Source organism: Candidatus Lariskella endosymbiont of Hedychridium roseum (assembly GCF_964020185.1).
GTDB lineage: Bacteria > Pseudomonadota > Alphaproteobacteria > Rickettsiales > Midichloriaceae > Lariskella.
In genome coordinates this window covers 576,713-634,383 of record NZ_OZ026538.1, presented here as the reverse complement: position 1 = coordinate 634,383, position 57,671 = coordinate 576,713, and the positions used below count along the sequence as shown (strand labels likewise).

Sequence of the window (57,671 nt, the reverse complement as noted above, 5' to 3'; positions counted from 1 at the left end):
GTAATCAAAGTCTAACGATATATTGCCTAAAAAACCATTTAAACTTGGTTTTTTCATCATATTGTAAAGTGTATATTCTATACCTTGAGAGCTAGACAAATTACTGAACAATAGCTCCGTTAATTCAGAATTATTATCAAGCGCCGCTTGATAAACTGCGGATTCATCTGCTTTAGCGCCATTTTCAAGTAGTAATTTGACCAATTCTATATTTTTATCTCGTACCGCTTGATTCACTACATATGCATCTACTTTAGCACCGTTTTCAAGCAGCAATTTTAGCATTTCAAAGTGATTAGATTCGATAGCAGAGTAAACGACAGAGTTAATAACAGCATGCATACTGCTTTCTGTAATTTTCCAGCCATTTTCAATAAGCAGCTTAAGAATCTTGACATTTCTATATAATAATGCATATTTTGCCGCATATTCGCTAATTTTTTCTTCTTTTTTTATAAGAGACTCGAGTTCCTTGTATCCATTATGTCGAACAACAGTTCTGACGATATCTTCGTCAACTTTATCACAGTGTTTTAATAATAGTTTAAGTGCTTTTTTGTGATTTTTAATAAGAGCGATTTCTACAAGACCTGTGTCGACATTTCCACCATTTTTGAGCAGCAATTGTAGTATTATGATGTTATTATTAGATACTGCACTTGCCATCATATCTCTGTTAATATCTCCACCATGCTTCAATAAGAGTGCTACGGTTTCGTTATCATTTTGCGATACTGCAATATTTACAGCATATGTACTAACTTTTACACCATTTGCAAGCAGAGCATTAATGTTCTCCATGTTTTTTTGCTTTACCGCAATTTCTAAGGATGTTGCGTTGCTACTCATGTGGCGCTTAACTAGCAACCTTAGCGCACTGCTATCTATTTCCTTAATCGTTGAATTTCCTGCAGGGAGATCAGTAGTTTCTGTAGTCATTGTAGGTAGTCTTGTCGTAAAAAGATCCATAATTGCAGAAATCATTGCTGACAGTCTTGTCGTAAAATTAAGCTCCATAGTATGATAAGTATTATGATTTATTAGTTACGACTTTGAATTACATATAATTGTATACAGCTTGTTATGCTATGTTGCAATAACATTGATACTGTCTTAAGGGTCAAGCATTAAATTTTTTGAGAGTTTTCACATAAAGATAGATAAGAGCTGTTCTTGATATTGTTTGAATATTTGCGTAATAGTAAGAGCGCACCAAAGCTTGATGGATCCGTATACCATTGACTCTTTTTTAGAAACGATTTTAGTGCGCCGTGTCATTCGGCCTAAATGATGTCGCGTGTTGCTATTATCTCTCTCGATACATACTGTGCCAGACTTTCCAATTGTATGACGCTCTTTGGGTAAAATTTTAGAAAAAGCATCCCAATCATCCGTATAAAAATGACATTCTTTCAGATGACTCACTTTGTTGTAGAGCTTTTGGAATGTTGCAGTATCACGATTGCCTGTAACCCAGGCAACTGTTCTCCTTGTACTACGATCAACTGCCTTAATGATCCAAAGCTTGTTTTTTTTGAACCAATAAAATGCCACATCTCGTCGAATTCCATCTCCATAATATCCGAAGAGACAACTGGCTCCTGAGTCTTGCCCATCGCCTCTACTACCCAGCGATAAATTATGGACGGCGAATGCCATAATATCTTGCATAACATAGAAAAAGAGCCCCTACCAAGACTATATAGCATAACGCATAATGCTTTCTTAACAGCTGTTTGAGGCTTCTTGCCCAGATCGCCCTCAACAAAATTTAGAACATGATCTGCACTTATAACGCTGTACACCCCTCACAATGCCATTCTTTACAAAGATATCAGAGCAACATCCCTTACAACAAACCATAAAACCACTCTTTAGTTTTTAAAAAAGTGATCATATCATACTTCTATCTAATTGTGAAAACTCTCAATTTATTTTTCTAGTATGCTGATATCTTAATGTGAAAACTATATTACCTGCTTTAGCTATAACATGAACCTATCTAGAATCTTTAAATTAATGGAACTAAGAAGATTCACGCAAAAAGCGCTATAAAGCTGTTGCTTAGGTATTTTCTGTTTTTCAAAGGCATATTTTCATAAATTCGCAAGCAATCATTCAACAACAATACATTGTTTTTGGAGCGTATTAATTTTTTAGAAGTGTCTCAAAATGAGTGCTGCGATTTTCCACTTTCCGATAAATGCTTTTTTTATTGAGAGTAGCGTAATTTACTACGTTAAGTCGTTATGTATTGCCATTTATAGTTCTACTTTATTTGCGTCATATAATAGCAAAACTGTGATAATTTATCACTATTAGTTAAAATCCATAAATTATGCAGAGATCTTCTTTAAACAATCATAAAATTTCTTGAGCACTACTATTATTATAGCAAGCTTAATCATTACAATTCTCTCTGTTCGAAACCAATGCATGGTGAATACTCTGTCAAATTAATATATTAATGCCGTTCTTTACAGCATAAATTAAATAAAAATGTGAGAGTTTTCACATAAAGATAGATAAGAGCTGTTCTTGATATTGTTTGAATATTTGTGTAATAGTAAGAGCGCACCAAAGCTTGATGGATCCGTATACCATTGACTCTTTTTTAGAAACGATTTTAGTGCGCCGTGTCATTCGGCATAAATTAATAATGCTATCACACTTTATTGACCTTATAGAAACTAAAGATCAAAAAGTAGAGTTTAACTGGTTGCAATATGATAGATTAAATAGTCTCTTAAAAAATTCAATATTTCAAAATATTGAGCTTTCAGAGGTTGATAGATATTCAATAATTTCATCTGCATGTAAGCTTGCAGTCTTAAGAAAAAATGTTCCAGGATTTTTAGCATCTAAAGAAGAAATTGAGAAGTGGAATGATCCTAATGGAGCAAGAAAGCTCAGTATAGTCACAAAAGACCTAATATCTTCTGATAAGAATAGTTCAAACAAATGGATTCAATTAAACAAAAATCTCAAAGCATATATTTTAGCCTTCTTAACTGGAGATTTAGGTGATTATCATAATTATAGTCAAGTATTGACGATACTTCGGAAATCTCCGTACAGCAAATCCATGTTAAAACTCAGCAATGTCTCTAGTAATATTCTTAGTAATGACAAACCATTCGATGATTTCTCTGGCAATGGCCTTTTAGTGATTATGAGCAATCAATTTTCACAGATATTGAAACGCAATACTATAGTGATGCATTGCATAAACTACTTGCCTTGAGACTGGAAAGCGTAAAGGAAATTTTGTCACAAGATACTGTTACAATAGTAAGATTAAACAACATATGGCAACCTGGCTTTGATTCAGCAATTTCTGAGCTTGTTTTACATGCAATCACCAAATTTTCTGCTCATAAGGATATTGGCACTATGTTGGCACCGATTAACTTATACGGTAAGCACTGGGTTGGTTTAATATTAGAAAAGGTATCAGAAGGTATATTCGAAATTTATTATATCGACTCTGCAAACAGGGTTATAGATGAGAACATAAAAATAGCATTGGCACATGCATTTGCTGATTACGATATCAAAGTTAAGTAGAGTTTTCACAATTAGATAGAAGTATGATATGATCACTTTTTTAAAAACTAAAGAGTGGTTTTATGGTTTGTTGTAAGGGATGTTGCTCTGATAGCTTGGTAAAAAATGGCATTGTGAGGGGTGTACAGCGTTATAAGTGCAGATCATGTTCTAAATTTTGTTGAGGGCGATCTGCGCAAGAAGTCTCAAACAGCTGTTAAGAAAGCATTATGCGTTATGCTATATAGTCTTGGTAATGGCTCTTTTTCTATGTTAGGCAAGATATTAGGGCATTCGCCGTCCATAATTTATCGCTGGGTAGTAGAGGCGATGGGCAAGACTCAGGAGCCAGTTGTCTCTTCGGATATTATGGAGATGGAATTCGACGAGATGTGGCATTTTATTGGTTCAAAAAAAACAAGCTTTGGATCATTAAGGCAGTTGATCGTAGTACAAGGAGAACCGTTGCCTGGGTTACAGGCAATCGTGATACTGCAACATTCCAAAAGCTCTACAACAAAGTGAGTCATCTGAAAGAATGTCATTTTTATACGGATGATTGGGATGCTTTTTCTAAAATTTTACCCAAAGAGCGTCATACAATTGGAAAGTCTGGCACAGTATGTATCGAGAGAGATAATAGCAACACGCGACATCATTTATGCCGAATGACACGGCGCACTAAAATCGTTTCTAAAAAAGAGTCAATGGTATACAGATCCATCAAGCTTTGGTGCGCTCTTACTATTACACAAATATTCAAACAATATCAAGAACAGCTCTTATCTATCTTTATGTGAAAACTCTCAAGTTAAGATATCAGAATTGGCGGTGCCAGAGCAGAAATATGGAAACTGTCGGTCTGAATTGGTAGAAAACTTTATCTTTTATTTAACAGGACAGCGCATAAGTCAAGAAGATGCTATAACCGTACACTATGCACTTCTTGAGGACTCACTTTCTGATTCTCAATACACATATAGAAACTCTTCCCAGATCGAAATTAGCAGAAATGTTAAATCAACATGGTATAATGGTAACAAAACAAACCTCAAAATTCGTCATGATCTACGGGAATATGTCTTAAAGCAAGGCTTTAGCTATAATCCAGAAACTATGGATACAAAAACACTGAAGCAGCTGCACTATTTTCTAGAAACTGGAGTGTTATTCAATAGCGCTGCAAATGCTCTAGGCGCTACTGATGAGGGATATACAACACCACAGCAAGCAGATAATCTCTGTGATGAATATGATATTCCATGCTTGATTATATACAAGATGACAGACTTTCTATCATAAGCAGTCGCATGCATCATAATGCTCAAAACGCGGAATTTATATCGGTTGCAAGCTCTATACAACATAAAAATCCAGCAGAAAAAGTGGTAAAATTGCAAAAAACCTTATGGATTTTTAAATTTTACCTCTGCACAATGTACTACGTAAAATCTTAGGTACAAATTTTCTTTAAGAAAATCTATAATTCCACTTAGATTATATTGAAGCTTTTAGCTTTAACAAAAGATCTTTCTGCAGGCTAACATTCTCCTTAGTGAGCCCATCCGCCAAAAATTAGCTTTTAAATCTGCCATACGCTAATTTTCTGATATATTAATTGGCCCTATGCTGCAAATGCTACTTTCACAAAATCCGTAAGTTTTTGCGCTTTATTATAACATTTTCTTACGGATTTAAAACACTATTTTGACACTTTAAACATCATTTATGCCACTTCTGAGACTTTTGGTGCGCGCACTAGTGAAGTATATATTATCACAACCATCCCTTCTTCTTGAAGATAGTATAAGGCAATAGTGCAGATGCAATTATGAGAATAATTGCAAGTGGGTACGCAAACCAGAGTTGTAATTCTGGCATATACTTGAAATTCATACCATATATACTTGCAATTAATGTAGGCGGCATAAAAACAGCAGCAGCAACGGTGAAAACCTTAATAATCATGTTTTGCTCAACTGATATCATACCAAGAGTTGCGTCGAGCAAGAAGCTATTCCGCTGCGAGAGGAAGGTTGCGTATTCCCCCAAAGAATGTAGCTCTCGTATTATATGCTTGAACCTCACTCTATGCTCTCTCTTACCAACATATCTAGTCTCATCAATCTGACTAAAATATATTAACATTCGATTTATACTAACAAGACTTTCTCTATTTTTTGATATAAGGTTCCCCATATAACCAATCTTGCGAATAATTTTATTATAGTGTTTTGTTGAAATGATCTGGTGATTATGCGTTTTTTCGAAAATAGATTTCAGTAGAGCATCCAATTCATTTCCTGCTTCTTCAAGTACATCTGCAATCTTATTCACAAGAGCATCTATAATATTTGCAAGAACAATCTCAGGTGATGTACAAAGCAATGGAAAGCGCATCATTCTTGACGCAACACTACTAAAAGACTTAGGACGAGTATACCTTATTGTAATCAAACATGATTGTGATAGTATGAATGTTATTGCAGTACTATCAGGATGCTCATTTACAGCTTTATCCAAAACTGTAATAGTCATATAGTGAGCTTCACCCTCTTCGTAAAATGGCGTCAAGACTTCTATCTTATCCATTTCTTCACGAGTTGGTATATTAAGCGACATTTGCTTTTCTATAAAACGCTCTTCTTCAATAGAGGGCTCAAGCAAATCTATCCAAACAGCCTCCGCAGGTATAACTCCACCCACCTTAAATTCGGCTTTTATCAGCTTATCTTTAGCTAATGAGTATACTATGATCATAAGTAAATAATATAAAAATAGTTTGCTGATAAGTGCTACATAGCCCTATACATTGTAAATACACTATCTTAAAAAAATAGACAAACCATGAAAAACAAAAGTGGTTAACAAACAAGGCAACTGATATAGCACTGCCGGAAAAGTCACTTGCACAGACTTCTTTGGACTGATTTTCTATATTATACCAACTCCCACAAGGTAACAGAACACTTTAGCTTCGTCTTTTTAGAAAACTTAAGTACACTCTTTGCCGCTATACTTCTGGTACAGCTACACTCAAATCTCATCTTAAACTTTCTAAAAATACGCAGCAAATAAATATATACTATTACTTTGTGGAGCTGGTATCACTTCGTTAATTTCTTCGCAAATAATATTATATAATATTTGATTCAGAAATGAAGCACTCTAAAAAATCATGCCATTAAAGCGCGTGCGCTTACTTAAGGTAGCGCTATAGTAAGAGATACTTAGTTTAAATAATACTTCAGCTGGCTGGCTCTATCTCTATTAACAAGTCACCACTATTAACAGTTTTACCTTTCTCTACATGTAAATTAACCACTTTACCTTCCGTCGGAATAGAAAGAATATTTTCCATTTTCATCGCCTCAATAACAACAGCATGCTGCCCACGTACAACCTGATCCCCCTTCTTAACTTTTACATCCGAAACTAAACCAGATATATTAGCTACGAGATCATTTTGTACGAAATTCACTGTCTTTTTCTTCATAAACTTATTTAATTCTGCGGCTCTTGGCGTAAATAGACTAACACGCACTGTATGACCCATAAATGTCAGATTTAGTCCACCTTTTACATATTCTATCTGAACACTATAGTTTGCACCATTAATAACACAGTGAAAAAGCTTACTACCTAAAATCCAACGACTAGTTATATAAAATCTACGAGTTTCAAATGCGATCTTATAACCATCTTCTATTGGTCTTACAGTCACTGGATAACTTTTATCTTCTATTCTAACAACCCAACGCGTACCTAGAGATTTCTTTTGTGCTGATCGAAGTTGCCCATTTACACGATTAGCTCTTTGCGCATCTGTCATGAGTATATAAACTCCTGCACATAAGACAACAACACTCTCCTCACTTCCTAGAATAGCGCCAGCAAAACCATCTTTATACTCATCATCTATAAAATTTGTAGATAGATCAGCTTCAAGAAATCGCTGCGTTGCAAGTATTGCTTGAAGAAAGCTTATGTTATGTGAAACACCACGAATAACATATTGCCCGAGCGCATCTTTCATTAGATTTATTGCTTGCTGCCTAGTTGGAGCATGCGTACAAAGCTTTGAGATCATAGCATCATAAAACATGCTAATCTCTCCACCTTCATAAACACCGCTATCTACACGCACAAAAGCAGTAGAAGTAGGCTCTTTATATGTGTTAATTCTACCTGTAGATGGCAAAAATCCACCACTTGGATCTTCAGCGTATATTCGACACTCCAAGACCCAACCATTTAATTTGATATCTTTTTGTTTAATCTGCAGCTTTTCACCACAAGCTATTTTTATCATTAATTCTACAAGATCAACACTTGCAACAAGCTCAGTAACAGGATGCTCAACCTGGAGCCTTGTATTCATTTCAAGAAAGTAGAAATTCTTATCATTGTCTACTATATATTCCAAGGTCCCTGCTGAAAAATACTTTACCTTTTTAGCAAGCGCAACTGATTGAGCATACATTTTTTTGCGCATCTTTTCATCTATAAACGCGCTTGGCGCTTCTTCTATAACTTTCTGATGATGACGCTGTATGGAACATTCACGCTCACCAAAACATAAGTAATTACCATGCTGATCAGCAATTAACTGAATTTCTATATGCCTTGGATTTTCTATAAACTTCTCTATGAAAGTTCTACCATCTGCAAAATTGTTCTTTGCTTCATTTTTAGTAGAGTTAAAAGCTTGTTGCATCTCTTCTGGACTACGCACGACTCGAATACCCTTGCCTCCACCTCCAGCTACAGCCTTAAGCATTATAGGATACCCTATTTTAGATGCTATTTTCAGCGCATCTTTTTCATTTTTGATTGCACCTATATATCCTGGAATTATGTTCACACCCGCAGCTTGTGCTATCTTTTTCGCTTGAATTTTATCACCCATCTTACGTATTGCATCTGAAGAAGGTCCTATGAATGTTATACCATTTTTTTCCAGTAACTCAGCAAACTCAGCATTCTCAGATAAAAAGCCATATCCAGGATGCACAGCATCCGCACCAGACAACTTCACCGCATCCAAAATCCTTTTATGATTTAGATAACTCTGTGTAGCTGTTGCAGGACCAACATATATAGCATCATCTGCAAGCCTCACATGCAGAGAGTTTTTGTCAGCATCTGAGTAGACAGCAATCGCTTTGATCCCCATCTTAGTTGCTGTTCTTATGATGCGGCAAGCTATCTCACCGCGATTTGCAATTAATATTTTTTTTATCATGTGATCGCTTTTTATGATATCACTCTAAAATTTCTAATATCAGGAGGAAAATTTATTACTAATATTTACAAACAAATCAATTACACCGCTTCCACCTAATCAAACTACAAGTTGCTAATATCTATACGCCAGCTTATAGCAAAATATGAAATAATGTAGCATATTTCTACAATTTCCTTAAGTGCGAAATCTCACAAGTATTTTAGTAAAGATAAAACTAAGCCCCTTTAAATGAGCACCAAGTCCATGCAAATGTTACCATGCTACCATTACATAAATAGATAACACCATAACAATCCAAACAAGTATTATTTAAGATTTACTAAAAATACAGAGCAACTATACCTCTCTATCAGCAAGAATTTATGCACAAGACTCTATATAAAGAATCTATATCGATATGGCAACTAGGATATAATATAAATTTGAGACATATATACTAGTCATACTTCTCAAAATTTGTGGTTAAGACTGTTCGTTATATATTGATTATACACATTCTCCCTTAGCTCTTCCTAGCTCGTTTTGAGGTCTAACTTTAATGTACGCAAGTTAAAACTCTTCATTTCACATACAGTCTATCTCTTTGTGTTGCCAAAAAAAATCTGCTATACACTCTTGGTTAGTCTATCCGCCAAAAATTTATTTGCTACGCAAGTGACTTTGCCGATATTGCCTAATCATGTAAATTTTAATCTACTTTCATTTATTACACTAGCGCGGATTGCATAACACTGCTTTGAGCTTGCTTTGTATGATACTTCATTAACAAAGGAGCTGTAGGTATTTGCAAATTATAAAGCTACACCTAAACTATGTTTTATTTAATGAATTTTTGAGAAAGAGTAATAGCTTTCAAAGCTAACAAAGATTTTATAGCTATAGCAGCGTTTGGAAATACTCATATGGCACATTCCGCTTCTTGAGTTTCAGCATATTTTAGAACAAATAAACTAAAGCTAAACAGCTTAGAAAAATTTACAATCGCTTGATGCATGCGCTATTTCAAGTAATACATAGCATGATATTTTTTTATACTAATTCAGCTACAATTTCGAATTCACACGCTACTAATTATCTCTTCGCCTGCTTTTTGGGTTAGCTTAACTTTTTTAATTCTTCTTGGTTCCACCTCTAAGATCTCGATCTCTATACCCATAGGATGAACTATTTTCTCACCTTTCTCAGGAATTCTATCTAGATAAGATAAAATAAAACCTCCTAAAGTTTCATATTCTCCATCTTCTCCAGAAAAGGAGATTGAAAATATCTCTTCAATTTCCTGAATACTAGCTTTTGTATCTATTATATAGCTTTTATCATTAAGACGTTGAATCATTATCTTAGAATGTTGTTCATGTTCGTCCTTAATATCACCAACTATAAGCTCAACAAGATTCTCTATCAGAACTATACCTTCTGTTCCACCATACTCATCTAATACAACAGCAATATTAGTAGCGTTCTGCTTCATTTTCGCAAGTAAATCTATACATTTAGCGGAACGTGGACAATATATTAATTTACGTACTATATCCTGCAGTATAAAATTCCTACTACCATCTATATACGGTATAAAATCTTTTACATGCACAAAACCTATAATATCGTCTAAATTGCCTTTATAAACTGGAACACGTGTATGCGCAGGGTGTATAAATTTTGCCTTTAACTCTTCAAGACTTGCAGAATCATGTATACCTACTATGTCAGTTCTCGGAATCATTACTTCACCAACTTTCAGATTACGAAATTCAAGTAGATTAGATATTATATGCTCTTCCTCAGAGTTTGTGATTTGAGACTTTTCTGAATATAGTGTATTATGTAAGATCTTTTTGCCACTTATAATGAGAAAATTGGCGAATTGATAAAAGATTTTTTTCAACTGATAGCGCATGTATTAATAAAATAGAAGTGTTATACAAGCCTTCTCGCAATATGATTTTTCACTGTCTACTTTTTTACTACCATATAAGCATTACTAATAGCAAAACATTACAAAATTTATAGTCAGTAAAAAAATAAATGAATGTTATTATTCAAACAATTACAGAACTATAAAATATAACATGAAGCTAAAAGTAACAAGATCACTATATAGATGTCAAAACAGGCACAGCATAAACAAATCACGCCAATAAATAAGTAAAGAATGGCAGTACAAAAGTAATATATAGCAAGTAGGCTATTAATATTCAAGGGATCTTATGTAAGATATATATTTTAACTTTCCTCAAAACTTTTATCTATGGCACTACCTTCATCAGCGCACGCTTTGAGGATTTTAATGGCATGATTTTTTAGAGAACCAGTTAATTTCTGAATCAAATATTATATTAGACCTCTTGCATAACCTCATTCTGAGGTAGAAATTCTTATAGAGTAGATTTTTGCAAAACGTCACCAAACAATGATCCACGTGAGTGTTTTTATGTTTTAGTGACAATCAAATCACAGTTTGGAACAGGTTATGCAAGAGGTCTATTATATACTCGTCATACTTTTCAAAACTAGCGCCTAAAAGAGCGCTAGTTATGTATTGATTATAAACAAAATGCCCCACCTTAAGGCCCATTCTAGCTCTTTTTGAAGTCTAACTGCGTATGTATGCAAGTTAAATACCAACTCTCAATTTATTATAGATATATTTTTGCGAAGAAATTAACGAAGTAATACTTGAAAATCAGGCCAAAGGAATCTGCGAAAGTGAATTTGCAGGTAGCACCATAGCGCTAAAAACCGCTTTATATCTAAAGAATAACTACCTAGCTACATATCTTTGTCTAGGGATTACACTTTTCGGCAGCAATATATAAAATCTACCCTGTTTTTTCATACCAGAAGCAAGCTTTTCTGCGCCTTTATCTCCTCCAAAAAATATATCACCGCGTATAGGCCCTTTAATTGCACCACCTGTATCTTGCGCAACAAATAATTTATGATATTTTTCACTTTTATAAGTCAAGCTCTTTACAGGCTTTGCAGGCTTATACGCAGCCTCATAAATTTCAAAAGGTGACAAATCATACTGTTTTGAACAACTTAGTTGTAAATTATTTTCAGATCGTACCAATTCTGTTTCTATCCAAATTGGAACTCCATATGGATATATCTTATAATCTACTGCAATAGAGCGCTGTGGAGTTAGCACTACACCATGACCACCAATCGGACCAGGACCATTTAATTCTTCAAAAAAGACATATGATGGATTTTTGTTCATAATTTTCTCAGCAGCTCTAGGGTTATTCTTAAGCCACCTCATCACATCTTCTGTAGAATATACATTCTTCGCTCCATATTCTCTTAAATATGAAGTAATTGGGACATAAGGCCAACCATTTTGATCAGCGTACTTCACCTTAATTTTGCTGCCATCAGGTAGATTAATAGTACCAGATCCTTGTATATGTAAAAAGAATAGCCTTGCTGGATCATCCACCCAAACTATTTCAAGCTTCTGTTTTGAAAGAGCACCATTTTCTATACTAGCTCTTGTAAAGTTATTCTTACCACGTAACTTTGATATATTGGATGGCACTTTATATATTGGGTATTTATACCGCCTTGTTTTCTTTCTACTTCCATTTAGTTGAATTTCACAATACCCGGTTAACGTACCATTATCACTTCCATTTGCTTTTAGCACCTTATATGGATTGAACCACTTTTCAAAAAATGCTTGCGCTTGCTTAGAGTTTTTTACACTTTTAGCATCATTACTACGACAAATCTCTTGCCAATACCTCACTTTTCCTCCAAGTTCTGTAAACTTGCTAATAGAATTTCCAGGATCTCGCTTATTGAGCACTTCACATGATTTCATAAATGCTCTAAATGCGTGCATATGATCATCATGATTCCACTGTTGCATCTCTTTCCAACTTACTGGTTTTAATGTAATCTCTCTTTGCTCAGATTTCTTATAACTGGTACTACAACCAGCAAAAATAAGCGGAATAACTAAAGAAAGAAATGCAAAAAAGGGCCAAAATGATAGATAATTCTTATAAAACATTATAAATAATTTCACTTTCAAGAATGCTATAAAATAAATATAAAATCGATAATAGCAATTGCTATTATCGAAATTCCAAAAAATAAAGAGAAATATAACGATAACATATAGAGTGGCTTATCTTTTTTCTGTTCTAGCTTAATCATAGCAATGGATGGAATGATTATAGCTATAATGCAAAGAGCTATTGAAGCAAAAGCAAGCGCAGTCATAAAAGCCTGCGGAATGATTATACTGACAAAAAGAGGGGGAATTAGTGTACAAAATATTGCATTTTTTTTACTCATCATCTCTAAAAATACATCGAAAAAGCCTGCTGCAACTCCTAAAAAAGATGTCAATATTGCAAACACAGCAAAGTAACTAATAAACTCTTCGAATATTTGCATATTTATATATGATCCAAGCTGTGCTATAAAAACTCCTACATTGCCACCTGATAAAATGACATTTTCGAAGCTATATGTTCCATAATTTGGCAGTACACCTATTGTTACTACAAGCCATGCTATATAAATAAGCACAGGGATAAAACTACCAAGTGAAATTGAGGTAAAAATTGCATTTTTATCTCTTTTGAGATATTTCACTATCGTTATAATGCTGCCATGAAAGCCAAACGATGTAAAAAAAATAGGAATCGCGATCGCATATAACGAAATGTCAGTAGTATTTATCAAGCTCCTAACTCCACCTTGCAATAGGTAGTGCGCACTAATATATGGCGCCGTCATCATAAGCATGGCCACAAAACAAAAAGCTTTTAAAAACATCATGACTCTATTGCCATAATCCATGAGCTTCGTTGATCTGTACACCAAGAACCCTAAAATCAATACGACAGCAACTGATACAATATTTTTAGCCACATGTGACCCATCAAAAAAACGATTTGTTAATATATCAGAAGCGCCAGCAACATATGCAGCAAGTAACGAATAAAATAGCAGCACCATTGACGCAAAAGTTATAATTTTTGCTGGCTTGCCAAGCACCTTATCTGCAATACCTACTATGCTATGTGTTTCATCGAAATGCAGCGCTAGCTTCATGATAACTAATGCAGAAAAAAACATTAACAACCATACGCAGAGCATTAAAGCAACACTACTACAAAATCCTAGCCTTGATGATGCGATCGGCAGCGCTATCATGCTTGCTCCTATTGTCGTTCCAGCTATTATACCTATACCACCGATAACTCTACTATAATTTTTCATAAATTCTTCGCTTTGTTTCGTCTTAATTTTTAAAAATAGCAGCAAATCCAAAACATATCGCACTATATCAACAAAAAGCATATTTTAGAAGTATATTTATGTAGTTATATGTGATATGGTTAACACCCTCGCCTTTAGGCGAACACTTTAGTATTAGTTATCTAGGAAATGTGCTGAGGGAGGACGAATGGAATATAGGAGATGATCCCACAGCCTATATGACCTAAAGTATCATATAGTATTTTGTACTAAGTATAGGTATAGAGTTTTAACTGGGCAAGTTGCGATTAGAACTAGGGAAGTAATCCGAGAAATATGTGCTGCTAATTACATAAATATAATTAGTGGCAGTATGAGTCCTGATCACGTACATATATTAGCATTGGTTCCGCCTAGTATATCAATATCTAAAGCTGTGCAATATATTAAAGGTATAAGTAGTCGTAAGTTGCTACAGGAATTTGCACTGCTCCGTAAGCGGTATTGGGGACAACATCTTTGGGCCAGAGGGTATTTTGTTGTGACAGTTGGCAATGTGAATTCAGAAGAAGTGCAAAAATATATAGAACAGCATGAGGAACATCACAAAAAAGATGATTTTAGAATATCAGAATTTTAGCGTTTACGCTTTTAATCTGCTTTGCAAGCGTTACACAAACTACCGCGCTTTAGCCGGTAGTAATTGATACTATCAGGCACAACAATATACCTCTAATCAATAAAGAATCCCTTTTTATTGACATATGGCATCTGCAGTAAAAATTATTTAGAGAGTTTTCACATAAAGATAGATAAGAGCTGTTCTTGATATTGTTTGAATATTTGTGTAATAGTAAGAGTGCACCAAAGCTTAATGGATCCGTATACCATTGACTCTTTTTTAGAAACGATTTTAGTGCGCCGTGTCATTCGGCCTAAATGATGTCGCGTGTTGCTATTATCTCTCTCGATACATACTGTGCCAGACTTTCCAATTGTATGACGCTCTTTGGGTAAAATTTTAGAAAAAGCATCCCAATCATCCGTATAAAATGACATTCTTTCAGATGACTCACTTTGTTGTAGAGCTTTTGGAATGTTGCAGTATCACGATTGCCTGTAACCCAGGCAACTGTTCTCCTTGTACTACGATCAACTGCCTTAATGATCCAAAGCTTGTTTTTTTGAACCAATAAAATGCCACATCTCGTCGAATTCCATCTCCATAATATCCGAAGAGACAACTGGCTCCTGAGTCTTGCCCATCGCCTCTACTACCCAGCGATAAATTATGGACGCCGAATGCCCTAATATCTTGCCTAACATAGAAAAAGAGCCATTACCAAGACTATATAGCATAACGCATAATGCTTTCTTAACAGCTGTTTGAGGCTTCTTGCCCAGATCGCCCTCAACAAAATTTAGAACATGATCTGCACTTATAACGCTGTACACCCCTCACAATGCCATTCTTTACAAAGATATCAGAGCAACATCCCTTACAACAAACCATAAAACCACTCTTTAGTTTTTAAAAAAGTGATCATATCATACTTCTATCTAATTGTGAAAACTCTCATTATTTAATATATTAGACCTCTTGCATAACCTGTTCCAAACTGTGATTTGATTGTCACTAAAACATAAAAACACTCACGTGGATCATTGTTTGGTGACGTTTTGCAAAAATCTACTCTATAAGAATTTCTACCTCAGAATGATGTTATGCAAGAGGTCTATTATTTAACATACCACTTAATTTTTCTATGGTACTACTGGCAAAGTGCTGGTCTTGGGATTTTAACAATATTTTTTATAGCATAAGCCAATTTCTGCATCAAATATACCACAGACAAGCGAAGAGTTTGCATTTGATTATGCATATACCTCAAAAAGAGCTAGTAATAATAGCAGCACATCTTTTATCAATAGATTTGCGATTAAAATTATAACTTCCATCAGAAATAATTATTTTTGGAATTCCTAAGTATTATGCCGCATGACATGTGTTTATTTGCGACCAAGCATCCCACTTCTTCCTATATTATCCCACATTATCCCAAAAAATGCTATTCATAAGCTTACAATTATATTATTATTGTCTTAAGGCACTTAGTATTCCCACTGTAAACCTAGCTCAACCATATTCTTACAGTGGGATACTAAGCTATATAAAAGTTGGTTTTTAACTACTGCTCTATTCTTAAAAAGTTAGATACCTTTGAACACTTCTTTAGACTCTGCTAACTAAGCACTTGTGTAAGAATTTTTTAGAGTACAAGTTAATTTCTGCGTCGAATACCTTTACATATTTGCAGGGAAATTAACGCGAAGTCATATGGGAAATTAGGCCAAAAAGGCCTGTGCAAGTGACTTTGCCGGCAGAGCTTAAACGAAATTTATTGTACTTACAGCTAATGTCGCGTTCTCCTTTGATATTTTTGTCGACTTATAGCAGCAAGCTTGATGATAAAGGCAGAGCTTCAGTTCCTGTGGCTTTCCGCAATATACTTGAGGCTTTAGGAGGAGAACCTTTTGTCTATGCTTATCCATCGTTTGTGAACGAATGCATAGAAGTTTGCACTACAGAACGTATTTTATTTTTAGAACGATCAATAGATTCTATGGAAACTTTTTCGCAACAAAGGGATATCATGGCAACAGCGATACTTGCGGCATGTCAACCGCTTTGCATAGACAACAAAGGACGCATTTCTCTCTCTGAGAGACTTTTGGAATTTGCAGGCATTACAAAAGACTTGCTGTTCGTTGGAAAAGGAAAAACATTTGAAATTTGGCAACAAGAAAAATTTGATACCTATTACAATTATTCTAGAAACATCGCAAAAGATAATCAAATAGCTCTCAAAGGAGCGAATGCTTCCTAAGTAATACAGCATCTTCTGTGAGATTTATTTATTGAGCGATGAACTACGAAAAATTTTGTTTTCCACAACATAATTTTGTATAGACCAACTTAAAATAAGGATTTCAAGCTAAATTGCAGAGTTAACAAAAGCAATGATGATGAAACAATATAATTTTGGATAGTTGATGAATTTACATAATCAAGAATTTCAAGAACATAATCCAGTTATGCTGAGTGAGGTATTAAACACCATTAATGTTGTAGATGGTGGCACATATATTGATGCAACTTTTGGTGCAGGTGGTTATACCAGCAGAATATTAAAAAAAGCAAACTGCAAAGTTTATGGTATAGATAGAGATCGCTCATCTTCACAATATCTTAAAAATATTGACCAAAATTTACAAGAAAATTTTAATTTTATTCATGGAAATTTTGCGAATATTACCGACCTGTTATATGATCGCAAAGTTTTCAAAGTAAATGGTGTGATTTTTGATATAGGTGTTTCATCTATGCAATTAAATATCGCAGAACGTGGGTTTTCTTTCATGCAAAGCAGTAAGTTGGATATGAGAATGGATCAAGAGCAAACATTAAGCGCATTTGATATCGTGAACACATATTCGCAATTTCAATTAGAGCAAATAATTTCCACTTATGGAGAAGAACGCGCTGCAAAAAGGATAGCTGCAGCTATCATAAACGCTAGAAAACTTGGAGTTATCGAAACAACTGAACAGCTAGCAAGGATAGTTGCAGGCATCAAAGGAAGAAATTTTGGCAAAATACATCCAGCAACTCAGACTTTTCAAGCTATACGTATAGAAGTAAATAACGAGTTAAATAATCTGAAGTTAGGTCTTGAGGGTGCAGTGAAACTTTTAGATTTGCATGGAACTATTGTTATAGTTACTTTCCACTCACTGGAAGATGAAATAGTAAAGAATTATTTTAATACAATCTGCAGAAAAAAAATAAAAATCAACAAATATAAAACGAATAGTTTAGAAGAATCTGGAGCTGAATGTTTTATTAACATGTATAAAAAGCCTCTTATTCCTTCGTTTGAGGAAATAATAAGAAATCCCAGATCCAGATCCGCAAAACTAAGAGCTATCTCGAGGATTATATGATGATTATTAGATATTATTCAGCAATTTGCGTGTTATTAATCATTTTATGCATAATGACGCTATTTATAGTGAAGTATGAGGTTCAGAAATTAGCAACTCGCCTTCAATTAATAGAATCTGGTATTCAACAAAAACATGAAGCTATTCACATGCTAAAAGCAGAGCTTGCTTACTTGTCTAAACCTAGATCAATCCAAGCTTTAGTTGATAAGCATTTAAAGCTAAAGTTGATTTCTCCAGAACAAATAAGATCATTAAAGTAAACAATAAATTATGATTTTTGTAATATATCAGCGCTGCAAAAATATTATAAAAAGTCGATTAGTCAAAAATTTCGATGAAGGAGATAGTACAAACCTAAATTCTGTAGAACGCGCTGCACACAGCATTCTACAACAAAAAAACTTATTACAGGATTATGAAACAGAAAAGAAACTAGATGTTAGTATTCCAAGGTTATATTGTATCTTTGCAATCTTCACATTTGCCTTCTTAGTTATAGTGCTACGTATGATGGATCTGACTTTCATGAACATAGAGGAAGTAGATAGTATATATAATAAAACATATGCAGACTTCACCACTTCTAGAGCAGATATTTTGGATAGAAATGGCGAGATACTTGCTTCAAATATATCAACTGCTTCATTACACGCTCACCCAAAACAACTAATAGATGCAAATAAAGCAGCAAAGCAAATAGCAAGTCTTGATATAGGCTTAAATTATCGTGATTTATATAATAAATTTAATAGTGGCAAAGAATTTATATGGTTAAAGCGACATCTAACCCCCTCTGAACAACAAAAAGTGCATAACCTTGGAATCCCTGGGATATATTTGAGCAAGGATAGCAGGCGTGTTTATACATATGAAAATTTATTTTCTCATATACTTGGATATGTAGATGTTGATGGAATTGGCATAGCTGGAATAGAAAAATCTTATCAAGAGAGATTAATTACAGAGAAAAAAGAGCCTATGCAGCTTTCACTAGACGCTAGAGTGCAACATGCACTGTATAAAGTATTGAAAGATACAATATCAGCAAATTCTGCAGATGGTGGAGTCGCAGCTGTTATGAATGTTAACAACGGCGAAATAGTTGGCATAGTCAGTCTCCCAGATTTTAATCCTCATAAATTATCCAGTGTAAAACGTGATCACCTATTTAATCAAGCAACTCTCGGTGTTTATGAAATGGGATCTCCGTTTAAGCTTTTTACTGTTGCTATGGGTCTTGATACAGGAAAAATATCAGTAAATGACGCATTTGATGTATCACATCCAATAAAAATTGGCAAATTTCAAATTAATGATTATAGAGGGAAAGGAGGCACGCTTTCAGTTCCAGAAATTATAATGTATTCGTCAAACCTTGGCGTCGCGCAGATAGCTAAACTTATTGGCATTAAGCAACATAAACAATATATACAAAATCTTGGCTTGACGTCTGAAATTAACTTTGATGTTCCAGAAATAGGGAAACCAATATATCCAAGAGATAACAAGTGGGGAGAAGTTAGCGCTACAACTATTAGCTATGGACATGGTATTGCTGTAACACCAATACATTTAATGCAAGCAATATCTGCGATTGTAAATAACGGCATTTTATATCAGCCTACTGTAATTAAGCATGCTGAGAATACTAAAATCATCAGCAAAAGAGTGATAAAAGCTGAAACATCAGAATTAATGAGAAAGATTCTAAAACTATCTGTAGAGCATGGGTCCGCTAAAAATGCATATGTTAAAGGCTACTCAGTTGGTGGAAAAACAGGCACTGCTGAAAAAAATAGTGGCGGCAGATATAACAAAAAGCTGAATATAGCGCTATTTACTGGAGCATTTCCAATACATAAACCTGAATATATGGTACTTGTCATGGTTGATGCTCCAAAACCATGCGCTTATAATTCATGGCGTGCTACTGGCGGAGCAGTTGCAGCACCAGCAGCAAGTGAAATCATAAAGCTGATAGCTCCTATACTCGGCATTCAATCATCTGATAAAGAAGAAGCAGAAATACTGGAAGCAATGCGTTTAAATTACACTCCTCAATATAAAACTCTTGCAAATCGTTAGTTGATATTCTACAAGACTCGTTGTATGCGTTCTATTTTTATAAATGCTATTTTAGAAAAACAGGTAGGATTTGCATATATCTCTGATAAATAAAGTATGACGAGTACACCTCTTCACCAACAAATTTCTTATTTAGTATTTGTTTACCTAGGCAACACCATAGCTGAAAAGATGGAACAGAAAATTTTAAATAATAACCAGCTGTTAGAGCAAAAGCGTAAGATAGGCAGGCTTGGCGGCGGACAGCATAGGATTGATAAGCAACACGAAAGCGGTAAGCTTACCGCAAGAGAACGACTTGAGGTACTATTAGATCCAGACTCATTTGAAGAATTTGGTAGCTTTGCAGAACATAGATGCCATAACTTTGGAATGGAAGAAAATGTAATCCTTGGGGATGGTGTTATAGTAGGTCAAGGGACCATAAATGGGAGGCCTGTATTCGTTTATAGCCAAGATTTCACAGTTATGGGAGGCTCACTGGGCGAAGTACATGCAAGAAAAATAGCTCAAATTCAAGAAATTGCAATGCAAGTTGGCGCTCCTATTATAGGAATCAATGATTCCGGTGGAGCAAGAATACAGGAAGGTGTTGATGCGCTTGCTGGCTATGGAATGATCTTTCAGAACAATGTTGATGCATCTGGAATGGTTCCACAAATATCAGTAATCATGGGCCCCTGTGCTGGCGGTGCTGTATATTCCCCTGCCCTAACAGATTTTACTTTCATGGTCGAAGGAACATCTTATATGTATGTGACGGGACCTGATGTGGTAAAGACTGTAACACATGAAGAAATCTCCCACGACAAGTTGGGTGGATCCAGGGTACACAGCACTAAAAATGGTGTATGTGACGCTGTATTTGAGAATGACATAGAATGTTTGCAGCAAGTTAGAAGACTTGTCGATTTTCTGCCGCTTTCCAGTACATCCTCTTCTGTTGTGCGTCATACTCTTGATCCTATAGACAGAATTGAAATGTCTCTAGATACGCTAGTGCCTGATAACCCAAGCATGCCTTATGACATGAGACATCTGATAGAGAAGATTGTAGATGAAGGAGATTTCTTTGAGATCAAGCCAGATTTTGCAAAAAATATTATCGTAGGCTTTGGAAGATTTGACGGTAGAACAGCAGGCATTGTTGCAAACCAGCCGCTTAATCTTGCGGGCTGTCTTGACATAGATGCTTCTGTAAAAGCAGCAAGGTTTATACGTTTTTGTGATGCATTTGATATACCAATTGTTACTCTAGTGGATGTTCCTGGATTTATGCCAGGCCTCACTCAAGAACACGGAGGAATAATAAAGCACGGTGCTAAATTGCTGTATGCGTATGCTGAAGCCACTGTACCAAAAGTAACCATTGTGATAAGGAAAGCTTATGGTGGCGCTTATATTGTAATGGGTTCCAAACACCTTGGTGGTGATATTAACTACGCTTGGGGAAATACAGAAATAGCGGTAATGGGCGCTAAGGGAGCAACTGCTATATTATATCGAGGAGATAAAATCTCTGAAAAGCAGAAAGAAGCATTAGCTATTGAATATCAGAAAAAATTTGCTTCGCCTTTCCTGGCAGCATCTAGAGGATATATAGATGATATAATAAGACCTTACAATACACGCTGGCGAATCTGTAAGGCTCTAATGTTGCTTGAAAACAAGAAGGTTCAAAAATATCGTAAGAAACATTCGAATTTGCCGCTATGATGCCAGCTAACCTTATACTTAACATAGATTCTTATAAAGCTTCTCATTATCTTCAATATCCTAAAAATGCAGAATATATCTCTGCATATATAGAAGCAAGAGGCGGAGCATTTAAAAAGCTAATGTTTTTTGGCTTGCAGGCTTTCTTAAAAGAATATCTAACCAAGCCCGTTTCTATGAAAGATATAGAAGAAGCTGAAGATTTTTTCAAGCTACATGGCTTGCCGTTTAACAAACAAGGATGGTTACATATATATAATAAACACGGTGGATTTTTGCCACTTAAAATTGAAGCCGTCGCTGAAGGCGAAGTATTGCCAGTTAATAATGTATTATTACAAGTTGTAAACACAGATCCAAAATGTCTATGGCTTACTTGTTATGTAGAAACTGCTCTGTTAAGAGGTGTTTGATATCCTACTACAGTTGCAACTCTCTCCTTTCACTGTAAAAGCATTATAAAAAAGTTTTTAGTGGAAATATCAGAAAATACTGAAGATATTGATTTCAAGCTGCATGATTTTGGAGCAAGAAGCGCAACTTCGCTTGATAGCGCAGCGCTAGGTGGCATGGCACATCTAGTGAATTTTCGTGGTTCTGATACTATTGCAGGCCTTGTCGCTGCTCGCAGGTACTATGACGCAGAAATGGCAGGATATTCTATTCCAGCGGCAGATCATTCTACTATAACAGCGTGGGGAGTGGAAGACGAGTTAGAGGCATATAGAAATATGTTAAATCAATTCTCCAAAGACAATGTAATTGCTATTGTCTCAGATTCATATAACATTTTGGAAGCGCTAGATAAATTATGGGGCGAACAATTAAAGCAAGAAATAGAAGATTTTGGTGGGAAAGTTATAATTCGTCTAGATAGCGGAAACCCAGTACAAGGTGTACCAGAGGCAATAGAAATACTGATGTCAAAGTTTTGCTATACAATAAATAGTAAAGGATATAAAGTATTGCCTAGTTATATTAGAGTAATCCAAGGAGACGGAATTTCTATTGGTTCTATAGAGAATATACTAATTGCCATGAAGTCCATGCAACAAAGCGCAGAGAATGTTGCATTCGGTATGGGCTCAGCTTTACTTCAAAAAGTTGATAGAGATACTATGAGTTTTGCAATGAAAGCTTCTGCTATATATAATTCTGGAATCTGGCATGATATGTATAAAAACCCTAAATTTGATCCTGACAAACGTTCTAAAGCTGGAAGATTTGCGCTAGTTACAAATCAAGATGGAACGGTAGAAACCATAAAACTAGAAGATTTAGGAACAAGAGAGAATATGTTAAAGGTTGTCTTTGAAAATGGTGCATTACTAAATGATGTAAGTTTTGATTCTATTAGAAATAGAGTAGCAAGATTTCAGAGATAAAATAACAAACATTATTTAATATAATTGCTATACAACAAACTTATTTATTATAGATTATAAGTTAATTTCTGCGCCTGGTATTTTCACATATTTGCACCGAAATTAACAAAGTAATATGGAAAAATTAAGTAAAAAAACCTATACAATGACTTTACATGTAGAGTTACAGCTAAAACTTTTTAAAATTGAACTTAAAAAATTTGAATTACAAACATGCTACATACTAAAAAGCGCCGTTGCATAGAATAAATCTAGTTGAAAAATAACGAAGTATAATTTAATACTTCTCTGAAAAAGAATTTTATGATGATCAGCTCATGGAGAGAAAGTATAACAGAATATTAATTAAGATATCAGGCGAAGCGCTAATGAACGAACAACGTTATGTGCATGATATCGATATTATTTCCCAAATTTGTGAAGATGTAAAGAAAGTGCAATCGCTTGGCTATCAAATTTGTGTAGTAATAGGAGGAGGTAATATCTGCAGAGGCGCAACTGCTGCTGCAATTGGGATAGAGCGTGCAAGTGCTGATTATATGGGCATGCTTGCAACTGTCATTAATGCTATAGCACTCCAAAGTAAACTGGAAAATCTTGGTGTTTTTACTAGAGTGCAATCAGCGATTCCTATGATGACAGTCGCAGAACCATATATAAGACGTCGAGCTATCAGACATATGGAGAAAAACAGAGTTGTTATATTTGCAGCTGGAACCGGAAACCCGTTTTTCACAACTGACACAGCAGCAGTACTTCGAGCAACAGAGATGAATTGCGATGCTATATTAAAAGGAACAAATGTTGATGGTGTTTATTCAGCAGACCCAAAATTAGATAAAAATGCTGTGAAACATCAAACTCTAACATATAAAGATGTTATACTGAATGACCTTGGCGTTATGGACACTACTGCTATAACTCTCGCTATGGACAATAAAATGCCAATTCTTGTGTTCGATATTCACTCTCCTGGTGAAATAGTTAAGGTTTTAGATCAGACTGGTAAATATTCAATTATTCACGGGTATTAATGGATGGAGAATGATAATTTTATTGTTGCAGAAATTGAAAAACGTATGGAAGGAGCAGTTTCAAACCTTAAGCATGTACTAAACGGCTTGCGTACTGGTCGTGCTTCTGCTTCACTTTTAGATCCAATTAAAGTTGAAGTATATGGTGATTTTATGCCAATCAATCAGCTTAGCACTATCTCAGTGCCTGAATCTAGGCTTATAACAGTACAAGTTTGGGATAAATCACAAGTGAAAAATATTGAAAAAGCTATAATGTCCTCTGGTCTTGGTTTAAATCCTACATCAGATGGGCAGTTAATCAGAGTCCCTGTGCCAGATTTAACAGAGGAACGCAGACGTGAGTTAACGAAAAAAGCGGCTGAATATGGTGAAAATGCTAAGGTAGCTATACGCAATATAAGACGTGATACACTTGACGTGTTGAAGAAAAGTGAAAAAGATAAGGAGATATCAGAAGATGAGTTAAAAAGTCAAAGTGATTTAGTACAAAAAATTACAGACCGCTATATTAAGCATATTGATGAAGCAATAAAACAAAAATCTGCTGAGATTATGGGCGTTTAACAATGCGTATTTTGTATATTTTTGTTTGAAGTTTTCTTTAGTATCTTTGCATATACCGCAGGTAAATGAAGAACTGGTATTTATTAGACTTCAAAAAGAGCTAGGCACTGCCTTCATAAGTTTCCTAAGAAGAATTTTGGTGACACTAATTTTGAAAAATATGACGAGTAATGCTTAATTAGCATCTTAAAATTTTTTACTTATTAAATTATGTTGCTATGTAGTTGCCTGTGTCATAACTCTAAGAAGCTAGAGGATTTATCTTGGCCTGCAAGTAATTATGATACACCGAAAGTCCAGCAGAAAAAGTGGCAAAATTGCCAAAAACCTTATGGATTTTGTTAAGTAGTATTTGTAAATTATATATCTGAAAATTAGCGCAGAGCCACTTCTTTAGGCTAATTTTTGTACATTGAGCTTTCCGTAAAAATTTATTTGCGCAGCAAATCGATTTTTGACGGGCAGATTATGTAAAATTCAGAAACACATTTTATAAAGTTGCCTTGCTAAAATGACTTTTGTTTTTAAGATATCATAATACAGCTCAAAACTTATTAAGATGTTTTTAGCAATTTTTTGGAAAATAGAGCTTAAGATAATACAAAAGTTGCTAAACTATCCTTATATACTGCTTGTATATTGTAATCTCAATATACAAAACATTTAAAAGCAAGGTTATTGCTCTATTTAAGATCCAAGGTATACAAAAAATTGATTTGTTCTTATAATTTTTTGCATATTCTTATTGTTACTGTTACTCCAGATCTATATGCTATATAACGTATTATATTAAGTTGAAAGTGTTGAGTTTTATGAGATATTGTTCAAAGTTATCATGTTGTTTATTGTTATTTTCTTGTTTCCTTTCTCTGCTAACTGGATGCGAAGTATTAGGTCCAAAAAAATTAAAAATTGATGGAGAAAAGATACCAGTTGATAGTAGCCTCGTAAACTATGCACCAGACCCGCTCCTATCTAAACAAACTTTTAGCTACACAAAGTCTCCTTGCAATTGCACTTTAGATCTTTCTGCCAATGATATAAAACACACGTTTCAATTTAATGGAAGTAAAAACTTACATGTTGTAAACCCACCGCTATTTGTCGAAAACAAACTAATCTTTATGGATGCGCATGGCGTTCTACAGGCTTTTGATTTAAAAAGCCAGAAAATGCTATGGTCTACTAAACTTATCCTAAAAAAACGTAGCAAAGGTATACTGTTTCCTTCTCCAGATTTTTTTAATGGTGGCATTACAGAACATGGTGGGATACTTTACGTCACACTTGGTTCGAACGCTGTGAAAGCTGTCAATATTGAAAACGGGAATGTCATATGGTCTGTTGATTTGATTAGTCCAACCAGAGCAACTCCTGTGCTGGATGGACAGAGAGTGCTTATACAAACTGTTGATAATGGATTATATGCTCTTGATAAAGGTAGTGGCGAGGTAATTTGGCTTTACTCGTCTTTTGATGATAAAATATCAGTCATTGGAGTTGTTCGCCCCTTGATATATAATGGCTATGCGTTGATTCAAAAAACAAACGAAGGAATTTCTGCAATAGACCTGCGTGACGGCAACGAAGTTTTTGTGATTCCTACTACTATTAGTATTTTCACCTCACTTATGCATGCTGGTCAAAACCTTCAAGCAATACAAACCAATATGGTATTGGAAGGAGATTTATTATTCTTTAGTACAGGCGAAGGAATGCTTGGATGCTTTGATCTTGCATCTAAAAAGCTACTCTGGGATAAGAGAATTTCAGTGAAACGCCAGATCTATGTATGTGGAGATTTTTTGTATGTACTAGATCAAAACGATGTATTGATTGCTATCTTTAAACAAGACGGCAAGATAAAGTGGATGCAAAACTTAAAGAAAGTATATAAACCCAGGGATAGTAAGGATTTTGATTGGTTAGCTCCAACCATGATAAATGGAGAAATAATAATTACACACTCTGCTGGCAAAACATTTGCATTTGACTCGGTTAATGGAGAAATGTCACAGAATGTTGCAGCGGCACTATCCACTCAAGATGGAATCAGCATACCTATCATTGTTAATAATGGAATTATTTATCAAGTGTATGGATATGGGAAGATTGTAGCATATGACAAGGCAGTGGATACAAAAAAACTCAAGTAGAGTGACACTCTGATAAATTCTGATAAATGAAGGGTTGATATTTTTATATAACCCGAGTTTTAGATTAATAACTAATGCGCGCGCCAAAAGTCTCAGAATAGGCATGAAATAGGCCCCCTGAGTGTCAAAATAGCGCTTTAAGTCCGTAAGAAAATGTTATAATAAACGCAAAAACTTTACGGATTTTGTGCAAGTAGCATTTGCAGCATAGGGTCAATTAATATATCCCAAAATTAGCGCAGTGCTAAGTCCTGTGCAATTCTTGCACATTTCACTTTTCCACAAAAATTTATTTGCTACGCAAATAAATTTTTGGCGGGATCTAAAAGTATATGTCAGATTTTTCCCCAATGACCACTGAGAACAAAGTGCTTGTGTGAGAATTGGTTCACAATTTCTTTGATTGCAACACAACAAGAGACTGCTAACTATGTTATTGTACACTGAAATGACATATAGATTAGCAAATATAATCACTTAACCACTCAAAAATTTTATCTCAAAGATTTTTAGGTTGCGCTTGGGCATAGTTTATACTACCTTTCATTATTGAATTATTAAAGTGAAACAGCTATATAATGATAAAAGTCTACTAATGTTATATGTATACCTTGCTTATGCTGTATGGGTTTTAGTTTTATTTTTTATGCTAACAGCATCTTTACATTCGTTTATTCGCTCTAAAAAAACATTGCTACAAATATCGCAAAGAACCACAAGTACACATTACAGGAATGATGATACTGAACTCATAATTCAGTAGTTGTATGCGAACCACCAACGCTATAGAATAAATAGGCACTATACTTAAGTAAGTGGATGGTGCGAGGATTTGAAGAGCATGATTTTTTTAGAGTACCAGTTCATTTCTGAATTAAATATTATATATATTTGCGAAGAAATTAACGAAGTAATACTTTAAAACTCAAGTCAAAAAGGTCTGCGCAGGTGACTTTGGTAAGCAGTGCCTAACTAGTCGCCTGCGTCATAATTCTAATAAGCTAGAGGATTTATGTTGGCCTGCAAGTAATTATGATGCATAGAAAGTCCAGCAGGAAAAGTGGTAAAATTGCCAAAAACCTTATGGATTTTGTTAAGTAATATTTGCTAGGTATATGGCAAATTATATATCAGAAAATTAGCATATAGCCGAATCCTGAGTTAATTTTTGCACATTTCACTTCTCCACAAAAATTGATTTGCTACGCAAATAAATTTTTTGCGGATGGACTACAAAATAATTGGCAATTCACGTTAAATAAATACAAAAAGCATCTCTACTTGTCATATACAGATTTACAATTGCCTGAGAGCTTAATTTTTACAAATCAAGCTAAAGTATATATGCGATTTTGACATATCATATTGTCTTTATTATAATTTATAGCTTATAGCGATCAATAATAAGGATTAGCATTCAAATATTAGCATTGGCGCAAGTGATTATGATAAGCGCTCTAAACTTTTTTGAGCGTATCAATTGTAGGTGTATATTAGCAAAAGAAATTGTATATTTTATTGATAATTGTGCAAATATGTGTACAATACCCGTGTATGTGTCTATCTATATATTATGGTATAAACTATTATGATAAACAAAATAAGGAAATTTTCTGTCTATTTTATATCAGTTATCATTTCGTTTCTAATGCTGTCAAACATCTCTAATGCTGCTAAACTTTCGGGGTGCTGCGATAAACATAACTATAAAGATAAAGCATCCTATGTGTTTCAGTACAGTGATAATCAAGCAATAGATGTTAACTCAGAGTTGAAAGATCTTGAAAAGCTGATGTTAAAAGATAAGAATCTACATATAAAAATATTTGCTTTCGCTAATGCTGCTGATGAAGAAGTCAGTGCTGAGAAATTTAAGAAAGCACTAGATAATGCTGTTGCAATTAAAAAGCATTTAGCTTCCGTCGGGGTAGATGTAAGTAGAGTTTTAGTACAAATTAAAGTCTTTATAGGTGGTAATAAAGAAGCAAAAGATAGTATTAGAATTTATGAAAGTAGACATAAATCCTAATTGATATAGAGGCGCCATTTGATGAATATAATCAGTAAGATTTTTTATCCAAAAAATTTTCTATTTTTATCTATAGCGCTTCTTTTTATGAGTGTTTTGTTACTTTCTATATCTCTATACTATATATTTAATCTTGTACCAGATGATGAGCTGCAAGGCAGTTTAGTAAAAATAATGTATATACATGTACCAAGCGCTTGGCTCTCGTTATTCCTCTACTTTATATTTTCTGTTTTTTCTTTACTATATTTGATAAAAGACTCACCTTTATTTGATATGGCTGCGACCTCTATTGCGTATGTGTGCATTTGTATGACAAGTATTGCAATTTTAACTGGAGCGATATGGGGAAAACCTGCATGGGGCACATGGTGGGTTTGGGATGCAAGGCTTACATCCATGCTAATACTATTTTTCATATTAGCTGGATACTTCGCGATTAGAGATTTTTTTAACGATGAAGCAAGATCAGCAAGCATAGGTGCAATATTTGCTATCATAGGCGCTGTTAACATACCAATTATCAAATTTTCTGTGAATCTATGGAGCACACTGCATCAGCCAAGCAGTATCATTAGAGCGTCTGGACCTAGTATTCATGCAAGTATGCTATGTCCTATATTTAGCATGTTTCTTGGCATTTTATTATTTTGCTTACTGATAGCGTTAATTAAGATGAATACCAAGATATACCAGAAAAAATCTATCGCAAAATATGCAAGGAAACTTGGATCTACACTAAAAAATACTGCATTTCGCACGCAAAACACTCAATAATACACCAAGAAAAATTCTTAACTTCAGAAAGCCTAGAGAGTCCATCCGCCAAAAGTATGCATTTTAGCTTTTGAAATTCCTTGGCACAACTTCATATTGTATGTTTTGTTACTCAGCTGATGATATCTGCGTCAATCTATTGTGATTTTTATGGCAGAATGGGAAAAATGTCTGTAAGGCGTGCAAAATGCTGTGTTTTAAGCATGCATCCTCTATTACCACTTTGTGGCATTTGATTTTTATATGTTTAAATTCAGGTGATTAGCCAGATAGACTATCTGCCAAAAATTTATGCCAATAGAGAATATAAGATTCCCTCGTATTACAACAAATTCCAGAACCTTAGTTTTAGACTAATTTTTGTACATTTAATTTTTGACGGACAGACTACTTACACATGACAAAACTCATGATTTTAAAGGCATTTTAAAATTTATAGCTTCAGTAAGTTTCTTATATGAAGAATCTATCGTTTCAGGCTCATTGTATGCTTGCGATATAAATTTATTTAGCGCATCGTTACATTGTATAGCCTCATCCAATGCCTTATCCGAACCTTTTTTGTAAACACCTATCCTAATCATATCTGCCATATCATTGTAAAGTGATAACAAACTTCGCGCTTTAGTCACCAAGGCATTTTCATAACTGTTATTACATCTTGGCATAGTCCTTGAAATACTACGCAGCACGTCTATAGCAGGATATATACCACGCGCTGCAATATCACGATCTAGTATTATATGACCATCTAAAATCCCACGCACTGCATCAGCTATAGGTTCATTTTGGTCATCTCCTTCAACCAGCACACTAAAAAGTGCAGTGATCGAAGCAGTGTCAATACTTCCTGGACCTGCTCGCTCAAGCAATTTTGGCAATTCACTGAAGACACTAGGTGTATAACCTTTAGTAGTTGGTGGCTCACCAGCTGCAAGGCCTATCTCTCGCTGTGCTGTTGCAAAACGCGTGACGCTATCCATCAGACACAGCACTTCAAGACCTATATCGCGATAGTATTCACAAAGAGTCATAGTAAGGTACGCAGCTTGCTTTCTAGTGAGCGCAGATTCATCTGAAGTTGCAACTACTACAATAGCTTTAGCAAGCCCATCCGGACCGAGATAATCCTCAATAAATTCTTGCACCTCACGTCCACGTTCGCCGATAAGACCAATAACTTTGATATCTGTACTAGCAAACTTCGTCATCATAGCTATCATCATAGATTTTCCGACACCAGAGCCTGAGAAAATACCCATCCTTTGCCCAAGACAACAGCTTAAAAACGTATTAATAGCTCTAACACCCATGTTAATCTTTGGACCTATACGCTTTCTCATATGTGCTTGTATAGGATTCGCATGCAAATGATACGCTACAGTTCCTTTTGGAAGTGGACCTTTCCCATCTATTGGCTCTCCAAACGCATTTATCACACGACCAAGCCAATCTTGATGCGGATACACAGACTGGTCAGTCGCTAGAACCTCAACTTTTGCACCAGAACCCACTCCTGCTGTCTGCTGAAATGGCATTAGCAGTGTTGTTTGCCCCCTAATTCCAATTACTTCTGCAAAAATGGGAGCATCAAACCTACTCTTAATCGAACATCTCGACCCTATACTAACCATTTTCTCTATACCTTCAGCTTCGATCAAGATACCACTTACAGCGCTTACCCTGCCTTCTACCCTTGTATTTGAGATCAACTCAACTTCACAAGCAATTTTTTGAAAAATATTAGACACAACCAAAGATATTAATAATTCTTATACTCTGCACAACAGGCGGAACAAACCACTAATAGACTAGGTATAACAGCTTATAACTATGTTTGCAATTTTTGCTTTATCATAAATAAGAGTAGTTGAAGAACAAAATTTGTACTACCTATACGGCATTGCTAACTAAAGATAGATATCAGCAAGTCTTTATTAAAAAGCATTAGGATAGAGTTATAGATCATATCTATGGCCTTACTGTAACGTTTGGTTTTACGATGAAACCTGGCTAAATAGTGCCGTATTAATGAGTTGAATGATTCCACTAAAGACGTTTCTGCCTTAGTAGAATAGTGTTTTTTAGCAATCCTAAATTTTTCATAAACGTCGTAATGGTCACTGCATGATATCTCTATCTCGTAGCTACTTTGTAATCGCATGGCAATCGGAAGATAGGATGCAAAATCCCTGACAATGCTCACTTCAAAATCAACAACTTTATTTCTGTCCCTATCAACAGCAAGCCAAATGTAGACTTTGTTAGTTTTTTTTGGCAATAACTAAAAAGCTCATCCAGCTCAATAATTGAGATTTGCTTGGCATCCTCAGGTATCGTAACATCATTCAGCCTTTGTTTTAGAAGCTTTGAGAATTTTCTAATCCACTTTATTATAAGTGAACTCGAGACCTTTTCTAATCTCTCGATTGATCTAATTCCAACTCCCTCCAGATACATACTAACAACCTTCATCTTTTTATTAAGGCTGTACTTTACTCTCATATCTCCAGACTTATAGCTCTTTTTACACTCTAGGCACTTATACCTCTGACGACCTTTAATATAGCCATTCTTTGTGCTTCCTATGCTGCCACAATGCTTACAACTTAACATATATAATGCTTCCAATATAACTTACTATCAAGGCAGTATACATATACGCGAATTTAAAAGCAAAATCTATTCTTGGTTAGCAATGCCACCTATACAAGAGCATCAAGAATTTTCTGGCTCTGAGAATATAGTTTTCCTTTCATTATTTCTCAATTCTTCAATATTTTTTATGCAAATGGCTTGCAAAAATTGTCAACATAACTGTATGTACCTAGTAAGAGAATAATAGCATATCCTGAAGATAATGTACTTGACACTACCGGTAAAGTCACTTTCGCAGACCTTTTCGGCCTGATTTTCAAGTATTACTTCGTTAAATTCTTCGCAAATATGTATAATATTTTACTCAGAAATTAACTGGGACTCTAAAAAATCATGCCCTTCAAATTCATGCGCTTGCACTTACTTAAGCGCAGTGCCTATTATACTTCGTATATTTATCATAGATATACATATTATTATGTTATATTCGAACCTATGTTATCACTATTTCGGTGCATCATTGGCAACGATGACGCGCTAAGCTAGATAGAAAGCCAAGCTAAAGTACTGGTCTATACATAGAATAGAGAGCGAAATAAAGTTAAAGAATGGTTAAATGAAAACGAACCTTTATTTAGAAAATACCGTCAGCAGTCAAACAGACATATTAGATGTAGTAAAGGAAATTGAAGAGATTATATATTACAAGCTCTCACTTTAGATTTGGGAATTCAGGCATTGCAAACTAATGATAGCTTTTGATTTTATATGGATTGATTTGTATGCTATCTGAAGTGAAATCTTAAGGTATGATTTATGTTAAATTGCAAGCATTGTGGTTGCCTAAAAGGTACGAAGAATGGTTATGTTCGTGGGAGGCAGAAGGTATAAGTGAAAAGAGTTATAAATCTGGAGACATGAGATTGAAGTACAGCATTAGACCTCTTGCATAACCTCATTCTGAGGTAGAAATTCTTATAGAGTAGATTTTTGCAAAACGTCACCAAACAATGATCCACGTGAGTGTTTTTATGTTTTAGTGACAATCAAATCACAGTTTGGAACAGGTTATGCAAGAGGTCTATTGAAAAAAAGATGAAGGGGTTATCAGCATGTATCTTGAAGGAGTTGGAATTAGACAATCGAGAGGCTGGAGAAGGTATCGAATCCGCTTGGATCAGAAGGTTTTTGCAGATTCTCAAACAAACACTAAATGAAGTATCTATACTGTAATATGTTAAGCAAATCTCAATTATTGAGCTTGATGAGCTTTTTAGTGATCACCAAAAAAACTAACAAAATCTACATTTGGCTTTCTGTTGATAGGGACAGAAATAAAGTTGTTGATAGTGAGCACTTCCAGAGAATTTGGCTCCTATCTTCCTATGGCCGTGGCGTCTAGAAACAAATTGCGAGATAGAAATATCATGCAGCGACCTCTATGACGCATATGGAAAATATAGGAGGATTGCCAGGAGGCATTGCTTTACCAAATCTGAAACATCCTTGGTTGAATCATTCAACTCGTTGATAAGGCATTACTTAGCCAGATTTAATCATAAACTAAGCGTCACAGCAAAGCTATGGATATGATCTATAACTCCATCATAATGCTTTTTAACAAGGAATTACTGCAAGCTATACTTAGTTTGCAATGCCAATATTTGAAGAAGCATAAGATTTATATTATGCTTTTAATTCAATATATTATGAATTATATATGAAATTATAGCATATTATCTAAATTAACAATTAGTATAATGTTTCTTCAAAATGTAAATACTAAAAAAATAGAGTTTTGTTTATAAGTAGTTGACATGAGACTTTGAATTGTTATTATATAGTAGTAGTTACAGTTTTTTATATTCATAGCACATAAATACATATGAAATTACATAATATAATAATTTTACAGCTGATTTTTGCTCTTATGCTTTTATCAGGATGTTCAAGAGATCTTGCAAGTAGAACATATACAAGTGACGCTACATTGAGCTTAACATTTGAAGGTGTTGTTTTGTCTGCAAAGCCAGTTGTTATAAAAGAACATGATAAGTTATCAGGTAATAACACAGGTATTGCTGGTGGTGCACTTGCTGGTGGTGTCGCTGGAAGCGCTCTTGGTGGAAATACTACATCTATCCTAGCAGGCGCATTGATTGGCGGGACTACAGGTGCATTTATTGAATCTGGAATGGGAACTGCAGAAGGGATAGAATATATAGTCAAAGTAGATACTTCGAAGCTGAAGGATGATTATTATCAGGGTAGCGCGCAAATGCGAGAAGCGATTGCAGCTGTCAGAACCAGTGGTATTATTACTGTGGTGCAGAGTAAAGATGCTTCGCTTGAGCAAGGACAAAAAGTTTATGTAATTGTCTCTTCTAAGCGTGCACGTGTTATAGCTCGCTAATTTTATGGTGTTTAATAACCCCAGTTGTCGATTAGATGATTTCTGTGTGGTAGATTTTAGTGAGTTATAGGTTATCTAGTCTCCTGCATCATAACTCTAAGGAACATAAGATGTATCTTGTTGCAAACAATTATGGCGTACATAAATCCAGCAGAAAAAGTGGCAAAATTGCCACCTTATGTATGTTGTTAAGTAGTGTTTGCTATGTATTGGACAAATTATATATCCAAAAATTAGCACATGGCAGATCTAAAAGCTAGTTTTTAGGAGAGTTTTCACATAAAGATAGATAAGAGCTGTTCTTGATATTGTTTGAATATTTGTGTAATAGTAAGAGCGCACCAAAGCTTGATGGATCCGTATACCATTGACTCTTTTTTAGAAACGATTTTAGTGCGCCGTGTCATTCGGCATAAATGATGTCGCGTGTTGCTATTATCTCTCTCGATACATACTGTGCCAGACTTTCCAATTGTGTGACGCTCTTTGGGTAAAATTTTAGAAAAAGCATCCCAATCATCCGTATAAAAATGACATTCTTTCAGATGACTCACTTTTTGTAGAGCTTTTGGAATGTTGCAGTATCACGATTGCCTGTAACCCAGGCAACGGTTCTCCTTGTACTACGATCAACTGCCTTAATGATCCAAAGCTTGTTTTTTTTGAACCAATAAAATGCCACATCTCGTCGAATTCCATCTCCATAATATCCGAAGAGACAACTGGCTCCTGAGTCTTGCCCATCGCCTCTACTACCCAGCGATAAATTATGGACGGCGAATGCCCTAATATCTTGCATAACATAGAAAAAGAGCCATTACCAAGACTATATAGCATAACGCATAATGCTTTCTTAACAGCTGTTTGAGGCTTCTTGCCCAGATCGCCCTCAACAAAATTTAGAACATGATCTGCACTTATAACGCTGTACACCCCCTCACAATGCCATTCTTTACAAAGATATCAGAGCAACATCCCTTACAACAAACCATAAAACCACTCTTTAGTTTTTAAAAAAGTGATCATATCATACTTCTATCTAATTGTGAAAACGCTCGTTTTTAGATCTACTCTGCGTTATACACTACTCACCAAAGCCACTTGCGCAAGACTCCCTTTGGCCTGATTTTCAAGTATTACCTCGTTAATTTCTTTGTGAATATATATAAATATATATATAAATTTGATTCAGAAATTAACTGGCACTCTAAAAATCTGGGCGCGTGCACTTATGAAGGTAGGATCATATATGTTGTGCTCATATAGCTTTACAGTGCATCTTGAATTTTCTAAAAAATACCTGTTTATCTAATCCCCTGGATCATAACTCTAAGGAACATAGGATTTATCTTGATTGCAAGCAATGATGGCTTACATAAACACAGCAGAAAAAGTGGCAAAATTGCCAAAAACCTTATGGATATTGTTAAGTAGCATTTGCTAGGTAAAGGACAAATTATATATCCGAAATTTAGCATAGGGTAGATCTCAAAGCTAATTTTTGTACATTTAATTTTCTACAAAAATTTATTTGCGAGGATCGTTTAAGAACCTAATAGCTACTTATTTGAAAATTGATTTACTTACACATGCTAAATTATTTATAATATTAGAAAAATGCAAAAAATATTCGTATCAATGTTTTTTTTGCTGTTGTTGTCGGCTTGTACAAAGTATACAACTGTTAGGCAAAGTGCAAATTTTAAAAAATCAGATCTAGAAACTAGCAAATTTATTGTTTTACCAAGTGAAGCTATAGCTTATGAAAAAGGATACTTTGGGCAAGCAAAAAGACTCTATGATTATGAAGCGCATATTGAGACCTTAGTAACAGATAAGCTTGTGTCACACCTACAAAGTATGGGGTATGATGCAATTTCTCTTTCGCAATATGAAATATATAAAAGCAAGATTTCTCCTAAGATGTTAGAACTGCGAGAGTTATATCAGCCAGCAATCATTGAGCTATACAAAGAAGTTATAATGCCACAGGAAGAAGCTCATAATATTGTAAGTAAGATCAATATACCATATGAAGTCTCGCAATTAGCGTTATTGAAGCTTGGTAACAAAAATAAAGCTTTGCTTGTCTTCTGTGACTATTCTCATACGGCATATAATAATTCTGCAAGGGTAATGAGCTCACTGATGACATTAGTAGTGGGAGAATATAGTAATTATGACACTGCAAGTATTCGAGTTGGAATAGTTAACAGTGATACCGGAGAAATATTGTGGAGTAATGATACAACGATTTCCGCAGAGCAATTCAGAGGTACGTTTAGTGGTTATAACGAAGAGAGCGATAATGCGATGGCAGATTCACTGGTTAAACTTGTGCTGTCACCAATTATTCATGACGCAAATTGATTATGATCAAAAGCTATTGGCTTTGCTTTGAGATGCGAATAAAAGGTCCATACGTCAAAAATAGATTTGCATAGCAAATAAATTTTTGTGAAAAAGTGCAATATCCAAAAATTAGCCAAGGATTCGGCCGGCATTGTTGCATAATGCGTAGTGCATATCTTTGAGTTTATCTGCCAAATAGCGCGAGTTGCCAATTAATTGATTGCTGCATGATAGATTTTTAGGGAGCTATATGTTGTTTTAGTGTTTTGCAAATGAACAAAAATAACATGTGGAAAAGGTTTTTGCATCAATGTATAGTAAATTAAGTTGAAGTTTGCGCATATATAGATGTGTGTTACACTCAAAGGAGAAATGCCATCCTCATACAGCGAAGATTTTCGGAAAAAAGTAATAACATATGTATGCTTTGGTTCAATTCTTTAATACGCAAACCTCAACTTAATTTACCATACTGTTTTTTGATGATTTTATGAAAGATCTATTTATCTGCATTACCTGCAATTAGTAGCTTAGATGCTTAATTTTTAATTGGCAACTCGCGCTAAATAGATCAGCTAAATAAACTAACAAAGCTGGTATTTCAATGGCAGATAAACTTCTTGAAGTAAGAAGCTTTAGGATTTTATATGTACTAATAATGAAATATTCTCATTATGCAACAATGCCATTCCACCCTATGCTAATTTTTGGATATACTATTACTCATGCGCCCTACAAACACTGCTTTCACAAAATCCGTAAGGATTATAACATTTTCTTACGGATTTAAAGCGCTATTTTGACACTCCGGGCGCTATTTCATGCTTGTTATGGGACTTTTGGCGCGTACTAACTTGTACTCTAAAAAACCCTAGCATGCGCACTTACTTGAGCGCAGTGCTATAATATGTAGCAAAGAACTTAGCAAATTCTTAATTACCACAGAAAAAACTTACGTCTTTGCTTTGTAGCAGAATTTGATTTTTCAATATAAACAACCGAGGTATTAGCAATATAATCGTGCAGGCCTCTGTTTTTTTTATTTAAACTCATCATGAAGAAACCTATGAATGGTGGAATACACGATATAACATAGCCAAGCAACCTAAGCATATATTGCTTTTGAGAAGGAGCTTGACCTGTTTTGTCATCAATAATCCTACATCTCATTATCATCTTCCCGATTGTGGCATTATATTTTTTCCAAAACCAAAGCAAGATCAGTGAAATGAGCAAAAAAGTAATAAGCTGTATTACAATAAATCCTGTTTTGAAACTGTCCATTAAATATATCAAAAAGTCCCAAGTAGATGCGCCTTGCCGTTCAACACTAAAGAAGTCTGATATCATAATTTCTGGTGTTTTTCCTTCATAAAATACATATGAAAATAAATTTACAATAGGAGTAATCAATAATGTTATGATAAATAGATCTATCGTTGCTGCAAACATCCTAGCGCTGAAACCAACGTATTCAAAGCCACTTGATTCTGGCATTTTAGTTAATTCTTTATTTTCCATCTTTTTAGTTAACTTACCATTTCTATAACTTTCTTATTATGCATGTAAGGCTGTAACACTGTGGGAATCGATATATTACCGTGCATATCTTGATAATTTTCCATTATTGCTATAGTTGTTCTACCTATCGGAAGGCCAGAACCATTCAATGTATGCACAAAACGATTTTCTCCGGAGTGATATTCGTGATATCTTGCTTTCATACGAATCGCTTGAAAATCGCCACAATTTGAGCAACTAGATATCTCTCTATAACAGTCCTGTCCTGGCATCCAAACCTCTATGTCATATGTCTTCTGTGCGGCAAATCCCATATCCTGAGAACAGAGTAACATCACACGATATGGTAGTTCAAGCTTATTTAAAATCTCCTCAGCAGCACTAGTCATTCTTTCATGTTCTTCTTTTGAATCCTGTGGACGTGTGATACTCACAAGTTCAACTTTGGAAAATTGATGCTGCCTTAGCATCCCACGAGTATCACGCCCTGCACTTCCTGCCTCTGATCTAAAACAAGGACTGTACGCAACAAAGCGTAGTGGCAATTTCTCTTCACTCAATATTGAGTTTGCAACAATATTAGTAAGTGGAACTTCAGCTGTTGGTATAAGTCTATAGCCATCTGTAGTTTTAAAAGATTCTTCGTCCATCTTTGGAAGCTGTCCTGTATTAAACATAGCAGCATCGCTTACAAGATAAGGCACTGATATCTCTGTATACCCAAAGTGCTCTGTATGAATATCAATCATAAAATTGATGAGCGCTCTTTGCATTTGAGATATATCATTTTTTAGAAGTACAAATCTAGAGCCTGACATCATTGCCGCAACTTGAAAATCCATTTGCCCGAGATTTTCACCAAGTTCGAAGTGCTGCTTTGGTTTGAAGTCAAAAATTTTTGCTGCTCCATATTCTCTAATGAGTATATTGTCATTCTCGTCTTTACCAAATGGAACATCAGAATCTGGAAGGTTCGGCAAACTCACCAAAAATTCCTTTATTTTAGACTCATTTACAGCAACTTCAGACTCAATTACTTGAGATTTAAACTTTATAGATTCAGCTTCCTTTATTAACTCATGTTCTGATATCTTTGCATAAACTATGTTACTTACGACGCCACTGCTCTTAATTTCTCCTATGCTATTTGATATAACATTCTGCAGCGTCTGTAGCTCTTGAAGTTCAGTTTTTTTCTTCCTTACTTCTTCATCTATAGCAAGAATCTTAGATGCCATATTATCAAAACCACGTATTCTCATTGCAGCGTCGAATACTTCTGGATATTTTCTAATAAATTTTATGTCATGCATTTGTTTTCTTTTTTTCCATGATTTTGCAAATTATTATCGAGACTTCGTACAACAATAAGAGTGGCAGCGCAAGAATAATCTGACTCAATACATCAGGCGGTGTCAATATTGCAGCGGCTATAAAAATTGCTACCACAGCATGTTTTCTCAATCTAATTAGTGCTTTGCTGGTAACAAAACCTACCCTCGCCAAAAGACTGATAGCAACTGGAAGCTGGAATGCTACTCCAAATCCTATAACCATTTCTATCATTAAATCAAGATATTCACTAATCTTTGCTTCTAGCACAATGGGCGGCATATTTTCATAGTTTATTCTCTCAAAGCTTAAGAAAAATCTCCAAGCGGCAGGAATAACCATGTAATATACAACAGCAGCACCAATGAAAAACAACAGTGGTGCTGCTATCATATAAGGAATCAATGCCTTTTTTTCTCGTTTATATAGACCTGGCGCCAAAAAGAAGTAAAACTGTGACAATATGATTGGATGCGCAATGATAATACCACAAAATATAGCAAGTTTAAAATATGTCATTAAACCTTCAGTTAGGTGAGTATATATCAGTTTATGTTTGTAACCACTATCATCTGAAGCAAAGATCTCTAGCAATGGTCTTGTTAAAAAAGCAAAAACATCCTCAGCAAAATAAAAGCTCAGTATCATTCCTGCTATCCAAGCAGAAACAGATATTAATAGACGTCTCTTAAGTTCTACATAGTGAGCACCTATGGACGTCTTTTTCAGCACTTCCACTTCAGTTTTTCGCCAATTATTGTCATGCATTTGCTCTTAACTAATTATACACATCCATTTAAGGATGCTCTATAACAGTCATACGTACAATGACATCAGGATCTATCACAGTACCATTCATGGCAGAGTTACCTTTTTTTATCATATCAATAAACTCCATTCCTTTAATAACCTTACCAAATGCTGTATACTGTCCATCAAGATAAGAAGCATCACCAAGCATTATGAAGAATTGACTATTCGCGCTGTTTGGATCAGCGGATCTTGCCATAGACAATATGCCTCTGGTATGTTTTATATCATTGAATTCTGCTTTCAAATCTGGTTTATCACTTCCGCCAGTTCCGTTGCCTTTTGGATCACCAGTCTGCACCATAAAACCATCTATCACTCTATGAAACTTCAGGCCGTTATAAAACCCTTCGTTTACTAAATCTATCATTCTTTTTACATGATTTGGCGCTTTTTCTGGGTAAAGCTCAATTATAACATCTCCATATTTGAGTTGCAGAAGTATTGCCTCTTTCGAGACGGCATTTGATATACTATTTGACATAAATAAAATTGAAAAGATTATAAAGAATAACTGTACTATTCGCATACTAATAACTCCATTTAGAAACTGGTATATTAAGGAATCGTCGAGACATGCACGAAACCTATATATAATGGATATATTTGAGTGTAATGTAAAGAGAACCTAACACAGCAAGTGACAATATCTGCTTTAAGGATATCTATGTCAAGAATTTATACTTGGTAAACAATTTTTCCGTTGTGATTTTAAAACTAAAATTAGTTGTAATTTTGTAATTATTTTATAATTGGTCACTCGTCTTGAGAAATTTATACAGCTTGTGCTCCTGCAATAATTTCGGTCAACTCCCTTGTAATACTGGCTTGCCTTGTTCTATTATAAATATTCTTTAATCTTTGTATCATTTTTGTGGAGTTACGTGTTGCACCATCCATTGCAACCATTCTTGCGCTATGTTCACTTGCAGCATTTTCAAGCAATACATGATAAATCTGTATAGCAATATATCTTGGAATAATTTGTTCGTGAAGTTCTTCAATAGATGGTTCATATGAATGTACAATATCACCAGAATCAATATCAAAACTATCACTACAAACTGGAATCAATTGTTCATGCATTACGCGTTGTTGTATAGTAGATATGAATTCACTGTATATCATTTTGCATACATTGAACTGCTCATCTTGAAAGGCTGCAAGGATTTTTGCAGCAATTCTAAGTGCATCACAAAATGAAACCTCTTTAGGGTTGTTATATACTTTGCAAGACTCAAATGGACAAAATGTACGAAGCAACTCATATCCCTTTTTTCCTAGAAAGATAACGTGAATTTTCTTATTTTGAGCTATAAGCTCAGATAAGAAAGTCCTTGCCTTTCTCACGATACTTGCATTAAAACCACCACAAAGCCCCCTATCAGACGTTGCTATTATAACAAGATATTTATCACCACCATTATTTTGAACCATAGGACCTAGCCACCCAGCATTTCTTGCATATTTGGGGATAACCGCACTCATTATGCTCTGCATTTCATTATAGTATGGAATCGACGCAAATAATGCCTCTCTTGCTCTATATAGTCTAGAAGCAGATATTAGCTGCATAGCCTTTGTAATTTTCTGTGTTGATTTTACACTTGCTATGCGTATTTTAAGAGACTTTAATGATGGCATAATTTTATATAACCACTTATTTCTTTTATACAAAACCTTTTGAGAAAGCCTCAAGCAGGCCATTTAGTGTTATTTTAATATTATCATCAATCTTTTTCTCATTGCGTATTCGCAGAAGTATATCTGGGTTTTCAGATTTAATATGTCTTAAAAAATCTTCTTCGAACTTTCTTATATCACTAACTGCTATTCCATCAAGGTAGCCGTTTACAGCTGCAAATACCATGACTACTTGTTCTTCTACGGGTGATGGAGAATATTGAGGTTGTTTCAAAAGCTCTGTCAGGCTTTCACCTCTTGCAAGTAATTTTTGTGTGATTGGATCAAGGTCAGATGCAAATTGAGAAAATGCTTCCATTTCTCTATACTGCGCAAGCTCAAGCTTGATTGTTCCTGCAACTTGTTTCATTGCTTTAATTTGAGCCGCAGAACCAACACGACTCACTGAAAGTCCAACGTTAATTGCTGGTCTTATTCCTTTGAAGAAAAGCTCTGTTTCTAGGAAAATCTGTCCGTCAGTAATAGAAATCACATTTGTTGGAATATAAGCAGAAACGTCCCCAGCTTGAGTCTCGATAATTGGCAGAGCAGTAAGTGAACCGCCACCTTTTTCATCAGACATTTTAGCAGCACGTTCTAAAAGTCTTGAATGCAGATAAAATACATCCCCAGGATATGCTTCTCTTCCTGGCGGCCTCTTTAGAAGTAGAGACATCTGCCTATAGGCAACAGCATGTTTGCTAAGGTCATCATATATAACGACCGCATGCATTCCATTGTCTCTAAAAAACTCTCCAATGCTGGAAGCAGCATATGGCGCTATAAATTGCATTGGTGCGCTATCGGAGGCTGAAGCAACAACAATTACAGAATATTCTAGAGCTCCTTCTTCTTCCAGTTTTTTGACGATTCTTGCTACGGAAGAATTTTTTTGTCCTATTGCGACATATATACAATATAACTTAGATTTTTCATCTGATGTTGCATGCGCAGCTTTCTGATTTAAAATAGTATCTATTGCTATTGCAGTTTTTCCTGTTTGTCTATCTCCTATTATAAGCTCACGCTGTCCTCTTCCAATTGGGATCAAAGTATCTATCGCCTTAATGCCAGTTTGCACAGGCTCACTGACCGATTTTCTTTCCATAATGCCAGGAGCTTTTATTTCTACTCTTTGCATTGTTACATTTTTAAGCGGTCCTTTGCCATCTAGTGGATTACCAAGTCCATCTATAACTCTACCAAGCAAACTTTTTCCAGTTGGGACTTCTAATATCTTATTTGTTCTTTTGACCTTAGAACCTTCTAAGACGCTTCTATCATCACCAAATAATACGGCACCAACGCTTTCTTCCTCTAGATTGAGTGCCATGCCTTTAATATTATTCTCAAACTCAAGCACCTCTCCAGATTGAACATTATTCAATCCATATATGACAGCGACACCGTCTGCAACCTTGACGACCTCACCAATTTCATTCAGTTCTATATTGTCTTCAAAATTGCGTATTTTATCTTTCAATACCTGGGAAATTTCTGATGCTTTCATACAAAGTTAATTTACATGTTTCGTTTTATCTTTACTTATGCATATCGTGAAATGTTAGCACTTTAGCTTATCTTTCCATCAAAAATTGACTTGCTGCGCAAACAAATTCTTGCTGAAAGTTAAATGTACTAAAATTAGCCTTTAGGTGCGGCCCTGCACTAACTTTCGGATATATAATTTACCCTATGCTTGCAAATACCACTTAGACACTGACAGCAAAACCACTTGCACAGACTCCTTTGGCCTGATTTTCCATTACTTTATTAATTTCTTTGCAAAAATATATATATAATATTTGACTCAAGAAATTAACTAGTACTCTAAAAAATCATTTCCTTAAAATCCGCGTGCGTGCACTTATGAAAGCAGCACCTAACAAAGTCCATAAGGTTTTTGGCAATTTTGCCACTTTCCCTGCTGGACTTTCGGCGCAGCATAATTGCTTGCAGGTCAACATAAATCCAGCGCTTCTTAGAGTGATGACGCAGGCGACTATGTTACATCTCAGCAGCTTTCTTTATTCTATTTAGTTTTCCAGCAATTGAAGCATCTAGTAATTTGGAATCAACTTCCACAACCATCCCTCCAATTATTGATGGATCAACAATATTTTGTATTCTTACACTACTCATCAAACAATCTTCCAAGCCCTTTTTCAGAGAATTTATCATCTTCTTACTCAACTCAGAAGCAGTTTTAACAACTACAGTTTTTATATTATTTTGCAAATCAAGTAAATGCTGAAACTGCTCAAAAATAGATTTTATAAGTGCAACTCTATTGTGATATACAAGCAAGTACACAAAATTTTTGATAAAGTTGTGTAAGTCTATATTTTTTATTGCTGTTTCAAAAAGTGATAACTTTAAAGTCTTTGGTACTATAGAGTTTGTCATTAAGCTTCCGGACTTTGCATCTTTATCGATGATTGCCATTAGACTTTTAAAGTCAACTGCAATACGCTCTAAGAGGCCGTCACAACTAGCAGCTTCTAACAGTGCTTTTGCATATCTTTTTGCGATGATTATATCTTGCATATCATGTAAGAATAAGAAGTATACTAGTTAGTCTGTCCGCCAAAAATCAATTTGCTACGCAAATAAATTTTTGCCGAAATTTAAATGTACAAAAATTAGCTCAGGAAGGCACTGCCGGCAATGCCTCACAAAATCCATAAGGTTTTTGGCAATTTTGCCACTTTTCCTGCTGGACTTTCGGTGCACCATAATTTATTTGCAACCAGGATAAACCATGTGCTTCTTAGAGTTATGATGCAGACGACTAGTTACACTTCAAAATTAGCACTTTTAAAATGTTCCTTATGTATTTCGTTATTTATACACTGCGCATCCATTCTTTTTAGCTCTTTTTAAAGTTTAACTTCGTATGTACATCATAATAAATACCGATTTTTCATTTACCTATAGTATACCAGTAAATAGAAAAACTAATGATCTCTTTGTTAGTTGTATTTGATAAGCAACCTTTAAGTTAAATATTACAGTTGTTTTTGTAAATTAAATACATCTCTTTTTTCTTACAAAGTAATTTGATAAACAAACACTACTGATGCAAGAACAAAGAAAGAGAGCAGCAGCTTAAGTCAAAAACGAACACAACTAGTATCACGTATCATATCCTATAGAATTTGACAAGCAATAGTGATTTAATTAGCACTACTATTCTATTTATTCGACAATTATATTCATTAGACCTCTTGCATAACCTGTTCCAAACTGTGATTTGATTGTCACTAAAACATAAAAACACTCACGTGGATCATTGTTTGGTGACGTTTTGCAAAAATCTACTCTATAAGAATTTCTACCTCAGAATGAGGTTATGCAAGAGGTCTATTATAAGAAGAATTGATTGGAAAATTTAGTGAGAGATAAATGGCTTTGTTAGACTTTTTCTAGTGATGCAAGTGCAAGGAGTATATGAAGCGTGGGGAAGCACAAGGTGTACAAAAAAGTACATTAGCACCTTAACAATGAATGCTAAGAATGCTACAAAGCAATTTGCCGCTATAATAAACGTTTGAAGAAGCAGTCTATTACATCTTAAAAACACGCGCTCCAATTTTTCTTAACTATTTTTGAAGTCTAACTTTGGATATGCATAAGTTAAATAACCACTCTTCGTTTATCAGAAGTATATAAATTTTATTACCTATTTATTGGGCTATTCAATCTCATCTCTCTGACAAATTTTTCTTGTAGAGAGTTTTGAGAAAGCCTCAGTCCAAGATGATTGAAATCTACCAAATCCATTACTTGGTCTTGTTGCTTGCAGCTATATACATAAGACTCTTTTTTTGTTACAGGATCCACATGTCTTTGCAAGCACTGAGCACATATCTCTTTCATCATACATTGCATAGGCGAATTAATCGATGCTATAGCAGCAACATGAGGCCATTTAAATAAATTTTTGAGCCTGCTGTGTCTTGCTTCCCCAAATGCTTTCATCATTTTATCAGATCCTATTACGATTATATGATCTATCTCATTTAACTTCATAAGTGTGCCATCATAACTTGCAATACCATCTATAATATTGCCAATAATTGAGTAATCAGAACTTCTTCTTGCTTTTAACAAAGCATCCTGACAGCACCAAACAACAGAATCAGCAGCCTCTTCTATCTCATCTATCTTATATCTATCTATTGCTTTTCTATAACCAGCAAAATATAGCACTCTACAACCATTTTTTCGCAAAGCTTTGCCTATTGAAAATAATACTGCATTTCCAAGTCCACCACCTACTAGCATTACATTTTTATTTTTTGGTATCTCTGTTGGAGTACCAGTTGGTCCCATGAAAGAAACGATATCACCTTTCTTCAGAGTTGCGCAGATATCTGAAGATGCTCCTGATTTTAGTATTATCACGCCAACAAGGCCAAGCTCCTTATTAACCCAAGCACCTGTTAGAGCAACCCCCTCCATTCTATTTTTGGAGTTTTGAGAGTAATTTTGTAGTCTATAAAACTGCCCGGGTTGGAATTTTTTTGCTGCTAGTGGCGCTTTGACTACAATCTCGAATACATTCGTTGTAAGTTTCTTAACATCTTCAATAATTGCAATTAGTTCTTTATCTAATTTATTAAAAAATGTTGTATGTTGTAAGTCAGAGTTTGGTACTTTATTTAAAATGTGTCTCTCTATTATCTCCCATCCATGTTTTGCGCTTGCCATTGCTTTCACAACATTGCCACTATAAGAAATATGCATATCACCTAAATGGCTAATACTAGGATTTGACAGTGCATCACTTAATATAAATGTATGTTTAGGTTTTGGAGTTTTCTCGGCAACAACAGGATTATTTTTTTCGTCAACTAACACGAAATGTGTTCCATTTAATTTAAAATGTTCTGCATCCTCAGAGGCAATCGTAGTATTTGGATGTGTGCCAGTTGCTATCAAGATTGTTTTTGCTTTCATACTTCCAGTTTGATGCTTCAGCAGTGAAACACCGCCAAACCTATCAACTTCAATTTCTGTAGGGATTATGTTGTCTATAAATTCTACTCCCTCTTCCAGTGCTTTTTGTACTTCTTCATGATTTAATCTATAACTAGGTGATTCCTGTATAGATTTGCGGTAGATCACTTTCACTCCACCCCACTTTTTCAAGAGCATTAATTTTTTCTCTGGAGCTTCTCTAATAATTGCGGCATGCATTATAAATTCCTGTGCTATCTCCAATTCTTCTTCGTTCAGATGATCAAGTATTCTTGGACCAAGCTTTTCATATGCGCGCAAAAATCTCTCAACTTGTAGGGGATAATATGCAAGACTCTCAGCAGCAGTATCTATAGCTGTTAACCCGCCACCTATCACAAGTATTGGCAATCTTATCTGAAGGCTAGCTATGCTAGCTTCTATATGTGAGCCAAGCAACTGTAGTGTCATTAAGAAATCAGAAGCAGTTCTCACTCCTTTCACAAGTAAATTAGGAATATCTGGAATATTTGGCTTCCCTGCACCTAGTGCAAGAGCTATATGATCAAACCCTAAAGAAGCAGCGGTATTGTAATCAATTGAGCTACCAAACCTTGTGCTATCATACATACGGAAATTTTCTCTTCTCTCGAGCAACAGCCTAATTACTTTTAAATAATTTTTATTCCAGCGTGAAGTTATTCCATATTCCATGACGCCACCGAAGCCTTGTGGTACTCTATTCTTTAAATCATCATATATATCATTAATATCTTTTATTTCCTTGAAATCATGTCTTCTCCCAAGTTGATCTATCCCAGAGATTTCAGGAGCAAGAGGTTCAATCTTTAAACCATCTATAGCAACTACAGTAAATCCTGCATTCAATAAATAATGGGCAAGTGTAAAGCCTGCAGGCCCCAGACCTGCAATTAAAATTTTATATTTATTTATCTCTTTTGGTAAATAGTGCTTAAATTTTAAAGGATTCCACCTAGTTAAAAGGCTATATATTTCAAAGCCATATGGTAGATTAAGTACCTGATCTAGATTTTCTGTCTCTATTAATGGTATATCAACAGGTAGCTGTTTTTGATATGCATTTCCAGCTGAATCTTTAGAATCACCAGCAACATATATACATGATTTCATGCAATCATTACATATTCTATAGCCAGTAGCTGCCACCATCGGATTATCCACAACTGCAGTTGCAAGCGCACCGATTATATGTCCATGCTTTTTCAGATAATTCATAGCTGAAATCTTTTCTTCAAGTGGGCAACCGGTCAATTCTGTTGCTAAAGGATTGATTGCGAAATTCTTATCACTACAACTTTTATTTTTCGCGCCAATTGAGCAAAAATCCTTTTCTTGGTTGTGACAGTAGATGCAGTAATTTGCATTATACACTGAATGCTCAAGTGTTGTATCTTTTGAATGAGTTGTAAAATCTTCTCTAATTCTTGCATTTGTGTTGCATGCATTTATATCTATAAGGTTCTCATAATTTTTTTTATGTGGGATTTTGAAAAGTACGCTATTCTTATGCTGTGCACGACCATCTTCTGTTTGAAGTGCCCAAGCAGTGTATATTTCAGCAGCACTAATTAGATGAGCATTCCTCTCTTCATCTTTTTGCCACTCCGTCACAGATTCTGCAAAATTAATATCACTATCAAGCAGCACTCCTTCTTGTTTTAGTAAGACAATAGATTTTTCTATTTTAGAATATATAACCTCATTTGTTATACATAATTGCTTAGCTACGCGTCTTTGTACAAAATTTTTTTGACAAGATATTAATACTTCAAGTAGCAAATGTTTTTTTCTTATTACCTCTATTTCGCTTTCTATACCAAATAGCAGAGCGATAAATTTTTCTAGAAAAGGAGCAAGTTTTATAATCAAATTTTGCTCATCTTTTTTAGATAATTCGGCATTTCTTGCGGAAATCAACGCATCAAATGCAAATTTATCTGTATTATTTAGCAATTTTAAAAATTCTTGATCTAATATTTTTAAATTATCTAGCTTATAAAGGTCGCTTAATGAAATAGAAGATAATAGTTTCAGCATAGCTCCCACACCGCTTAATGAAAATACGTACAAGTAGTAACCCAATAGATTTTCTTCCTCCGGGCCGCAACACAGCTCACTTATACCACATCACAATGCAAAACCGTTAGATCATTTTACAAGAAAATAATTGTCTATGCTATAAGTTAAAATGGAATATATTAATTAAGATATTAGCAATACATCAAATAAAGCTGAGAGTCTTTATGAAGATACGCAGATATTTGGAATACAGCAACTAAATTAGACTTAATATTTCTGCAGCAGCTTTTTGACCAACTAAGATAGCATCAGATGCTTTAGCATGCAGCTTTGAGTAGATCATTTTTTTGCGATTGATCTCAAAGAATGAAGAGTTAAAGAAAATCTCATTGTCAACTAGTTTAGCATATGCAGCAATTGGAGTTGAACAATCCCCACCAAATGCTTTTAAAAATGCTCTTTCTGCCAAGATACAGCAGTGAGTTTCTGCATGATGAATTGATTGAAGTATTTCTATTACTTTATTGTCATCTATGCGACATTCAACACCTATAGCACCTTGACCTATTGCAGGAATAAATTTATCAACATCAAGCACTGCAGTTGCATGTTCCACCATATTCAGTCGTTTAAGTCCTGCAAGTGCTATTACAATTGCATCCACAACCCCATTATGTAATTTTCTGATTCTAGTTTCTATGTTGCCTCTTAGGTTTTCAACTTTGACCTGTTTATAGAAATTTTGCAAGAAAGCTCGTCTTCTGCTTGAGCATGTTCCGACTATTGCACCTTCATGAAGTTCCTCTGGTGATTTGGCATTTAAAGATATGAAAACATCTCTTGGATCCTCTCTTTCTAGAACGCAATCTATAATTAGACCTTCTGGAGTAACGGCAGGTACATCTTTCATAGAGTGTACTGCTATATCTATTTCTTTTGATATTAGTTGCATTTCTATTTCTTTTAGGAACAATCCTTTACCTCCAAGTAGATGCAAATCAGCTTGATATAACCTATCACCGGTAGTTTGAATCTTTACTATTTCGCATTTTATATCTGAAAAATTTTCTTGAATTTTATAGATAACAGCTTTAGCCTGTGCAAAGGCAAGCGGGCTCGCTCTAGTTCCAACTTTTAAAAGCATTACATTGCTTATCATTAAAGTTTTTAAGTATTATTCGATATTCTTTGGCTAATTTATAAAACTACCGCTTTTAAAAGCATTAAATATAATTCTAAATTCTATTTGCTCATTAAGTAAAATGCCTCAATCAATAAGGGACGCGTAATACTTCTCTTTTAGCCAGTCACAGTATACAAAAACTAAAGCAAAGATCAATATGAGTCATAATAAGGTTTCATTATATATTCATTGGCCGTTTTGTAGATCAAAATGTCCATACTGTGATTTCAATAGTCATATAGCAAGGAATATAAATGAAATTGAGTGGTTGGAAGCATATAAATTGAACATTGAATACTATTCTAGATATCTTGCGGAAAAAGAAGTGATAAGTATATTTTTTGGTGGTGGCACGCCATCTTTAGCTCCGCTATCGATCATCAGTGGAATTTTAGAGAAAATCGCTTCTTTATCCAAAATGTCAAAATATGTGGAGATTACATTAGAAGCAAATCCAACATCAGTTGAGAGCAGTAAATTTGAATCGTTTAGAACAATTGGTATCAACAGAGTTTCACTTGGTATACAAAGCTTTAATCAAAATAATCTGAAATTTTTAGGGCGCGAGCATGGCGTAGCTGAAGCGAAGAATGCAATTGAGATTGCTAGTAAACACTTCAGTAATTATTCACTAGACTTTATCTATGCACTTCCAGGTCAAACCCTAGATGATTGGGCATTTGAGTTAAATGAGATAAAGCATTACATATCTAAACATGTTTCGTTATACCAACTTACAATAGAGAAGGGTACTCCGTTCTTTAAGTCAAATAAAAATGGTGAATTTAAGATGCCGACAGAAGATCTATCAGCTGATTTTTATAATCTCACTCAAGATATTATGTGGAATATGCCAAGCTATGAAATTTCAAATCATGCAAAGCAAGGTTATGAATGTAAACACAATTTTGGCTATTGGAGATATAATGAATATCTAGGAATAGGTCCTGGTGCACATGGTAGATATGAGCAAAATGGCGTAAAATACGCAGCTCTTCAGCATCATAATCCAGAAATATGGCTTACAAAAAGTGTCAATGAGAAATCTGCTTTTCAAAGTATAACTCAACTTAGTATTGATGAAGTTCGAAGTGAGAAGATATTAATGGGAATGAGGCTAAAAGAAGGAATGGAACTTGGATTAATAACCACAACAAATAAACAATTTACTGCAGTGGAATTCTTAATAAATGCTGGAATCTTAGAATATAAAGAAATACTTGGTAAAACACATATTGCAGCAACCAGAAAAGGCTCACTCATGCTAAATAGAGTAGTTGAATTTATCATATAGTCTTTTATGTAATTTTTCATTAGGCACTGCTTGCATAAGTGCGCGCACGAGGATTCAAACTTATGATCGTCATATAATTTTGCGTAATGTCGATAATCAATTTTATATAATTTTTTGGAGAGATATTGTGAAATATAAGTGCTTATCAATTGCTGGATTTGATGGGTCAGGAGGTGCTGGTATTCATGCTGATATCAAAACATTTTCAGCTATAGGGTGTTACGGAATGAGTGTACTCACGAGTGTTCCTGTGCAAAATACGTGCGGCGTGAGAAAATGTTATGATTTGCCGCTTTTATGTATAGAAGAACAACTTGAAGCTATCTTTGATGATATAAGACCTGATAGCATTAAGATAGGCATGCTATTTTCTGGGGAAATAATTGAACTTGTGGCGAGTTTTTTAAGTGCTAGAGCAAAAAATATTCCAATTGTTTTGGATCCAGTGATGATTGCAAAAAGTGGAGATGCTTTATTAATGGATGATGCAGTGGATGCACTGAGAGTATCGCTAATTCCAATTGCTACAATAATTACGCCTAATATACCAGAGAGCCACGTTCTATGTGGAAAAAATAGCGAAGTTGAACTTTCTGCATCAACTTTGCTGGAACTCGGATGTAATGCGGTCTTGCTAAAAGGTGGGCATCAATTACTACCGGCTAAAGCGCGGTAGTTTGTGTAACGCTTGCAAAGCAGATTAAAAGCGTAAACGCTAAAACTCTGATATTCTAAAATCATCTTTTTTGTGATGTTCCTCATGCTGTTCTATATATTTTTGCACTTCTTCTGAATTCACATTGCCAACTGTCACAACAAAATACCCTCTGGCCCAAAGATGTTGTCCCCAATACCGCTTACGGAGCAGTGCAAATTCCTGTAGCAACTTACGACTACTTATACCTTTAATATATTGCACAGCTTTAGATATTGATATACTAGGCGGAACCAATGCTAATATATGTACGTGATCAGGACTCATACTGCCACTAATTATATTTATGTAATTAGCAGCACATATTTCTCGGATTACTTCCCTAGTTCTAATCGCAACTTGCCCAGTTAAAACTCTATACCTATACTTAGTACAAAATACTATATGATACTTTAGGTCATATAGGCTGTGGGATCATCTCCTATATTCCATTCGTCCTCCCTTAGCACATTTCCTAGATAACTAATACTAAAGTGTTCGCCTAAAGGCGAGGGTGTTAACCATATCACATATAACTACATAAAACAAGAATTCTTTGATACAGCTATGCGTAAAAAGATTTATACATCATTGGATGACTTGCAATTAGATCTTGATATTTGGTTAGAATATTTCAACAATGAAAGACCTCATTCTGGTAAATATTGTTATGGAAAAACACCTATGCAAACTTTTTTGGATAGTAAAAAGTTAGCTGTGGAAAAGAATAATGAAATCTTGTATCTCAGTTACATATCTGACAGTCAAAACTTAACTGACAAGCAGATATAAAATTTATAACTGTCTGTAAGATCAAATCTTGACTTCTACAGTTTATATCCAACAACATGCAAAAAATACGCCGTTTTATAGTCTATCCGTCAAAAATTAAATGTATAAAAATTAGCTTTTAGAACTGCCCTACGCTAATTTTCGGATATATAATTTGCCTATACTTGCAAATACTACTTTAGATACTACCGCTCAAAATCCATAAGGTTTTGAGCAATTTTGCCGCTTTTTCTGCTGGATTTATGCGCACCATAACTGCTTGCAATCAAGATAAACCATATGTTCCTTAGAATTATGACACAGGCGACTTTATACTGATTATACTATGGTTTATCACTATTCAATTGCAGAATTATAGAAGATAAACTTTGCCATTCTGGAGATTGAAACAATACATCTAGTTCTTTGCCATTTATCATTAAGTAAATGACCATCTACATTAAATGTACATGACATGTTTAAAGGTGCTTTTTGAGAGTACGCATGCTCTAAATCACAAGCAAGTGATATATTCTTTATGTTTAAAATAGGATATAGTACTTCATACAGCTCGCTTCTTGCTGCTTTAAGATTTGGTAACATATTGGAAGCAAATTGGTATAATACATCGAAAGCTTCTGTTAAATAAATATCATTGTCACTGTGTTTTTTTGCTGTCAAAATATTTAGGTTTAGCGCGAGAGAGTCAGAACTTACAAATTTAATATCAAGTTTTTCATTAAAATGCTTATCATTTGCAGTAAGTATTATATCTATATTACAATATTTGAGAGTTTTCACAATTAGATAGAAGTATGATATGATCACTTTTTTAAAAACTAAAGAGTGGTTTTATGGTTTGTTGTAAGGGATGTTGCTCTGATAGCTTGGTAAAAAATGGCATTGTGAGGGGGTGTACAGCGTTATAAGTGCAGATCATGTTCTAAATTTTGTTGAGGGCGATCTGGGCAAGAAGCCTCAAACAGCTGTTAAGAAAGCATTATGCGTTATGCTATATAGTCTTGGTAATGGCTCTTTTTCTATGTTATGCAAGATATTAGGGCATTCGCCGTCCATAATTTATCGCTGGGTAGTAGAGGCGATGGGCAAGACTCAGGAGCCAGTTGTCTCTTCGGATATTATGGAGATGGAATTCGACGAGATGTGGCATTTTATTGGTTCAAAAAAAACAAGCTTTGGATCATTAAGGCAGTTGATCGTAGTACAAGGAGAACAGTTGCCTGGGTTACAGGCAATCGTGATACTGCAACATTCCAAAAGCTCTACAACAAAGTGAGTCATCTGAAGGAATGTCATTTTTATACGGATGATTGGGATGCTTTTTCTAAAATTTTACCCAAAGAGCGTCATATAGCATAAGTGACTAAGGTGCTGACAATTTAATTGTATTAAAAACAGCATCATAAAGAGTATCAAATAAATCTATAGTTTTTCTAATTTCATTTTTTATCTTAAACCAGTAATGCTCTATAGGATTTAAATCAGGAGAGTAAGTTGGTAAAAATAATATGTAACAACCCACAGATTCAATTAACTCTTTCACTTTAGGATTCTTATGGAAGTTAATGTTATCCATAACAACAGTTTGTCCAGGTTTTAATTCTTTAATTAACATCTCCCTAATATAAGCTTCAAAGACCTCTTTATTGCAATTACCCTCAAATATTACGGGAGCAATAAGATTACAATTACAAAGACCAGCTATCATACTTATTCTAGTTTTATGTTGATACACCTTTTCCCCATAGCACCTTTCTCCTAAAATACTACAACCATATCCTTTACAAGCATTATCTTCTATTCCAGATTCATCAAGATATACTATTTTATCTCTTGTGATGGTTTTTATCTTTTCAATAAATTCATGTCTTAACGGAATATCTCTTTTCGGATGAAGATGAGTTTTTTTTATAGCTATAACCAAGTTTTTTTATCGCCTGTAAGATCGTTGTAGGTGATATATTACACCACTTCTTTGCTAGTTCTTTTGATGTCATAGCAATATTTAATTCAAAAAATTCTTTAAAATCTTCTAGATTTTTGATCTTATGACTGTGACCTTTTTGATAACCACTTGTTGCTTTCAAAGAACCGTGCTTATCTTGCAGAATTTTCCACTTATAGATAGTATCACGACTCACTCTAAATAGTTTACTCACTTTAGTGATTCTTGCACCATTTTCTAATGCTTCTATTACTCTTACCCTAAGTTCTATTGGATATGCTCTTGCCATAATTTTATGCTTTTTATTTCATACTCACTTTTTATATCTTAATTCCTAACTTTTGTCAGTATCTTAGTCACTTATGCTATACAATTGGAAAGTCTGGCACAGTATGTATCGAGAGAGATAATAGCAACACGCGACATCATTTATGCCGAATGACACGGCGCACTAAAATCGTTTCTAAAAAAGAGTCAATGGTATACAGATCCATCAAGCTTTGGTGCGCTCTTACTATTACACAAATATTCAAACAATATCAAGAACAGCTCTTATCTATCTTTATGTGAAAACTCTCAAATAAATTTTTGTGGAAAAGTGAAATGTGCAAAAATTAGCTTTTAGATCTGCCATGCGCTAATTTTCGGATATATTAATTGGTCCTGTGCTGCGCGCAAACACTACTTTTGCAACAATCCTTTTTGTTTGTTTTTAAATGATTCTTTTATCATTTTTTTGGATTGTTGCACTTCGTTTTAGAATGCAAGGCGCGTACTAATTAAATACCAACTATTCATACCTGCGGTATACTGAAAACTATAAAGTCGTTGCGTCATAGCTCTAAGAAGCTGAGGACTTATCTCGGCCTGCAAGCGGTTATGATGCGCCGCAAGTCCAGCAGAAGAAGTGGTAAAATTGCCAAAACCCTTATGGATTTTGTTAAGCATTGCCAAGCTAATTTTTGTACTTTTTGGCGGATAGACTATTTCCTTTAAGAAAAACTATCGATATAATCTATAAGTGGAATATAAGATTTAGTTTTTTCAGAATATGTAAGTATCTCTCCCTTTTCTATATCAAAAAACCATAAGTGTATGCTCAGCCTCTGGTTTACGACTTGCTCACGAATCCAAGGAAAAGTTAAACAATTGCTATAAGATTTATGCAAGGCTAATTTTGCATAATCATCTGTACTATGAATGATGCACTCATCTTCTGGCTTTATTATAGATACCCAATTCGTAATAAAATCATTAGTATTTTTATATGCACTACTCAATAAAGCTTGTATTCCACCACATTTACTATGCCCCAGTAATATTAAATGCCCAACTTCTAAGAAACAAATACCAAATTCAAGTGCAGCGCTAGTACCGTGATGCGCTTCATCTTTCTCATAATGTGGCACAATATTTGCAACATTACGTACCACAAATAGCTCACCAGGATCACATTGTAATATCAGTGCTGGATCAACTCTTGCATCACAACAAGATACTACCATGACGTCAGGTTTTTGCCCATATTGAGATAATTGTCGCATAACTACGCTATCATTTAGCACATGCTTTTCTCTAAATGCGTGATAGCCACTAAGTACTTCTCTAAAACTCCTTCTCATCTAAGAATATCTTTTATTTCATGTTATATTTGCAGCAGCACTATTAAAATAACAACACTAATTTGTAAAATATACATTGTATTATATGTATAATTCATAGTTACAAAGTCTATTACCATATGGTAAATTCTTAACTGCGGCTATGTGGTGCTGTGAACCAAGTAATTCTGCAAGCCTTTTTTGCTTAATGCTCCATATTACTTCATTAATTTTTTTGAGAATATGTAACAGTATTTGACGAAGAAATTCACTTATAATCTAAAAAAGCATAGTCAAAATACTTCTTATGTATTGTGCTTATATGCTGCTTTGCACTCTTTCCAATTCAAAAGTATATAACTAGCAGAAGCTAATATAATCAACCATCCTCATCCTTGATTTCAATAAACATATCGCCACAAAATCCTTAGTTATCCCATAGTTTATCTATATCATATTGCAACCTCGTCTCTGGCTGAAATATATGTACTATAACATCCTTTATATCTATCAGAACCCACTTTCCTGTATTAAGTCCTTCTATATTAAAACCATCACTGGTGTGAATTTTTAATTCTTGCGAAAGATTGTCAGCTAATGATTTAACATGTCTCATAGAAAGGCCAGATGCAATTATCATATAGCGCGCTATATCTGTCTTC

The 57,671-nt window shown here is 34.7% G+C and carries 47 protein-coding genes and 2 pseudogenes (2 of these 49 running past the window's edge); 22 read left to right on the top strand and 27 right to left on the bottom strand.

From position 1 onward, the window contains the following. The 4 genes from AACK98_RS03160 to AACK98_RS03145 all read right to left on the bottom strand — a co-directional run. Window positions 1–1,017, bottom strand: the 5' portion of a protein-coding gene (locus AACK98_RS03160; protein WP_339042240.1) for a hypothetical protein. Its footprint begins 399 nt before the window's first position; 1,017 of the gene's 1,416 nt are visible here — the first part of the coding sequence; it begins with the start codon at window positions 1,015–1,017; the stop codon falls past the left edge of the window. Window positions 1,018–1,146: 129 nt separating this feature from the next. Then, window positions 1,147–1,515, bottom strand: coding sequence for an IS1 family transposase (locus tag AACK98_RS03155; protein WP_339042493.1), 369 nt, complete (start codon window positions 1,513–1,515; stop codon window positions 1,147–1,149). Then, on the bottom strand, window positions 1,422–1,805 hold the full coding sequence (locus tag AACK98_RS03150) for a hypothetical protein (protein WP_339042238.1): 384 nt from the start codon (window positions 1,803–1,805) through the stop codon (window positions 1,422–1,424). The genes AACK98_RS03155 and AACK98_RS03150 overlap by 94 nt, the downstream gene beginning before the upstream one ends. 706 nt (window positions 1,806–2,511) lie before the next feature. Then, window positions 2,512–2,643: a hypothetical protein gene (locus AACK98_RS03145; protein WP_339042236.1), complete on the bottom strand. Its 132-nt coding sequence runs from the start codon at window positions 2,641–2,643 to the stop codon at window positions 2,512–2,514. Window positions 2,644–2,719: 76 nt separating this feature from the next. Here AACK98_RS03145 and AACK98_RS03140 point away from each other — a divergent pair, with 76 nt between their 5' ends. The 5 genes from AACK98_RS03140 to AACK98_RS03120 all read left to right on the top strand — a co-directional run bounded on the left by AACK98_RS03140 (window position 2,720) and on the right by AACK98_RS03120 (window position 4,848). Further along, window positions 2,720–3,244, top strand: coding sequence for a hypothetical protein (locus tag AACK98_RS03140; RefSeq protein WP_339042234.1), 525 nt, complete (start codon window positions 2,720–2,722; stop codon window positions 3,242–3,244). Window positions 3,245–3,267: 23 nt separating this feature from the next. Next, window positions 3,268–3,567, top strand: coding sequence for a hypothetical protein (locus AACK98_RS03135; RefSeq protein ID WP_339042232.1), 300 nt, complete (start codon window positions 3,268–3,270; stop codon window positions 3,565–3,567). A gap of 120 nt (window positions 3,568–3,687) precedes the next feature. Next, the gene (locus AACK98_RS03130) at window positions 3,688–4,071 is read left to right on the top strand and encodes a hypothetical protein (protein WP_339042230.1); all 384 of its coding nucleotides are present in this window, start codon (window positions 3,688–3,690) and stop codon (window positions 4,069–4,071) included. Further along, window positions 3,975–4,346, top strand: coding sequence for an IS1 family transposase (locus AACK98_RS03125; protein WP_339042555.1), 372 nt, complete (start codon window positions 3,975–3,977; stop codon window positions 4,344–4,346). The genes AACK98_RS03130 and AACK98_RS03125 overlap by 97 nt, the downstream gene beginning before the upstream one ends. A gap of 31 nt (window positions 4,347–4,377) precedes the next feature. Then, window positions 4,378–4,848 carry a hypothetical protein gene (locus AACK98_RS03120; protein ID WP_339042228.1) on the top strand — a complete coding sequence of 157 codons (471 nt, stop codon included), beginning with the start codon at window positions 4,378–4,380 and terminating at the stop codon, window positions 4,846–4,848. A 474-nt stretch (window positions 4,849–5,322) separates the two neighbouring features. On the opposite strand, the gene AACK98_RS03115 is transcribed toward AACK98_RS03120, so the two are convergent. From AACK98_RS03115 to AACK98_RS03095, 5 genes are all read right to left on the bottom strand, one after another. Further along, window positions 5,323–6,252 (bottom strand): magnesium transporter CorA family protein, encoded by a 930-nt coding sequence (locus tag AACK98_RS03115; protein ID WP_339042226.1) that lies wholly within the window; start codon window positions 6,250–6,252, stop codon window positions 5,323–5,325. Between the two features lie 541 nt (window positions 6,253–6,793). After that, entirely contained in the window at window positions 6,794–8,791 is a 1,998-nt protein-coding gene (locus tag AACK98_RS03110; RefSeq protein WP_339042224.1) for an acetyl/propionyl/methylcrotonyl-CoA carboxylase subunit alpha, read from the bottom strand. A 1,060-nt stretch (window positions 8,792–9,851) separates the two neighbouring features. After that, window positions 9,852–10,679 (bottom strand): hemolysin family protein, encoded by an 828-nt coding sequence (locus AACK98_RS03105; protein WP_339042222.1) that lies wholly within the window; start codon window positions 10,677–10,679, stop codon window positions 9,852–9,854. An 876-nt stretch (window positions 10,680–11,555) separates the two neighbouring features. Beyond that, complete coding sequence (locus AACK98_RS03100; protein ID WP_339042220.1) at window positions 11,556–12,827, bottom strand: murein transglycosylase A; 1,272 nt, start codon at window positions 12,825–12,827, stop codon at window positions 11,556–11,558. Between the two features lie 11 nt (window positions 12,828–12,838). Further along, complete coding sequence (locus AACK98_RS03095) at window positions 12,839–14,083, bottom strand: aromatic amino acid transport family protein (protein WP_339042218.1); 1,245 nt, start codon at window positions 14,081–14,083, stop codon at window positions 12,839–12,841. 166 nt (window positions 14,084–14,249) lie between these two features. Between AACK98_RS03095 and tnpA the strand changes: the two are divergent. Then, a pseudogene (gene tnpA / locus AACK98_RS03090) lies at window positions 14,250–14,651 on the top strand (IS200/IS605 family transposase); the annotation flags it as partial. 158 nt (window positions 14,652–14,809) lie between these two features. Here the strand turns inward: tnpA and AACK98_RS03085 are convergent. From AACK98_RS03085 to AACK98_RS03075, 3 genes are read right to left on the bottom strand one after another with little or no spacing between them, the layout of a single operon-like run. After that, window positions 14,810–15,070, bottom strand: coding sequence for an IS1 family transposase (locus tag AACK98_RS03085; RefSeq protein WP_339042216.1), 261 nt, complete (start codon window positions 15,068–15,070; stop codon window positions 14,810–14,812). A gap of 13 nt (window positions 15,071–15,083) precedes the next feature. Then, a complete protein-coding gene (locus AACK98_RS03080) occupies window positions 15,084–15,215 on the bottom strand; it encodes a hypothetical protein (RefSeq protein WP_339042214.1) in 132 nt (43 codons plus the stop codon). Beyond that, window positions 15,173–15,466: a hypothetical protein gene (locus AACK98_RS03075; RefSeq protein ID WP_339042212.1), complete on the bottom strand. Its 294-nt coding sequence runs from the start codon at window positions 15,464–15,466 to the stop codon at window positions 15,173–15,175. Before AACK98_RS03075 ends, AACK98_RS03080 begins: the two co-directional genes overlap by 43 nt. A gap of 920 nt (window positions 15,467–16,386) precedes the next feature. Here AACK98_RS03075 and AACK98_RS03070 point away from each other — a divergent pair. From AACK98_RS03070 to ccmC, 12 genes and pseudogenes are all read left to right on the top strand, one after another. After that, window positions 16,387–16,899, top strand: a complete 513-nt coding sequence (locus tag AACK98_RS03070) for a cell division/cell wall cluster transcriptional repressor MraZ (RefSeq protein ID WP_339042210.1) — start codon at window positions 16,387–16,389, stop codon at window positions 16,897–16,899. Window positions 16,900–17,065: 166 nt separating this feature from the next. After that, on the top strand, window positions 17,066–18,016 hold the full coding sequence (gene rsmH / locus AACK98_RS03065) for a 16S rRNA (cytosine(1402)-N(4))-methyltransferase RsmH (RefSeq protein ID WP_339042208.1): 951 nt from the start codon (window positions 17,066–17,068) through the stop codon (window positions 18,014–18,016). Between the two features lie 68 nt (window positions 18,017–18,084). After that, window positions 18,085–18,279: a hypothetical protein gene (locus AACK98_RS03060; protein WP_339042206.1), complete on the top strand. Its 195-nt coding sequence runs from the start codon at window positions 18,085–18,087 to the stop codon at window positions 18,277–18,279. Between the two features lie 247 nt (window positions 18,280–18,526). Beyond that, entirely contained in the window at window positions 18,527–20,104 is a 1,578-nt protein-coding gene (locus AACK98_RS03055) for a penicillin-binding protein 2 (RefSeq protein ID WP_339042204.1), read from the top strand. A 171-nt stretch (window positions 20,105–20,275) separates the two neighbouring features. Next, a complete protein-coding gene (locus AACK98_RS03050) occupies window positions 20,276–21,820 on the top strand; it encodes an acyl-CoA carboxylase subunit beta (RefSeq protein ID WP_339042553.1) in 1,545 nt (514 codons plus the stop codon). Further along, window positions 21,817–22,233, top strand: a complete 417-nt coding sequence (locus AACK98_RS03045) for a nicotinamide phosphoribosyltransferase domain-containing protein (RefSeq protein ID WP_339042202.1) — start codon at window positions 21,817–21,819, stop codon at window positions 22,231–22,233. Before AACK98_RS03050 ends, AACK98_RS03045 begins: the two co-directional genes overlap by 4 nt. 12 nt (window positions 22,234–22,245) lie before the next feature. Then, window positions 22,246–23,205 (top strand): annotated as a pseudogene (locus AACK98_RS03040) (nicotinate phosphoribosyltransferase); the annotation flags it as partial. Between the two features lie 317 nt (window positions 23,206–23,522). Then, complete coding sequence (gene pyrH, locus AACK98_RS03035) at window positions 23,523–24,239, top strand: UMP kinase (RefSeq protein WP_339042200.1); 717 nt, start codon at window positions 23,523–23,525, stop codon at window positions 24,237–24,239. Window positions 24,240–24,242: 3 nt separating this feature from the next. Beyond that, on the top strand, window positions 24,243–24,806 hold the full coding sequence (frr, locus tag AACK98_RS03030) for a ribosome recycling factor (protein ID WP_339042198.1): 564 nt from the start codon (window positions 24,243–24,245) through the stop codon (window positions 24,804–24,806). 845 nt (window positions 24,807–25,651) lie between these two features. Further along, window positions 25,652–26,962 (top strand): PQQ-binding-like beta-propeller repeat protein, encoded by a 1,311-nt coding sequence (locus tag AACK98_RS03025; RefSeq protein WP_339042196.1) that lies wholly within the window; start codon window positions 25,652–25,654, stop codon window positions 26,960–26,962. Window positions 26,963–28,688: 1,726 nt separating this feature from the next. Continuing rightward, on the top strand, window positions 28,689–28,991 hold the full coding sequence (locus AACK98_RS03020; protein ID WP_339042194.1) for a hypothetical protein: 303 nt from the start codon (window positions 28,689–28,691) through the stop codon (window positions 28,989–28,991). A gap of 21 nt (window positions 28,992–29,012) precedes the next feature. After that, window positions 29,013–29,768, top strand: coding sequence for a heme ABC transporter permease CcmC (gene ccmC, locus AACK98_RS03015; RefSeq protein WP_339042192.1), 756 nt, complete (start codon window positions 29,013–29,015; stop codon window positions 29,766–29,768). A 407-nt stretch (window positions 29,769–30,175) separates the two neighbouring features. Here ccmC and fliI read toward each other — a convergent pair whose 3' ends face one another. From fliI to AACK98_RS03000, 3 genes are all read right to left on the bottom strand, one after another. Continuing rightward, the gene (gene fliI, locus AACK98_RS03010) at window positions 30,176–31,519 is read right to left on the bottom strand and encodes a flagellar protein export ATPase FliI (RefSeq protein WP_339042190.1); all 1,344 of its coding nucleotides are present in this window, start codon (window positions 31,517–31,519) and stop codon (window positions 30,176–30,178) included. Between the two features lie 155 nt (window positions 31,520–31,674). Then, window positions 31,675–32,049 (bottom strand): IS1 family transposase, encoded by a 375-nt coding sequence (locus tag AACK98_RS03005; RefSeq protein WP_339040222.1) that lies wholly within the window; start codon window positions 32,047–32,049, stop codon window positions 31,675–31,677. Then, window positions 31,971–32,384 carry a hypothetical protein gene (locus AACK98_RS03000; protein WP_339040857.1) on the bottom strand — a complete coding sequence of 138 codons (414 nt, stop codon included), beginning with the start codon at window positions 32,382–32,384 and terminating at the stop codon, window positions 31,971–31,973. Before AACK98_RS03000 ends, AACK98_RS03005 begins: the two co-directional genes overlap by 79 nt. Window positions 32,385–33,389: 1,005 nt before the next feature. Between AACK98_RS03000 and AACK98_RS02995 the strand changes: the two genes are divergently transcribed. Together AACK98_RS02995 and AACK98_RS02990 are read left to right on the top strand one after the other, a co-directional pair. After that, entirely contained in the window at window positions 33,390–33,599 is a 210-nt protein-coding gene (locus AACK98_RS02995) for a hypothetical protein (protein WP_339042188.1), read from the top strand. Window positions 33,600–34,251: 652 nt separating this feature from the next. Further along, the gene (locus AACK98_RS02990; protein ID WP_339042186.1) at window positions 34,252–34,779 is read left to right on the top strand and encodes a hypothetical protein; all 528 of its coding nucleotides are present in this window, start codon (window positions 34,252–34,254) and stop codon (window positions 34,777–34,779) included. A 275-nt stretch (window positions 34,780–35,054) separates the two neighbouring features. On the opposite strand, the gene AACK98_RS02985 is transcribed toward AACK98_RS02990, so the two are convergent. Together AACK98_RS02985 and AACK98_RS02980 are read right to left on the bottom strand one after the other, a co-directional pair. After that, window positions 35,055–35,333, bottom strand: coding sequence for an IS1 family transposase (locus tag AACK98_RS02985; protein ID WP_339040346.1), 279 nt, complete (start codon window positions 35,331–35,333; stop codon window positions 35,055–35,057). Next, window positions 35,296–35,712, bottom strand: a complete 417-nt coding sequence (locus AACK98_RS02980; protein ID WP_339042184.1) for a hypothetical protein — start codon at window positions 35,710–35,712, stop codon at window positions 35,296–35,298. The genes AACK98_RS02985 and AACK98_RS02980 overlap by 38 nt, the downstream gene beginning before the upstream one ends. A 684-nt stretch (window positions 35,713–36,396) precedes the next feature. On the opposite strand from AACK98_RS02980, the gene AACK98_RS02975 reads away from it, so the two are divergent. Further along, on the top strand, window positions 36,397–37,149 hold the full coding sequence (locus tag AACK98_RS02975; protein ID WP_339042182.1) for a hypothetical protein: 753 nt from the start codon (window positions 36,397–36,399) through the stop codon (window positions 37,147–37,149). 918 nt (window positions 37,150–38,067) lie between these two features. On the opposite strand, the gene AACK98_RS02970 is transcribed toward AACK98_RS02975, so the two are convergent. The 8 genes from AACK98_RS02970 to AACK98_RS02895 all read right to left on the bottom strand — a co-directional run bounded on the left by AACK98_RS02970 (window position 38,068) and on the right by AACK98_RS02895 (window position 55,697). Then, window positions 38,068–38,652: an RDD family protein gene (locus tag AACK98_RS02970; RefSeq protein ID WP_339042180.1), complete on the bottom strand. Its 585-nt coding sequence runs from the start codon at window positions 38,650–38,652 to the stop codon at window positions 38,068–38,070. Window positions 38,653–38,660: 8 nt separating this feature from the next. After that, window positions 38,661–39,965, bottom strand: coding sequence for a serine--tRNA ligase (serS, locus tag AACK98_RS02965; protein ID WP_339042178.1), 1,305 nt, complete (start codon window positions 39,963–39,965; stop codon window positions 38,661–38,663). Beyond that, entirely contained in the window at window positions 39,958–40,722 is a 765-nt protein-coding gene (gene tatC / locus AACK98_RS02960) for a twin-arginine translocase subunit TatC (protein WP_339042176.1), read from the bottom strand. The genes serS and tatC overlap by 8 nt, the downstream gene beginning before the upstream one ends. Before the next feature lie 58 nt (window positions 40,723–40,780). Then, entirely contained in the window at window positions 40,781–41,278 is a 498-nt protein-coding gene (locus tag AACK98_RS02955; protein WP_339042174.1) for a peptidylprolyl isomerase, read from the bottom strand. 290 nt (window positions 41,279–41,568) lie between these two features. Beyond that, window positions 41,569–42,438, bottom strand: a complete 870-nt coding sequence (gene atpG, locus AACK98_RS02950) for an ATP synthase F1 subunit gamma (protein WP_339042172.1) — start codon at window positions 42,436–42,438, stop codon at window positions 41,569–41,571. Between the two features lie 25 nt (window positions 42,439–42,463). Next, window positions 42,464–43,987 (bottom strand): F0F1 ATP synthase subunit alpha, encoded by a 1,524-nt coding sequence (gene atpA, locus AACK98_RS02945; RefSeq protein ID WP_339042170.1) that lies wholly within the window; start codon window positions 43,985–43,987, stop codon window positions 42,464–42,466. Between the two features lie 497 nt (window positions 43,988–44,484). Beyond that, window positions 44,485–45,024 carry an ATP synthase F1 subunit delta gene (gene atpH, locus AACK98_RS02940; protein WP_339042168.1) on the bottom strand — a complete coding sequence of 180 codons (540 nt, stop codon included), beginning with the start codon at window positions 45,022–45,024 and terminating at the stop codon, window positions 44,485–44,487. Between the two features lie 9,802 nt (window positions 45,025–54,826). Then, window positions 54,827–55,697 (bottom strand): IS630 family transposase gene (locus AACK98_RS02895; protein ID WP_339042166.1). Its coding sequence is split into 2 segments (ribosomal slippage): window positions 54,827–55,372 and window positions 55,374–55,697, totalling 870 coding nucleotides; the frame shifts between segments, so codons are not numbered across the junction. A 149-nt stretch (window positions 55,698–55,846) separates the two neighbouring features. Between AACK98_RS02895 and AACK98_RS02890 the strand changes: the two genes are divergently transcribed. Continuing rightward, entirely contained in the window at window positions 55,847–55,978 is a 132-nt protein-coding gene (locus AACK98_RS02890; RefSeq protein ID WP_339042164.1) for a hypothetical protein, read from the top strand. Window positions 55,979–56,400: 422 nt separating this feature from the next. Here AACK98_RS02890 and AACK98_RS02885 read toward each other — a convergent pair whose 3' ends face one another. Continuing rightward, window positions 56,401–57,030 carry a carbonic anhydrase gene (locus AACK98_RS02885; RefSeq protein ID WP_339042162.1) on the bottom strand — a complete coding sequence of 210 codons (630 nt, stop codon included), beginning with the start codon at window positions 57,028–57,030 and terminating at the stop codon, window positions 56,401–56,403. Between the two features lie 406 nt (window positions 57,031–57,436). Further along, window positions 57,437–57,671 carry the 3' portion of a ribosome silencing factor gene (gene rsfS, locus AACK98_RS02880; RefSeq protein WP_339042160.1) on the bottom strand. It continues 116 nt past the right edge of the window, so only the last 235 of its 351 coding nucleotides appear in the window; its start codon lies off the right edge, out of view; it ends in the stop codon at window positions 57,437–57,439.

Bases quoted from the DNA above. Each gene is read 5' to 3' on its own strand.
- AACK98_RS03145 (WP_339042236.1), bottom strand. From the start codon at position 2,643: ATGACACGGCGCACTAAAATCGTTTCTAAAAAAGAGTCAATGGTATAC.
- AACK98_RS03110 (WP_339042224.1), bottom strand. From the start codon at position 8,791: ATGATAAAAAAAATATTAATTGCAAATCGCGGTGAGATAGCTTGCCGC.
- AACK98_RS03085 (WP_339042216.1), bottom strand. From the start codon at position 15,070: ATGTCATTTTATACGGATGATTGGGATGCTTTTTCTAAAATTTTACCC.
- rsmH (WP_339042208.1), top strand. From the start codon at position 17,066: ATGAATTTACATAATCAAGAATTTCAAGAACATAATCCAGTTATGCTG.
- AACK98_RS03055 (WP_339042204.1), top strand. From the start codon at position 18,527: ATGATGGATCTGACTTTCATGAACATAGAGGAAGTAGATAGTATATAT.
- AACK98_RS03050 (WP_339042553.1), top strand. From the start codon at position 20,276: ATGGAACAGAAAATTTTAAATAATAACCAGCTGTTAGAGCAAAAGCGT.
- AACK98_RS03045 (WP_339042202.1), top strand. From the start codon at position 21,817: ATGATGCCAGCTAACCTTATACTTAACATAGATTCTTATAAAGCTTCT.
- pyrH (WP_339042200.1), top strand. From the start codon at position 23,523: ATGGAGAGAAAGTATAACAGAATATTAATTAAGATATCAGGCGAAGCG.
- frr (WP_339042198.1), top strand. From the start codon at position 24,243: ATGGAGAATGATAATTTTATTGTTGCAGAAATTGAAAAACGTATGGAA.
- ccmC (WP_339042192.1), top strand. From the start codon at position 29,013: ATGAATATAATCAGTAAGATTTTTTATCCAAAAAATTTTCTATTTTTA.
- AACK98_RS03000 (WP_339040857.1), bottom strand. From the start codon at position 32,384: ATGTTAAGTTGTAAGCATTGTGGCAGCATAGGAAGCACAAAGAATGGC.
- AACK98_RS02990 (WP_339042186.1), top strand. From the start codon at position 34,252: ATGAAATTACATAATATAATAATTTTACAGCTGATTTTTGCTCTTATG.
- AACK98_RS02975 (WP_339042182.1), top strand. From the start codon at position 36,397: ATGCAAAAAATATTCGTATCAATGTTTTTTTTGCTGTTGTTGTCGGCT.
- AACK98_RS02970 (WP_339042180.1), bottom strand. From the start codon at position 38,652: ATGGAAAATAAAGAATTAACTAAAATGCCAGAATCAAGTGGCTTTGAA.
- serS (WP_339042178.1), bottom strand. From the start codon at position 39,965: ATGCATGACATAAAATTTATTAGAAAATATCCAGAAGTATTCGACGCT.
- AACK98_RS02955 (WP_339042174.1), bottom strand. From the start codon at position 41,278: ATGTCAAATAGTATATCAAATGCCGTCTCGAAAGAGGCAATACTTCTG.
- atpG (WP_339042172.1), bottom strand. From the start codon at position 42,438: ATGCCATCATTAAAGTCTCTTAAAATACGCATAGCAAGTGTAAAATCA.
- atpA (WP_339042170.1), bottom strand. From the start codon at position 43,987: ATGAAAGCATCAGAAATTTCCCAGGTATTGAAAGATAAAATACGCAAT.
- atpH (WP_339042168.1), bottom strand. From the start codon at position 45,024: ATGCAAGATATAATCATCGCAAAAAGATATGCAAAAGCACTGTTAGAA.
- AACK98_RS02890 (WP_339042164.1), top strand. From the start codon at position 55,847: ATGACACGGCGCACTAAAATCGTTTCTAAAAAAGAGTCAATGGTATAC.
- AACK98_RS02885 (WP_339042162.1), bottom strand. From the start codon at position 57,030: ATGAGAAGGAGTTTTAGAGAAGTACTTAGTGGCTATCACGCATTTAGA.